This is a genomic window from Lacticaseibacillus porcinae (genome assembly GCF_003946305.1).
Lineage (GTDB): Bacteria > Bacillota > Bacilli > Lactobacillales > Lactobacillaceae > Lacticaseibacillus > Lacticaseibacillus porcinae.
The window spans coordinates 1-57,671 of record NZ_RHNS01000009.1 but is presented as its reverse complement, the minus strand read 5'-3'; the positions used below and the strand labels follow the sequence as shown (position 1 = coordinate 57,671).

The following is a 57,671-nucleotide window of genomic DNA, read 5'->3' as shown; positions in this document are numbered from 1 at the left end:
GGTTCCACGCCTTTGAGCAATTCAGTGCCGATGCCGTGCCCTTGGGCAGATTCGGCAACGGCTAAAGTATCGACATACCATTCACCAGTGTAAGTTTCGGTATCTGGGAATAACTCTTGCGTTTCTGGCAAACCGACTTTTGGTAGTAGTGGTTGAAAGACATCATCGATGTGGTCTTCTTTGTCATGAGGATACCCGACTAAGATACCATCAACTTTGCCTTCAGTTTCATGAACAAAAGTTTGGGGCCAGCCGTAACGGTAATCTTCTAATAAGAATGCTTGCTCAAATACCGGATAAAGTTGTGATTTTGGCAGCTTCATTAAAGCCGGAATTTCCATTTCCTCAAACACAATATCGATCAATGGGACACAAGCTTTGGCATCATCTGGTGTTGCTGGACGGATCATTTTAAACATACATCGCCAAGTCGCATATTTTGACGTGAGGAGGCGACGTTCCTCCAATTCTTGAAACCTCACGTGCGCGGTTCCCATTCTATCACCTTTTGACAATGAAAAATATTTTCATGGCATTTTAGGCCTTTTCATACCCACAAATGCACCAATTCGCGCTATATTAGAGAGGGCCGTTAATAATTCCTAGAATGTTTGTTATACACAAGATGATGTGCACAATTTCGAGGATAAGTCTACATCTTGTATGTGTCGTTGGGAGCTGTTATCATATTAGCGGTGACACAAATAAAGGGGTGGTATTGGTTGAAAGTAACGTTCAAAGACGTCGCCTTGTCATATGATGGCAAGGTCAACACGCTGGAGGGATTGAATTTCGTGATCCCTGACGGCGCGTTGGTATCGCTTTTGGGACCTAGTGGCGGCGGCAAGTCCACGACGCTGAACATGATCTCAGGGCTACTGGCGCCAACTGCAGGACACATTTATTTTGACGATCAAGACGTCACCAAACAATCAGCCCTTGCGCGCAAAGTCGGCATGGTGTTTCAAAACTATGCCTTGTATCCGCATTTAAGCGTTTTGGACAATATCGCCTTCCCATTAAAAATGGCGCGGGTGAAAAAAGCCGATCGCTATGCCAGAGCGCGTGAGTTAGCGAAGTTGGTGCATGTTGAAGATCAACTCGACAAAAAGCCTGGTGATTTATCTGGGGGCCAGCAACAACGGGTCGCCATTGCCCGGGCTTTAGCAAAATCACCATCACTGTTGTTACTGGATGAACCTTTATCCAACTTGGATGCCCGCTTGCGGATCGAAATGCGCGAAGAAATTCGCCGCATTCAATCTGAAACTGGCGTCACCACAATTTTTGTGACCCATGATCAAGACGAAGCGTTGCATATCTCCGATCACATCATGGTATTAGCTGATGCGCACATTCAACAATTTGCCACCCCGCATACCTTATATGCGAGTCCCGCAAATGCGTTTGTCGCGAAATTCATCGGCAGCCCTGTGATCAACACCATCAAAGCTGACACCATGAAAGCAGATCTTGCTGACGTGGTGCCTGCTGAGATCTTGGCCCAAGCGGAAACCATTGGGATCCGCTCTGAAAGCATCGTCTTACATGACTTAGGCCGCAAAATCGTGGCGACGATCCACGCCCAAGTCGGCGCTGCACATCAATTTGGTCGTGAAGCCACTGCCACGTTGAACTACAATGGCGAAACGCTACTGTCAACTGAATTGTCCAGCATGCAAGCTGGTACAAAAGAAGGCGACTTCAGCATTTTAGCCGCAGGATTTTTCTTGTTTGATCATGACGGCAAGCTGATCTATGGCGGTGAGTCTCATGATGAATGAAAAACCCACCTGGCGCTCCACGGCCAAAGCCTTGTTGTATCTGTTGCCAATGTTGGTGATCACCATCACCTTTAACATTTGGCCGATTTTATCAAGTTTTTTGATGAGCTTTTACACCAAGTACGATTACTACACCGACAAAGTCTCGGCGATGGGTTTGGATAACTTCAAATTCTTGTTATCTGACCCTGACTTTCACTTAGCGGTGCGCAACACCTTGATCTTCGTGGCAGGCGTCGTGCCGATCACTGTGATCTTATCGTTAGTGATCGCGATCTTGCTCAACCAAATCAAGTGGTTGTCTGGATTCTTCCGTACTGTGTACTTCCTGCCGTTCGTCACCTCGACGGTAGCCATTGCCATGGTGTGGAATTGGATCTATCACTCTGATTATGGGTTGATGAACTACTTCTTGGGCTTGTTTGGGATCCATGCCATTAATTGGTTAAACGATCCACATTGGTCACTGTTGGCGTTGATCATCATGACCGTGTGGAAAGACCTCGGCTTCAATATCATTTTGTTCTTAGTCGGCCTCAACAATATTGATCCAGGTTACTATCGCGCCGCTGAAATTGACGGCGCCAATGCTTGGCAGCGATTCTTGAACGTGACGGTACCGATGATCTCCCCGATCACCTTCTTAGTGTCAGTCAACGGTATCATCGGCTCATTCAAAGTTTTTGACCAGATCTTTGCCTTATTTGGTGGCACCCCGGGACCTGGGAAAGCCGATTTGACCATCGTGTACTATTTGTACCAAAAGTTTTATACCGAATACAAATACCCGATCGCAGCAGCCAGCGGCGTGGTGTTGTTCTTCTTGATCTTGGCGGTCACGCTCGTGCAAATGTGGTACTCCCGCAAGCACGTGCATTATTAGGAGGCACAAGATGAAAAAATTCAGTCGTGTGCTTTTATATTTGATCGTCACCTTAGGCGCGCTCACGATGTTGATGCCATTTTTATGGATGGTGTCAACGGCGTTGAAAACCGCCCCTGAAACTATCACCGTTCCGCCGACTTGGATCCCTAAGTCGTTGCAATGGGGCAACTTCATCAAGGCGTGGCATGAAGCACCGTTTGCGCGGTATTTCGTCAACTCTTTGGTGGTCACCACTGTTACCACTGTCGGGCAATTGTTTACCAGTATTTTGGCCGCGTTTGCTTTTGCGCGGTTGAAGTTCTTCGGTAAAAACTTGATCTTTGTGATTTTCCTTGGGACCATGATGATCCCTGGGGAAATGTTGATCATCCCCAATTTTGTCACCTTGAGTCACCTGCGTCTGATCGATACCTATGGGGCGTTGATCATTCCGTGGTTGGCTAGCTTCTTCACTGTGTTCACCCTCAGGCAAACGTTCCAATCCACGCCTGAGCAGATCTACTACGCCGCGCGCATGGATGGCGCCAGCGATTGGCGGTACTTGTGGCATGTCTTAGTGCCAATGAGTAAATCTACCATCACTGCGGTTACGGTGCTACAAGTCATCGGTTCATGGAATGCTTTCATGTGGCCGTTGATCGTCACCAATTCCGACAAAATGCGCACTTTGCCTGTTGGGCTGCAGGCATTCACCACTGACGCTGGGACACAATACCAGTTGTTAATGGCAGCAAGTACGTTCGTTATTATTCCAATGGTTGTGTTGTATGTATTCTTACAAAAATATATTATTGCTGGGATCTCTAAAGCAGGGTTGAAAGGATAATCATTCACATGAAAAAGAAATCGTGGGTCAAAGCATTACTCGCCGTTTTCACTGTTAGTTTGGCTGCTGGCTTAACGGCTTGTGGCAACTCTAGTTCTTCAACGAAAAGTTCCGGTCCAGTCAAAATCACCTTTTGGCATGGGATGAACGGCCCTTATGCCAAAGCCTTAAACAGCATCATCAGTGACTACAACAAGTCGCAATCCAAGTACAAAGTGGTCGGCACCGCGCAAGGCGACTACACCGCCTTACAACAAAAGATCATGGCAGGTGCCAAGTCGCACAAGTTGCCAACGATCTCTCAAACCACTTACACCACTGTGCCTGATTATGTGAAAAATGGTTTCATCGAACCTTTTGATAACTACATCAAAAAGTCCGACTTGTCTGACATTTATCCAGCCTTCTTAAGCTCTTCCAAGTACCAAGGCAAGTACTACTCCATGCCATTCTCTAAGTCTGTGCGGATCATGTACTACAACCCAACGTTGTTGAAGAAGTACAACATGTCTGTGCCAACTAGCTGGGAAGAAGTCCAAAAAGACGCTGCCCAAGTCAAAGCTGACGGCATTTACGGCATCAGCTTTGATAAGTCCTTTGATATGGAACTTGAAGGCCTCGCCAAGCAAAACGGCAACAAGTTAGTTTCCACTGACTTAACGCCTAACTTGAACTCCAAAAAGACCCTTGAAGCGACCCACTTCATCTGGGACATGGTTCAAAACAAAGAAGCCAAGACTGCCGGCGAAGATGTTTACGGCGATCGGACCTTCACGTCTAGCAAAGCTTTGTTCTATGTTGGCTCTTCAGCTGGTATCTCCAGCATGAAGCAATATGCGCCTAAAGGCTTCACTTGGGAAACCATGGCTTTGCCAACTTATAAAGGCAACAAAGCCACTGAACTTGCTGGTAACGATATCGTGATGTTCAAAGACGCCTCTGCTTCTGAAAAGAAAGGCGGCGCGGACTTCATCAAGTTCTTGCTTTCCAAGAAAGAAACCATCAAGTGGTCTGAAAAGACTGGTTATGTGCCTTTGACTAAGTCTGCTGTTAAAGATTCCGGCTACCAAGCCTTCTTGGACAAGAACCCTGCTGATAAAGCAGCCGTTAACTCCTTGGACTTCGGTTTCCAATCCACTGCCTTCATCGGCTTCTCTGAATATCGTACTGACTTGTTGAGTGCGGTTGATGCCATGCTCACCAAGAACGAAACCCCAGAAAAAGCAATGGGCAACTTACAGACTCAAACCAAGAAGATCATCAAAGATAATAACAACAAGTAACGCTTGCTTGTGACTAGAAGTCTTCAGCCAGTTGGTTGAAGGCTTCTTTTTTATGTACAGGCGCAGTGTGCGCCTGTTTGTTACTAGATTTAGTTTTTAGCGACGGGCTCCTTTCTTTTGTTTGCGGGTGGTAAACCATGCGCCAACAGTTGCAAAGCTTGCTACGATCAACCCGAGAAGCGACAGTTTGGTATTCTGCGCATCGCTGGTCGGTGGCATTTGACTTGCAGTGGTACCAGCACTAGCTGGTGTGATCACTGCCGGGCCAATTTGCTGGGTGTTGGTGTTCGGTGTTGATTTGCCTTGGTCAGGCTTCGGCGTTGGCTTCGGTGCGGTCACAGCTTTGTAGATCACCGTCGTCACCAGATCATCACTTGCGAAGGTCACTGTTTGGGCACTGACTGCTTGTGAATCCGTCGTGTACCCTTTCAACGTTGGATTTGGAACAGCAGCAAAGGTATCGCTTGCCGGAGTCCATGCCCCAAATTCGAGGATCTCACCAGTTTCGGCATTCACTGTTGCCGTGCGCTTGAAGGTCACAGTTGCGGTGTAGTCAGGTGCAAGCGGTTTGCCATCTGCGTCAACATAATGAATCTTTTGCGTGACGGTTTGATTGAGCAGGTCTTTGGTGGTATCACCGATGAATGGGCCATCAGGTTGGACGATCACATACAAGTCGTTGTAAGTGACCGTAGTTTCAAGATCAGCATCTTCTGCTTTGACTTGAACACCTTTGATCTGCTTCTCGGTGGTAAACAAATTGTCGATCGTTGGACTCGTCACATCCGCAAAGGTATCAGTTGTCACAGGTTGCCAGTCAGTTGTTTCAACAATTTCACCAGTTTCAACATTGACAATGGCTGTTCGAGTAAAGGCCAGAGTTTCCGTAGAATCATCGGCAACTGGATCGCCATTTGCATCAACGTAATGAACCGTATTCGTCACGGATTGATTCAGATAGTCTTTCGTCGCCTCGCCGGTATACGGGCCATCCGGTTTGACTGTCACGATCAATTGCTGATAGACAACATTTTCAGTGATGTCATCTGAATCAGCTTTGACTGTTACCGCATCAACTGCCTTTTGTTTCGTGAACAAGTCGGCAATTTCAGGGCTGACTACTTTATCAAAGGTATCCGTCGTCGTTGCTTGCCAACCGGTGTGACTGACAACTTCACCAGTTTCGACGTTGATTGTCGCAGTCCGCGTAAAGTTCAAGGTCTTGGTCACATCAGGTGAAACGATGTCGCCATTTTCATTCACATAATAAATGGTTTGGGTCACAGCCTCATTCAGATCATCTTTGCTCGTGCCAGCTGGATAATCTGGGCCTTCTGGTTGGACAACGAGATACAAATCGTTATACGTGACTGTTGTTTCAAGATCAGCGTCTTCGGCTTTCACTTGAACACCTTTGACCTGTTTCTCGTTGGTGAACAGGTTGTCGACAGTTGGACTTGTCGCATCAGCAAACGTATCCGTCGTCACTGGCTGCCAGTCGCCAGTTCCAACGACTTCACCAGTTTCAACATTGACGGTGGCGGTACGAGTGAACGCCAACGTTTGCGTATAATCATCGGCAACAGTCTTCCCATTATTGTCAACATAATGAACCGTATTCGTCACAAATTGATTCAAGTAGTCTTTCGTCGCCTCGCCGGTATATGGGCCATCAGGCTTCACAGTGACATACAAATCTTGATACGTCACGGTTTCGACAATATCTGTAGAATCGCCATCCACCTTCACGGCATCGATCTGCTTGGTATCCGTAAACAAGTCGTCAAACATAGGACTAGTGATTTCCTCAAACGTGTCAGTTGTCACTGCTTCCCAATCACCGAAACTCAAGATCTCGCCGGTTTCGACATTCACTTGCGCCGTACGCTTGAAGGTTAACGTTTGGACGGAATCAGGTGCCGCAACACTACCGTCAGCTTTCACATAATGAATAGTTTGCGTCACAGTATGATTCAACTTGTCCGCGCTACTTTCACCTGGATAATCAGGTCCTTCTGGCTGTACAGTGACATACAGATTGCTATAGGTCACGGTAGTTTCAACGTCTTGAGGATCATCGATCGCCACTTTCGCAGGCACAGTTTGCTTGTGATCTGGTGTAAGCGCAACAACAATTGGACTCACAACTTCATCAAACGTGTCGGTCGTCTTCGGTTGCCAAGCCCCCCACTCAACCACTTTGCCAGTTTCAAGGTCGACTTTCGCCGTCCGCGTGAAGTCCAACGTCGCCACGTGATCATCTGCAACGGTCTTCCCGTCGACATCAACGTAATGAATCGTTTGTGTGACCGTCTTGTTCAAAAGGTCTGGGCCTGATTCACCTGGATAGTCTGGGCCTTCAGGTTGAACTGTCATGAATTTAGTTTGATATTGAACCGTCGTATCAATGTCCGCCGCGTCGGCAACCACCTTCTGACCTTTGATTGTCTTATCCGTGGTGAACTCTTCTGCCAAAATCGGACTGTCCACATCATCGAAGGTATCGGTCGTTACTGGTGTCCAATCGCCGTAATCAACGATTTTCCCAGTTTCCATATTGACTGTCGCAGTACGCTTGAATGCCAAGGTTTGCACATCGTCGTCAGCGGCTTTGCTACCATCAGCTTTGAGATAGTGGATCGTCGCCGTGACCGATTCATTCAAAAGGTCTTTCGTCGCCTCCCCAGTGTACGGGCCATCAGGTTCAACGACAGCGTACAAATCGTTGTAATGAACGGTTTCAGTGATGTCGTCATCCATCGCTTTCACCGTCTTCGCATCGATTTGCTTGGTGATTGTGAATTGATTCGTGACTTCAGGACTCAATACTTCAGCAAACGTATCACCATTCACCGCAGTCCAATCCGAGTAGCTTTCAACTTTGCCTGTTTCCAGGTTGTATTTCGCCGTTCGCGTAAAGGCTAATGTGACCACATGATCAGGGGCTGCAACACTCCCATCAGCTTTAACGTAATGGATCGTTTGGGTGACACTTTGATTCAAATCGTCTTTAGTGACGCCATCTGGATACGTCGGGCCTTCTGGGTTAACATTCACGTACAGATCTTTGTACGTCACAGTTTCCGGAATGTCCGCATCACCTGGCTTGATTGGAATGGCAGGCAGTGTCTTTTGCGTGGTATACATATTCGCAACTGCCGGACTCGTCACTTCTGGGAATGTGTCATTCAGCGGATCCCATGGCGTGTATTCTTCAACAGTGTTAGTTTCAACATTCACTTTGGCAGTGCGTTGGAAAGTCAGCCGCGTTGAATATTCTTGCGCGACTTCCTTGCCTGATTCATCCACGTACTTAATGGTGCGAATCGTATCGACGATCAAGTTGTGTTCGATGGTGTCGCCGAGAGTCGGATCATTTGGATAACCATCCCCAGGTTTGACGATCACATACAAGTTCCGATAATCGACGGTTTCGACAATATCTTTGGTGTCGCCATCAACTTTAATCGCGTCGATTTGCTTGGTCGTCGTAAACAAATCCGTTAAAGTTGGACTGACCACGGTGTCAAAGGTATCCGTTGTCACTGCTTCCCAATCGCCGTAACTCAAGATCTCGCCTGTTTCAACGTTCACTTGTGCCGTGCGCTTGAAAGCTAACGTGTGAACTGCATCAGGTGCCGCCTCGCTGCCATCTGCTAAAACATAGTGAATCGTCTGCGTGACGGTATGATTAAGCTTATCTTCGCTGGTATCGCCAATGAATGGGCCATCAGGTTCCACCGTGACGTACAAACTGCTGTAAGTCACCGTTTCTTCGATGTCCTTAGATTCACCAGTTACCTTGGTGGCAACGATTTGTTTCTTGTCAGGCGTCAGATCTGTGACTGTTGGACTGATGACTTCAACAAAGGTATCTGTTGTCTTTGGCTGCCAATCACCCCACTCAACCACTGCACCAGTTTCAAGATCGACTTTTGCTGTGCGAGTGAAGTCCAAGGTGGCCACGTGCGCTTCAGCAACCGACTTTCCTTCACCATCAACATAATGGATCGTCTGGGTGATTGTCTGATTCAAAAGGTCTTGACTGGAATCACCTGGATAATCAGGTCCTTCTGGTTGGACGACTACGAACTTAGGTTGATATTGCACAGTGGTTTCAGGACCTTTTCTATCAGCAGTAACTTGTTGACCTTTGACCACTTTATCCGTTGTGAATTCGTCAGCGAACGTCGGGCTCTGAACGTCTTTGAAGGTATCACCGTCAACTGCTTGCCAATCGCCGTAACCGACGATTTCACCAGTTTCAACGTTGATCGTCGCAGTCCGTTTGAAGGCCAAGGTTTGGACATCATCTGGTGCCGCAACACTGCCATCAGCTTTGAGATAGTGGACGGTTGACGTCACCGTTTTGTTCAAAAGGTCTTGCGTCGTATTGCCTGGATAATCTGGGCCTTCTGGTTGCACGACTTGATACAAATCGTTGTATTGAACCGTTTCGTTGATATCTGCAGTTTCTGCAGTAACTTTGGTTTCAGGGATCGACTTGGTGGCAGTGAACTGATCTTTGACATCAGGGCTGACCACTTCAGCAAACGTATCCCCATCAACAGCGGTCCAGTCGGAGTAGCTTTCGACTTTTTGCGTTTCAACATTGAACTTAGCTGTTCGGGTGAAGGTCAAAGTCTTCACTGAATCAGGCGCAGCCTCGCTACCATCGGCTTTGACATAGTGAATGGTTTGCGTAACGGTTCGATTCAGTTGGTCGTAAGCAGAATTTCCTGGATAATCTGGGCCATCTGGTTGGATCGTGACATACAGATCATTGTACGTGACCGTCTTTTGCAGATCCGCATCTTCTGCTTTCACTTGAATGGCGTCGACTTTCTTGTCAGTCGTGTACAAGTTAGGCAAGGTCGGGCTGACCACCTCCCCAAAGGTGTCAGTCGTCGTTGGCGTCCAAGTCCCTTGATCCGTGATCTCGCCAGTTTCAGCGTTCACGATCACAGTGCGGGTAAACAACAAGGTATCGCTATGATCTGGTGCCACTGTGTTGCCTTGCGCATCCACATAATGGATGGTTTGCGTCACTTGTTGATTCAGCGCTTCTTTAGTCGCTTCACCAACATACGGCCCATCAGGTTTGACGGTGACATAGAGATCTTTGTAGGTCACAGTCTCGGTGATGTCATCTCGTAAAGCCGTCACTTTCACGGCGTCAACAGTCTTTTGCTCGGTATACAAGTTATCCAAGGCCGGACTATCAACGGCATCAAAAGTGTCTGTCGTCGTCGGTGTCCAGGTCCCTTCATCGACAATTTCACCAGTTTCAGCGTTGACTTTGACGGTGCGCGTAAAGGCTAATGACTTCACGTTGTCTTCTGCGACTGACTTGCCAGTTTCATCGACATAATGAATCGTCCGCACAACCTCTTGGTTCAACAACTCTTTGCTGGTATTGCCAACATAAGGGCCATCAGGACCAACGGTGACGATCAACGGATGGTAAACCACATCTTCGACGATATCAACAGCATCAGCTTTGACGGTGACTGCGTCGATTGTTTTTTTAGTGGTGTACAAATCATCGATCGACGGGCTGACCACGGCGTCAAACGTATCCGTCGTGACCGGCGTCCAATCACTATGCGAAACGATCTCACCAGTTTCAACATTGATCGTCGCAGTTCGCGTGAAGGTCAACGTCTTGGACACATCTGGTGAAACAGTCGCCCCATTTTCATCGACATAATGGATGGTTTGGGTGACAGCTTCATTCAGATCTTCTTTGGTCGTTTCGCCAAGATATGGGCCATCTGGTTGGACGACCACATACAAATCGTTGTAATGCACGGTTTCTTCAGGGTCTTTGTCATCAGCTTTCACTTGCGTCGCATCAATTTGCTTAGTTTCGGTGAATTGATCTGCGACATCAGGGCTGATCACTGCATCAAAAGTATCAGTAGTGACTGGTTGCCACTCACCAAAATGATCCACTGTATCAGTTTCCACATTGATCACTGCTGTGCGCGTGAAGGCTAAGGTGGCCACATGATCAGGTGCCGCCACGCTACCGTCAGCTTTGACATAATGAATCGTTTGGGTGACCGTTTCATTCTGCAATTCTTGGCTGGTGCCGCCGACATATGGGCCGTCAGGTTCGACGGTCAAGTACAAGTCGTTGTACACCACAGTTTCTTCAACCGGCTGTTCAGGATCAGTCACTTTGATCGGGCCAACGGTTTTATCAATGGTAAACAGATCCGATAAAACAGGACTGGCCACTGCGTCAAAACTATCCGTCGTTACCGGCTGCCATGGAGAATAGGATTCGACTTTTTCCGTTTCCACATTCACCGTCGCAGTGCGGGTGAAGGCTAAGGTCGCGGTGTGATCTGGCGCTACTGTGTTCCCATCTTGATCAACATAATGAATCGTCAAAGTCGTTTCAGTGTTCAACAGTTCCTTGCTGGTTTCACCGATGAATGGGCCATCAGGTGGCACCGTGACAAACCGCGGATCATATTGAACGGTTTCATCAATATCGCCATCTTCTGCTTTCACTGTCGTTGCAACGACCGTCTTCGTATCCGTAAACAGATCTGGGAAGGCCGGGCTGACAACTTCATCAAAAGTATCTGTTGTCGTCGGCGTCCAAGACCCCAGTGAGATCACCTCGCCAGTTTCTGCATTCACCGTGGCAGTCCGCGTGAAGGCCAAGGTCGTCACGTGATCTTGCGCCGCATAGCTGCCATCAGGTTTCAAATAGTGAATGGTTTGCGTCACGGATTCATTCAGCAACTCTTTGTTGGTATTGCCGATATACGGGCCATCAGGTTGGACCGTGACGAAGCGTTGACTGTAGGTCACCGTTTCAACGATCGGTGCTGCTTCGGCGATTGCTGGAGCAGCAGGTACGACTGTTGTTGCCGTGAACCAATCCGCTAACACAGGGCTAGGCACTGCTTCAAACGACCCGTCAGTGTATGGCTCCCACGCCCCATAAGTCGGCACAGGATTCTGCGGATTTGAATAATCATAGGTCACTGAACGTTTGAAGAATACGAATTGCTCTGCGTCTTTGATTACTGGCACGCCAGCTTCATCGGTGTAGTGAATGATCCGTTGCACTTCAGATACCAGGTCATCAGCTTTCAAGTCTGCTGGATACTTCGGTGCTTGCTCATCCCCAGGTACTGTCGGATCGCCTGGTTTAACACTCAATTCGCCATCAGGTGTCACTGGTGGTTCAACCGTGACTTTAACAGGATAATACAACACGTATTGATCCCCATCTGCAGCTTGTGCTTTCACCGTTAAACCATCGAGCTTGGTTTGCGTGGTCACATAACCATCGATCGCAGGCAACGTCGCTAACCCATCATTTGTCGCCGTGTCAGGCGTCCAATCGGTGTAGGTGACTGTTGCCTTTCCGTCTTGATCAAAATGCACCGTCGCATCGCGGGCAAAGTTCACAGTTTGCGTCACTGATGGTTGTAGTTCAACACTTTGATCACGGGCATCAACAAAATGAATCGTGACCTTGACCGTATCATTCAAATCATTTTGATCAACGCCTTCAGGATATTGCGGCCCTTGTGGGAATTTCTCATCGATCAAATCTCCAGGTGCCTTCGGATCAGTACTTGGGACTTTCACAGTGTCAGGGTAATAAAGCACCGTCACTGGTTCTAACTTACTTTCTGCTTGCGTCGTCAACGCATCGACTTGTTTAGTCAAGGTGAAGTAGCCAGCAACCGTCGGCGAAACCACAGCTTCAAATTCTGACGTCGTATAAGGTTCCCACGGCTCGTAATATACCTCAGGATTCAATACATCGTCAGTATAATTGTAATCAACTTTTCGCTTGAAGCTCAGGGTTTGCGTCACGGTCGAGGAAACTGGATCACCGGTGACGGTATCCAGATATTGAATCGTCCGCGTCACGGTGTTCACAAATTCAGACTTGTCAATCACTGCAGGATACTTCGGACTATCTGGATCTGCCTCGGTATTGGCGCCAGGCGTGACAGTGATCTCGCCATCAGGTTCAGCAGGTGGTTGGACAACGACGACGGCGCGATAATATTTCACGTATTGATCGAGTTTTCCAGAATCAGGTTTCACTTCGATCCCAGCTAAATCAGTGACCGTTGCCACCCAGCCAGGGACTTCTGGAATCGTCGCTAATCCTGCAGAAGTTTGGCTATCAGGTTGATATGCATCATAGGTGATCGTCGGTGTGCCATCTGGGGCAAACTTGATCGTCGCATCACGAGTAAATGTCACTTGTTGCGTCGTTGGCCCAAGTAATGGATTGTTCAAGTCGACGCCTTCAACATAGTGGATCACGACTGGTACACTCAACGTCAAGTTATCAGTGTCGACGCCTGATGGATACTGCGGTCCCTCTGGATAGGCGGGATCAATGATCTCCCCTTCAGGTTTAGGATCGCTTCCTGAAACTTTCACAGTATCTGGATAGTAAACAACAGTCTCCGTTTCATTCGTGCCATTCACGGTAGTTGGTAAAGTTGGAACTGTTGGTGTCAACGTGAAGTACCCAGAGATCGTCGGATTGGTGAATTCAGTAAACTCCGACGTATCATAAGGCTCCCAATCCCCATAACTGATACTTGGATTCGTCAAACTCGCAGCGTAATTATATGAAACAGTTCGCTTGAATGAAACAGTTTGTACCTCTGGTGGGATCGGACTCGGCTGGCCATCACTCAAGACAAAGTTGATTGTCCGGGTAATCGTTTTGACAAAATCAGAGGTTTCCAGATCTGATGGATACTTCGGACTTTGATCATCGCTAGGCACCGTCGGCCCACCAGGTGTCACTGACACTGGGCCATCAGGCTGTGCCGGTGGTTGTACCACCACGTTTGACGGATAATATTTGATATAATCCGTTTGCGTTTGACCAGAACCAGAAGCATCTGCCGGTGGCGTCACAGCAGGCGGATCAATTGACGTTTGCGTCGTCACAAACCCGCGGATATTAGGAAAATTCGACACCGTGGTATACGGATCCCCACTCAGCGTCCAATCGGAATAATCAACGCTCGACACCTGACTATCCAAGTCAAAATGCACCGTGGCATTACGTTTGAAGCTTTCACTTTGATGCGTCGCCGCTGCTAACGGGGTATTCAAATCGTTGTAGGCGACATATTGAACCGTCCAATTCTTCGTCCAATTCAAATCACTGGTTGTCGTTCCAGTCGAGAACTTTGGACCATCTGGATAGGTTTCGTCGATCGGATCACCAGAATCTTTAGGATCAGTGGACGTTACGTCGATATCACGAGGAAAATACACGAACTCAGCAGTTTGATCTTGATCGGACACCCCAAATTTGCTGATATCAACCGTATACTCATCCACTTTCGCCGTTGGGGTGAAATATCCGTCAAATACCGGTCGATCCATTTGGTCAAACATATCGCTGGTTACGGGCACCCAATCCGTGTAATGATCGAGTTGTTTGGTTTCGACGTTCAACACTGCTGTTCGAGTAAACGTCAAGGTTTCCTCAACTGGCGGTTGCAAAACTTCCCCAGTATTGGTGACGAATGAAACCGTTCGGTGGACTTCAGCAGTCAAAGCGTCGATGGTGACATCTTTATAGTCTTCAGGGATCGTGTCTCCAGGTTTGATTTCCAACCATTTATAAAGATACGGAACGATTTGATTAATGTCCGCGCCTGGTCCTTGTGAACGTTCTGCTGGCAGTACTCGAGGACGCGGATATAAATCAGGATACGCCGGTAAGTCGGGTAGCGTAAACGCTGGAAAAATTGGCTCATCAACTGGCGTCCAATGCGTCGTAAAGATCAACTTACCATTGGCATCAAAGGCGATCGTTGAAATATTCGTCCACAAGACTTGCTGAGTCGCTTGTCCAAGCGGATTGTGATCAACGTCGATATAGTAAATGTTTTCTTTGTTGTATGCCCATTCCTGATCTGAAACTGCTCCAGGCTTATCGCCGAGGTTGTTTGTTTCGATCACATACAAGCGTTCATTATCGCCAAAACCAGCTGCACTTCGATTGATCGCCCAATTGCCATTGGCGTCAACAGCGGTGGTCACTGTTTTACTGCTATCTTGACTGTAAACCGTGATCGTATTGCCGACCTCAGTACCGGTCCCTGATAACGTGGTGGCACCACGATCATGGGTATCGATTGTTGGAGTCAGTTGCACAGTTTTTGGCGCAGTAATGACGCCAAGTGAGACCCAAGGCTGAAACATTATAGTTGAGGGATCAGCCATTAACAAGGTTTGATTGCGAATGTTGATCCATGAAGCATTCGGATTCATATCTGCAATATTAACCGTGAATGTTTGTCCCAGCACTTGAATATTATTGGTTCCCGGAATCGCTTGTACAGCTAACTCATTCCGTTGGAAATTGGGACTGTCCGACGATGAAGCACCCATAAATGTCAGCAACATCGTCGAATTAACATTTGCGGAAGTATTCAGCGGCATCCCAGTATTATTGACCACCACTTGCGGCGGAATGGTAAAAGTAACGACCGAAGCTGCGGTCGTTTCCCAGTGGCCATCGATCAAACGCATATTGCTGATTGAAATATTGTAGTTGCTCAACCACATTGGGTTGGCATTCCACGCATTTCTCGCAGCAGAATACAACGGCTCTCCAGGCGGTTGCGTGGTCACCCAAGCAGCCGCGATCCGATACCTACCATCTGGCGATACACCATCTTCAGGTGAATTCACCACATTAAGAGTCAAGCCATCAGTGCGAATTTGTTCAGTAATCGTCGCGCTATCAGGTGTCGTTGGAGCAGGGATCACGGTCTTCGGCGCCGCAACATCTGCTAGCGCAAGTGGCGCCGGTTGCGTAACATCAGCTGGCTGCACAGTTGGATCAGATGTGGTCGAATCTTGCGACGCACCGGAGCTAGCAGACGTCTGATCAGTATTAGTACCATCACTCGGCGTTAACGTATTGGTCACACCAGTAGAACTTTCAGGGGTGCTTGCTGGTGCCTCAGTTGTCTGAGTTGGTGCAGGCGCAGATTCACTGGCACTCGGTGTTGTCGCTGGGTCAGGTGTGGACGGCTCAGCTACATTCACTGGTTGCGAATCTGCCGTCGTATCCTCAGCTGCAGGTGCCGGATCCGCCACTGAAGCTGCATCCCCTGCACCATCAACGACATTGGGATCTGTTACTGGTGCTTCAGTCGCGGCGTCGGGACTTGTATCATTTGTCCCACTTGAATCAACGGATGTTGTCACCCCAGCATCCGCTGTTTGTTCATCAGCTTTGACGACTTGTGGCGTCAAAGCTAAGCCTGCCGCCAATCCAATGGTGGTGATCCCCATCACTAACCAACCATGGCGGCTTTTATACAGGCGATAATGTGTCTGTTTTTCGGTCAAAGCGGCAACAAAACGTTGACGCTTTGTCTCGGTTTTTTCCATATTACCCTCCATTGGTATAGTTGCATGATCACAACTACCAACCAAAAAATCTCACCTATTCTCAGTTCGCCGTCCTCCTTTATCAATTGAGATAACACATATTTACCACATCAAAATCAAAAAGAAAATATGAAACATTGTCGGAATCTGAGCAATCAATGGCGAAAGCATCAAATTGGTCTACAAAACAATTTATATTTGTCGGGTCATCAACGTGGCACCTTAATTTCGAAGCAAACATTTTTTCTAGCACCAGTTTCTAAAAAGTGTTAAGCTATTTTGTTACAAACGAGGAGGTAGACCAATGACCAGCGTCAGATTTTTAAATGGGTTACACACCATCGGCGGCAATATTGTCGAAATCAGCACAGACACCAGCCGCATCATCACCGATTTTGGCGTGGCAGCAGACTTAACTGGTGAAACCATCGATGAATCCATCAATGCCGGTAAGTTGCCGAACTTACCAGAGTTTTTCCACAACCTGCCAGATCAATACCAACATGAAGCAATCGTCATTTCGCATTTGCACATCGATCACATGGGTGCGTTGCAATATCTCACCAAGGACGTTCCCATTTATATGAGCCCTGCGAGTTTGAAGTTATATCAGACGCTGATCGCAGCTGGCGATGAGAAGCCAGTGAACAACTTACACGCCTTAAACCCTGAACAACCGCTGACAGTGGGCGATTTAACTGTCACTGGTTATCGCTCAGATCACGACGAACCAGGCATCATGGCACTGGCGATTTCTGATGGCGACCACACTTATGTTCACTCTGGTGACGTCCGGCTCAACGGTCCCCATCGCGACCGCGTCAACCGCTGGGCGCAAGTCATGCATGAACAACATGTCAAAATGTTGTTTTTGGAAGGCACGACGTTTTCTTTTGACAGCGACACACCAGTTGAAGACAGCCAACACCCTGCCACCCCTTACACGGAAGCCACCTTGCAAACTGCATTCGGCGAAGCCTTGGACAACGCGGAACAACTGGTCGTCCTCAATCCTTATGTCCGCAACTGGGAACGCTTGGTCAGCTTCCAAACAACTGCGCATCAACACCATCGCCAAATCGCTTGGACGAAGCTTTCGCAACAAGTCATCAAGCATGTTGCCGGCATTGAACCTGATCACGTCGATGGCGACGATCTCAAAGCACACCCTGAACGCTACGTCTTAGAAAATAGTTTTGAAAACCTCAGCGATTTAGCCGACTTACCTGTCAGCGTCTATTTACATTCTAACGGTGTGCCATTAGGCGATTACGATCCTCACTTCCAAGAAATGCTCGACTTCTTGAAGCAACACCAGATCCCGATTCAATATTTATCTTGCACCGGGCATGCGACCAAAGACGACTTGATCGCACTGTGCAAAATGATTGCCCCAGAGATCGTGGTGCCATGGCACTCCTTTAAGCCGGAATTAGAAGCGGAAGCGTTAGATAAACAAACCTTGGCAATGGTTTTACAGCCTGAAAAAGATTTATTTTATTCCGTCGATGAGCCAGAAGATGCCCAAGATTAGACATTTTAGCGAAATTGTTTACAGAAAGCGTGCGACATGGCGCTTTTTTTGCTTACATTTTTTCTGAAAACGGAGTAGGGTTATAGGGTACGGTAATAACCTGTGCGAGGTATTGCTTATCGCACAACCGAATGAGGAGGCAACCATGTTAACCAAGCAGTTTTACCACCAGATGTTCGCCCACTCCTTCAACATCCCAGTCAAAGTTGAATATTGGGACCAAACGGAGCAGACATACGGCGACGGCGACCCAGAGATCACAGTCACTTTCCACGAAGAAGTCCCGCTTAAAGCGGTGATGAAGAATGCTTCGTTGGCTTTAGGTGAAGCGTATCAAAAAGGCATCATCGACGTGACGTCTAGCGTCCATCATCGCCCGCTGCAAACCCTTTTGACGGCAGCGTACGAAAGCGCCGGCTCGTTCATGAAGAACCCCGCCTTGCGTAAATTTTTACCTAAACAATCGCATTCTGAAAAAAAGTCGCAACAAGATATCCACTCCCATTATGATATCGGCAACGATTTCTACCGCTTGTGGCTCGACAAAACCATGACTTACTCCTGTGCCTACTTCGATGATTGGCATGATGATCTAGAAACCGCTCAACGTAACAAAGTCGAACATATCTTGCGCAAACTTAACCCGCAACCTGGTCGCACCTTCTTAGATATCGGCTGCGGTTGGGGTACGTTGATGTTGACGGCTGCTAAGGAATATCATTTGGATGTGGTTGGGGTCACGCTTTCTGAAGAACAGCTCAAGTTCGTTCAAAACAAGATCAACGAAATGGGCCTGCAAGATCACGCACAAGTGTTACTTTGCGACTATCGTGAAATCGATCATGAACCATTTGACTACATCACCTCTGTGGGCATGTTCGAACATGTCGGCAAAGAAAACCTCGGCTTGTACTTCAAAGATGTCGCCAAGCTCATGAAGCCTAATGGTTCAGCGTTGATCCACGGCATCACCCGTCAACAAGGCGGCGCCAACAACGCTTGGTTGAACACCTATATCTTCCCAGGTGGCTATGTCCCAGGCTTAACTGAAAACATCGACCACATCATCGCTGCTGACTTGCAGATCTCTGATTTGGAACCACTGCGTCGTCACTATCAACGTACCACGGAATTGTGGCGCAACAATTTCAACAATGTCCGCGAAGACGTGGTTAAAATGATGGGTACAGAATTCACTCGCATGTGGGATCTGTACTTACAAGCATGTTCTGCAAGTTTTGAATCAGGCAACATTGATGTCATTCAATATTTGTTAACTAAAGGGCCTTCTGGTACTGGTTTGCCACAGACTCGCGAATATATGTATGATTAAGTTTTTGAACCGCTGGTAGCGTTGCTGCTGGCGGTTTTTTGGTTGGTTTGTTATCATGTATCCGGATTCAATTCAAAGGAGAACTACTGATGGCAATTTATGATGATCCTGATTTTTTCGCAGACTATGCAAAAATGCCTCGTAGTCAACACGGCTTGGCAGGTGCTGGTGAGTGGCCTGACTTCAAACGCCTACTCCCAGATTTAACCGACAAATCCGTCCTTGATCTAGGTTGTGGCTACGGTTGGCAATGTCGCTATGCTGCGACTCATGGCGCAATGCTGGTCACTGGCATCGACAACTCAACGAAAATGCTTGAACAAGCGCGAAAAGATACCGACCCGAAGCTTCCGATCACTTACCAGCTTGGTGATCTCGCGACTTATTTTGAAGCGCCGCAAACTTATGATGTGGTGATCAGTTCATTGGCCTTGCATTACATTCAAGACCTCAACGCTGTGATGCACCATATCAGCGCCATGTTGACGTCTCAAGGTACTTTAGTCTTTTCCATCGAGCATCCCATTTTCACCGCAGAAGGCTCGCAAACTTGGCGCCAGGACGAACAGACGCAGCAAACATATTGGCCGATGGATCACTACTTTAACGAATCAGCACGCCAAACGAATTTCTTAGGCCATACCGTGACGAAATATCATCATACCTTCAGCACCATCGTTGAAGCCATCCTCAACAACGGGATGACCTTAAACAATGTCATTGAGCCTCAAGGTGAACCCACACCTGCCGGCCAGCCGCTACCGGAATGGCAACGCATCCCCCAAATGTTGTTGATCAAAGCGATCAAAGCCTAAATACAAAAACAGCATCAACGCCCTCAATCAATTCAAGGTGTTGATGCTGTTTTCATTTAATAGCGATCTTTCATCGCGCGTTGAATATCGCGTTCTTGATCTTTACGCTTCAAGCTTTCACGTTTGTCGTAATTCTTCTTCCCTTGCGCTACACCGATCAATACTTTAGCATAGCCATGTTTGAGGTACATACGCAATGGGACGATAGTCAAACCTTTTTCAGTGAGGCTGACTTCCAGTTTGCGGATCTCTTTTTTGTGTAACAGCAACTTACGGTTACGCATCGGATCAACGTTAAACTGGTTGCCTTCTGCATATGGCGTGATATGCACGTTTTCAAGCCATGCCTCACCGTTGCGGACACGCGCAAAGCCATCGCGCAAAGTGGTTTTGCCAGCGCGCACAGACTTGATTTCAGTCCCAGTTAATGCAACGCCAGCTTCATAAGTTTCGAGGATATTATAATCGTGATAGGCCTTTTTGTTTTGGGCCAACAGGTTATCTGGCTTCGGCTTCATTTTCTTGGCCATCAGCACCCCTCTTTTCTAGTGTTTGTTCCCGCCGCGTTGGCCGCCTTGACGCAATTGGTCGCCCAGCTTGTTAAAAGGCCGGCTGCCGCCACGGTTGTTGTTGTTATTGCGACCGCGATTGTTGTTACCACCGCGGTTATTGTTGTTGTTACGGTTGCCACCATTGCGATTGCCGTTGCGAGGACCGTCGCTGTGGTTTTGACCACGACTGCGAGTTTCACGCTTGACAACGATATCTGTCTTTGGTGTGTCATCAGATGGGATCAACGAGAAATCGACTTGGCGTTGTTCCACATCGACGTTATCCAAATGCACCTTGACTGGTTGGCCGATGCGATAGATCTTGTGGAAACGTTCGCCGACTAACGCCATTTGATTTTCAACAAAAGCGTAGTAGTCGTCTTTCATCCGGGAAATGTGAACCAAACCTTCAACGGTGTTTGGCAAGGCCACAAACATCCCAAAGCCTGCGACCCCTGAAACCACAGCATCGAAGTCTTCACCGACTTTATCTTCCATGAATTCAGCCTTCTTCAAGTCGTCAACGGCGCGTTCAGCGTCGATGGAGTGACGTTCACGGACAGAAGTTTGCACCGCGATGTCAGGCAACTTTGCTGACCATTTAGCTTGGTTATCTTCACCAGCGCCTTGGGTCGCATAAGAGCGGATCAAGCGGTGGACGATCAAGTCTGGATAACGGCGAATTGGCGAGGTGAAGTGACAATAGTATTCTGCCGCGATCCCGAAGTGCCCAAGTGGATCTTCAGAATAATGCGCTTGCTTCAAGCTCCGCAACATTTTGACATTGACCATCATTTCTTCTGGCGTGCCTTGAACGCTGGTGTTGACTTCTTGCAACATCTTCGGCGTCAGCTTGGCACCAGGTTTGATCGGCACCGTGATCCCAAATGTTGCTAAGAAGTCGATGAAGTCTTTGATGCGGTCGTCATCTGGGGTTTCGTGGACACGATACAAGAATGGTAAGTGCAACTTGTTGTAGTGTTCCGCAACGGTTTCGTTGGCTTCCAACATGAACGATTCGATCATCCGTTCAGACAAACCACGATCACGCAAAACGATGTCGGTTGGGTGACCATTTTCGTCGACAATGATCTTGGCTTCGTGTTCTTCAAAGTCGATGGCGCCGCGATCATGGCGCATCTTGTAAAGGATCTGATGCATTTCGCCCATTAAGTCGAGCATTGGCACCAGATCTGCGTACTTGGCACGTAATTCCGGATCATGGTCAGTGATCATCTTGTTGACGTTGTTGTAAGTCAAACGGCCGTGCGAACGGATCACAGATTGGTAAATGTCGTGGTTGACGACTTTACCTTCTGGGGTAATTTCCATATCACAAGACATGGCCAAGCGATCAACATCTGGGTTCAATGAGCAAATACCGTTAGATAAGCGGAATGGCAACATTGGGATCACGCGGTCAGTCAAGTAAGTTGACGTGCCACGATCGTATGTTTCTTTATCAAGCGGTGAACCTTCAGTGACATAATAAGACACATCGGCAATATGCACCCCTAAATGGTAGTTCCCGTTCGGTAATTTCCAAGCAACCACCGCATCGTCGAAGTCTTTAGAGTCGTCGCCATCGATAGTGACCACTGGTTGATCAGTGATGTCGCGGCGGCCGATCCGGTCTTCATCAGTGACGTGATCAGGAATGGCATTGGCTTGCGCCATGGCGTCTTCTGGATATTCGGTGTGAATGTCGTTAGCTAACACCAAAGATAAGACATCAACACCAGGATCATTTTTGTTCCCAAGGTTTTCGGAAATGATCCCTTGCATCGCTTTAGGATGATCGCGGTCTGGATATGCCGTGACTTCAACCATCAACATGTCGCCAAGTTCTGGGATCATGCCAGTGTCTTTAACAAAAATTGGGTAGTTTTTGAGTTTCTTTTCATGCGAAACCACCACGCCGATGAAGCCGGTGCGTTCTTTTTCCCCATCAGATAATGGCGAATATTCACCGACTAAGCGGGTGATCTTGCGTTCAAGCACTTTGACGACTTCAGCTTCAGAGCCGCGAGAGTCGCCAGGGCGGGCTTTGCGGGTCACGTTGATTTCAACGGTGTCCCCGTCTAAAGCAAATTTAGTGGCAGGTGGGGCGATAAAGAAGTCATTTTCTTCATCTTCAACGGCAACAAAGCCGAAACCTTTTTCGTTGCCATGGAAAATGCCTTCCAAATGGCCGGCAGGTTTGCCGCCTAATTGAAACAGCGCTTCGCCAGTGCTGTGGATCAAATCATCATTTTCTAGTCCGGTTAACGCTTGGACTAAAACTTTAAAGTCTTCAGCATCAGTCAACTTCAACGCGCGGTTGAGGCTGGCTGTGGAAAAGGCGATTTGTGGGTTACGCCGGAATGCGGCGAGTAATTCATTTCTCATGTGGCCGACTGTGGTCATGTGTGGTCCCTCGTTTTCATTGTAAATGTCCAATTCAGAGCAGCTGAATTGTCGAATTGTCTCAAAAAAAGTCTCCTACCGTTGCAGGAGACTTTTGGCTAGTGCGATGCGAGATAGACGAGCACGATGGAAAAGGCGAAAAATAATACCCCAAGTACCACCGTGACTTTTTCCATAAACGCTTCAAACCCGCGTGATTTCTGCTTGCCGAACAAATCGGTAGCGCCACCGGATAAGGCGCTTAAGGCATCTTGTTGCTTACTAGGCTGCATTAAAGTTGCGATCACGATCAAAATCGAATCAATGATCAACAACGTCGTAAATAAATTCTGCAAGATCTTCCTCCTGAACGCGCCGTGGCGCGACTGACTACTAACTTATAGATTATCACACAAAGCGCGATGTGGCTAGTCTTCCGCTGGTGAAACTGAGGCGATTTGCACCGCATCGTCGTCATGATAATGCGCTTGTCCGAACGCACTGCCGAGTTGCACGAGTTCATCAGTTTTCAACATTCCGATGGCTTGTGGCGCCAGCTTCACGCTCATGGTGATCTGACCATTAGGAAATTCAAAACTTAACACACCGACAAGTTCATCTTCTACAAGGACGGCAAAATAATCTAACCCGTTATCAGCGAAAATCTCAGTGAATTCACTGACTTGTTCGGCGTCGTTTAAGTTCGCGTTGCTGGCATCCCCAAAGTAATGCCATTTGACGTATTCCGCAGCTTGCAGGCGGTTTAAGGCTTCAATGTGCATGATGAACTCCTTCTGATTTGGTCATGTGGGCGGCTAAATGTTGAATTTTGGCGCGGATCTTGGCGCGCTGCGAGGCATCAGTCAACAAGACTAAGGTGTCGCCGGCGCGAATCACCGTATCGCCATGAGGAATAATTTGATTCTCCCCGCGGTTGATGCCGATGAGCAGCGTTTGCTTCGGCCATGAGAAGTCGCGCACTTGCAACCCTTCAAGCTTGGAGCCTGCAAACACGGGCAATTCCAGGCGATCCATACGATGGATCGATTCGATTTGCTTCGGTACCGTCATGCGGCGGAGCAACGATTCATAAATCGGGGCGCCACCTAAGACATCGACCACGATATAAGCGACTAGGGCAAGCACCGCCATCGGCATCAAATGCGTTAAGTTCCCTACCATTTCAGTGATCAATAAAATCGCCGTGAATGGCGCTTTCCCAATACCGGCAAAGTATCCTGCCATTGAGAAAATGATCAAGTTCATCACATACACTTTTGGCAACAATCCGATTTGCACCATGAACACCGCGTAAATTGCCCCAATCACCGCACCTAAACTGAGGATCGGCAAGAAGATCCCGCCAGGCAAACCTGAACCGTAAGAGATCATCGAATAAATAAACCGTGCGGCAAAAATCACCAGCAATACCGTTAAGCTCGGTACCACGCGGCCAAAACCGACGATCATACCATTCCCGCCGCCGAGAATGCTAGGCATGAACAGTCCCATGGGAATCACCAAGATAAATGGGATAATGCCTTGTAAGTAACGCGGGATATGCGTTTTAGCGTACCAACCTGGCATCGCTAGCAATACCCGCTGATACAAATATCCTAGCAACCCGAGCACGATGCCTAGTACGATCAAATGCCAATATAAACTCACTGGCATACTGCGAGTGTACACCAAGTGCAACACTGGCACTTCACCAAACACATTCAGCGACACAAAGTCTGCCCCTAAGGCACTGGCTAGCGCAGTGATCCACACCAAAGGACTGAAGTTGTGATACACTTCTTCTAAAACGAACAAAGTCCCCGCGATCGGCGCATTAAACGCTGCCGCTAACCCTGCCGCAGACCCTGATGCAATCAAAATCCGGCGATCTGCACCATGTTTTTTCAACCCTTCGGCAACCCCTTGACCGACGGCACCACCAAGTTGGATCGACGGGCCTTCGCGACCGAGAAATAAGCCTGGGCCGATACTTAAAATCCCAGCGACGAATTTCTTCCAAAGAATCGACCACCAGTGGAAATCCATTTCCCCAGCGAGCTGGCCTTCAATTTGCGGGATCCCAGAACCAGAGATATTGGGTTCGCTTTTGAGTAAGGCGGCAACGATCAAACTCAAGATGATCATCCCCACCAACACCAAACCTAACTTCATTGGTGTGGGATGGCGATAGATTGCTTGCATGAACACTAAGACGCGCTCGATGGCAAAGCGGAAAGTACTGATCACTGCCCCGGTCAATAAGCCGACCACCAAGCCTTGAAGCACGAACTTCAAGCGGGTGGTATCAATTTTTGCACGTACTGCTTCCATGTTTGCCCCCATGACACTTGTTGTTTTCATTATAGCAAAGAACGGTGGGAACAGGAAAAACTCACTTTAATTTTCATGGTTGCCAAACGTCGTATAATAGTTTTAATCAGTCGACGAAAGGAGTCATCATGCAAACCACTACCTTCTACAGCTACCACGCCCTCAGTCAGCAAGCCTTTTGGCCAGGGATCTTGCGGTACGTCATCATCGGGATCGGCATCACCTTGATCGCTGGGTACTTCATTGTGCGGCTTCGCGATCGCAACTTAACCAAATATCGCGACTTATTGATCATCATTGAATTGATCGTCTTGTTGACCATCGGCATTCAAGCTCGCGACGTTCAAGCTAACCGCAGTGCGTTGAAAAACTCCCAAGCCGTTACCACCTTGTTGACGAGCATCGCTAAAAATCAACACCTCAAAACCTCACAAGTTTACGCCAGCGACAAAAGTGTGTATTCGGGTTTGTTGATCCAACTTAACCGCAACCGCAAACAAACTTACGTGATCACAGTTGACCCCAATGGGAAAAGCTATCAACTCAACCGCACGCATTTGGTTTCTGACCATGTCACTTACATCGAGGATTAACTCATGATCTTACAAGACTTATACTTATCCACAGCCATTAAATTATTACTCGGCTTTATTGTCTTCATCGCTCAGATCCAACTGACTGGCCGCGGTAACCTCGCGCCTAACACCATTGTTGATCAACTCCAAAACTTTGTCCTTGGGGGCATTATCGGCGGTGTCATTTACAATACTGACATCACCATTTTGCAATTTCTCAATGTCATGATCATTTGGACCTTGATCGTGGTGATCAGCAAATATTTAAGCAATCATTATGCGATTTTTCGGAAATTGATCGATGGCGAACCGGTATTACTGATTCAAAATGGTCAAGTGCTGGTCGACAACGCCAGCAAAGCCGGGATCTCTGCCAACGTCTTAGCAGATAAATTGCGTTCCACCGGTGCCCCTGCGATCACCGAGATCAGTCGTGCAATTCTTGAGCGCAACGGTCAACTGACCGTGATCACCAAGGAAGACGCTGGGTTGCGGCTACCGGTGATTTTAGATGGTCGCATTGATGACGATGCGTTGAATTTGATCGATAAAGATGAATCGTGGTTACTGCAACAACTTCATGATCAAGGTTATTCACCAAAGCAAGTGTACATGGCAACTTACACTCAGAATCATTTGATCATCGCCGCCTATGATCGCCCTAATTTTAAACCTCAAGCCTAACAAAAGGCCTCACGCAACGAATGCGTGAGGCCTTTTGAATCAATTCAATTTGAAGTGTAACTCGTTTAACTCGCTCATTTGCGTGTGGTCAATAAATTGAAGCCGCTGTGAATAATCCCCTTCAGGAAATAGGCGCTTGCCATGTCCAAGCAACACCGGCGCAATTTGCACCCACATTTCTGAGAAAAGCCCAGCTTCAAGCAATGTCGCCACCAACTGACCGCCACCAACGATCCAGATCCCTGAACCCGACTGCTGTTGAAGTTTCTTCACTATCGATACAACATCACCACTGACAAATTCTGTTTCGGGCTGTGACTCACGCTCAGTATGCGTGAACACGACTTTGCGTATCCCTGGATAAAACGGCTCATCACCTAACATGCTCAGCGTGGCATCATAAGTCGCCCGCCCCATCACCAAGGTATCGATACAGGCTTCAAACTCAGGATAGGTGGACTTTCCCCCAAGATCGGTATCAAACAACCATTGTAAATCATCATGATCATCGGCTAAATACCCGTCTAACGACATTGCGCCATAAAAGTAAACCGGTCGCATCACCAAACCACTCCAATCATTTTCAAAATGATACCACAAAAAAGCCTCACGCTGCGTCCAGCGTGAGGCTTTTCCAGTTAGGCTACTAGGAATTAACCTTTGTAGTTCTTAACTTCTTTAACGTTGTAGAAGGATTGGCGACCTTTGTATTGAGCAGAAGTGCCTAATTCGTCTTCGATACGCATCAATTGGTTGTACTTGGCAATACGATCAGTACGGCTCATAGAACCAGTCTTGATTTGGCCAGCGTTAGTGGCAACAACCAAGTCAGCGATCGTGGTGTCTTCAGTTTCACCAGAACGGTGGGAAACAACGGCGGAGTAGCCGGCTTCCTTAGCCATTTCGATCGCTTCGAAAGTTTCAGTCAAAGTACCGATTTGGTTTAACTTGATGAGGATGGAGTTAGCAACGCCCATGTCGATACCCTTCTTCAGGTAGTCGGTGTTGGTAACAAACAAGTCATCGCCGACAAGTTGAACTTTGTCGCCCAACTTAGCGGTGATTTCTTGCCAGCCTTCCCAGTCGTTTTCGTCGATAGGATCTTCGATAGAAACGATTGGGTACTTAGCAACGAAGCCAGCGATCAAGTCGATGAATTCGGAAGTGCTGTAAGAAGTGTCAGGATCGGACCACTTCAAAGTGTAACGCTTAGTTTCTGGATCGTAGAATTCAGAAGAAGCAACGTCAAAGGCGATAGCAACGTCTTTACCTGGCTTGTAGCCGGCGTTAGTGATCGCTTCAACTAAGAATTCGAAAGCTTCTTCGTTGTCTTTCAAGTTAGGAGCGAAGCCACCTTCGTCACCGACGGAAGTGATGTCACCCTTAGACTTCAAGAGGGCTTGTAAAGCGTGGAAAGTTTCGGAACCCATACGGATGGCTTCGCGAACAGTCTTGGCACCAACAGGCATGATCATGAATTCTTGGAAGTCGATCGTGTTAGTGGAGTGAGCACCACCGTTGATAACGTTCATCATAGGAGTAGGAAGAACGTGACCGTTAGGACCGCCAAGGTATTCGTACAATGGCAAGCCAACTTCAGCAGCAGCGGCACGCGCAGCAGCCAAGGAAACACCAAGAATGGCGTTGGCACCGAACTTACCCTTGTTAGGAGTACCATCGGCTTCGATCATGGTCTTGTCGATGAGGCGTTGGTCAGTAACGTCTAAGCCGATAACTGCTTTAGCAAGTTCGTCGTTGACATGGCCCACAGCCTTTAAAACACCTTTGCCGCCGAAACGAGACTTGTCGCCGTCACGTAATTCAACCGCTTCGTGTTCACCAGTGGAAGCACCTGATGGTACTAAGGCACGGCCAAAGCCGCCATCTTCGGTGTATAATTCAACTTCAACAGTTGGGTTGCCACGGGAGTCTAAGACTTCGCGTGCTAAAACGTCAGTAATGATAGACATGAATTTCTCTCCTTTTAATATGGGAAAATTTTTGAATTGGGATCAATTTCGAACGTGAAACGTTTGAAATTAGTCTTGGTAGTTAGCCAAGGCAACGAAGGATTCTGGGTCCATGGAAGCACCGCCGACTAAGCCGCCGTCGATATCTTCTTTGGACATGAGTTCCTTAACGTTAGCAGGCTTAACAGAGCCACCGTATAAAATACGAACAGCGTCTGCAGTTTCTGCATCATATAACTTCTTAACTGTTGCACGGACGTGAGCCACAACTTCTTGGGCTTGGTCTGCAGTAGCAGTTTTACCAGTACCGATGGCCCAGATTGGTTCGTAAGCAATGACAGACTTCTTAACGTCATCAGCAGACAAGCCAACTAAAGCACCAGCAACTTGGTAAGCGATCCAGTCGTTCGTTTGGCCGGCTTCGCGTTGTTCCAAAGATTCGCCACAGCAAATGATTGGAAGTAAGCCGTTGGCAAGAATTGCCTTAGCTTTTTTGTTGATATCTTCGTCGGTTTCGTGGAAGTAGCCGCGACGTTCGGAGTGGCCGATGACAACATAGTCAAGACCCATTTCCTTCAATGCTTTAGGGCTAGTTTCGCCGGTGAAGGCACCTTCGTTTTCGAAGTAGCTGTTTTCAGCCGCAGTCTTCAAAGGTGTGCCTTCAGCGCCAGCAACCAAAGTGGTCAAATCAATTGCAGGTGCTGCAATGATGGTTTCAACTTTGTCAGATGCTGGTAACTTGCCTTTAACGCCGTCCAAGAATTCTGCAGTTTCCTTAGGATTCTTGTTCATTTTCCAGTTGCCGGCCATGATAGGTGTACGCATGTGTAAATCTCCTTTTGAGTGATCAGTTCACAATTTTCTCAATCAAACGCCAGCCGCTAGCAGGCTTTTGTTAAATTGGAAAAATTACTTGTTGGTGATAGCAGCGATACCAGGTAATTCCTTACCTTCGAGGTATTCAAGAGAAGCGCCACCGCCAGTGGAGATGTGGGTGATCTTAGGTGCGATGCCAAGTTGCTTAGCAGCAGCAGTGGAATCACCACCGCCGATGATCGTAGTGGCATCAGTCAAGTCGCCGAGGGCTTCGCCGACTTCAAGGGTACCCTTAGCATAGTTAGGCATTTCGAACACACCCATAGGGCCGTTCCAAACCACCGTCTTAGCAGTCTTCAAAACGTCTTTGAATTCTGCAACAGACTTAGGGCCGATATCCAATGCCATGTAGCCATCAGGAATGTCACCTTCAACAACCTTATGAGGGGCGTCGTTAGAGAATTCAGTGGCAACCACGTTATCAACAGGCAGAACTAACTTGTCGCCAGCTTCTGCGATGATTTGCTTAGCTAAGTCGATCTTGTCAGTTTCAACTAAGGACTTACCAATGGACAAGCCTTTAGCAGCGTAGAAGGTATAAGTCATACCACCACCGACAAGGATCTTGTCAGCTTTTTCGATCAAGTTGGAGATCACGCCGATCTTGTCAGAAACCTTCGCGCCACCTAAGATAGCAACGAATGGGTGCTTAGGGTTTTCAACTGCATCGCCTAAGAACTTGATTTCCTTTTCCATCAAGAAGCCTGCAGCTGCTTGTGGCATGTTGGAAGAAATCCCAACGTTGGAAGCATGGGAACGGTGCGCAGTACCAAAGGCATCGTTGACATATAAGTCGCCAAGGGAAGCCCAGTACTTGCCAAGTTCAGGATCGTTCTTGGATTCTTTCTTACCGTCAAGATCTTCGAAACGAGTGTTTTCAACAACTAAAACGTCGCCGTCTTTCATGTTGTTGATCGCATCTTCAAGTTCTTTACCGCGAGTAGCTGGTACAAAAGTAACCGGCTTCTTGAGTAATTCGCTTAAACGTTCTGCAACTGGACGCAAGGACAATTCCTTCTTGTCTTCTTCGGTCTTAACGCGGCCCAAGTGAGAGAACAAGATTGCCTTACCGTTGTTGTCGATGATGTATTGGATCGTAGGCAAAGCAGCCACGATACGGTTGTCATCGCCGATAACACCATTTTTGATCGGCACGTTGAAGTCGACACGAACGAGAACTTTTTTGTCCTTGACGTCCAAGTCGGAAACGATTAATTTCGCCATTGAATAAAACCCTCCTAATATTGGATGTATCTTATTACAACACCATTCAGCATTTTTTCCACGATGCTTAGATGATCAAATCATGAAGATGGTGTGATCATCTAAACACCGCGGTTAAAATGCCGCGGTGCCTATTCAAGCAAAAAGGGCGGAGGGAGAATTCCCTCCGCCCTCTTCAAAGCGCATGAAGCCTACTTAGTAATCAGAGATTACAGAGTAGCAAACTTCAGCAAGGTACGGATCATTTGGCAAGTGAAGCCATATTCGTTGTCGTACCAAGCAACGGTCTTAACCAATTGGTAGTCACCTGCAGTGGTAACTTCAGTTTGGGTAGGATCGAAGACAGAACCAAAGGTAGTGCCGATGATGTCAGAGGAAACAACTTGGTCAGCGTTGTAACCGAATGAAGGGTTATCAACAGTGTGCTTCTTGATTGCTTCGTTAACTTGGTCAGCAGTGACGTTCTTAGTCTTCAAGATGGAAACTAATTCAGTCAAAGAACCGTCGACAACAGAGACACGTTGGGCGTGGCCTTGTAATTTGCCGTTCAATTCTGGGATAACGATACCGATAGCCTTAGCGGCACCAGTGCTATGAGGAATAGTGTTCACAGCAGCGGAACGAGCAGCACGGAGGTTACCACCGCGTACAGGGCCATCCAAAAGCATTTGAGTGGAAGTGTAAGCATGAACCGTAGTCATAGTACCAACTTCGATACCGAATTCTTGGTTCAAGAAGTAAGCCATAGGTGCAAGGCAGTTAGTGGTGCAAGAACCAGCGGAAACGATCTTGTCGTCAGCAGTTAAGTCGTTGTCGTTAACGTTGTAGACGATAGTACGGATCTTACCAGCAGGTGCAGAGATCAATACACGTTCTGCGCCGGCATCCAAGTGAGCTTGGGCCTTTTCAGCAGAAGTGTAGAAACCAGTACATTCGAGGACGTATTGAACGCCGTCGTTCTTAACCCACGGAATGTTTTGAGCTTGTGGTTCAGCATAGACGCGGTATTCCTTACCGTTAACAACGATACCGTTGTCGGTCGCGGAAACTTCGCCCGGGAAAGTGCCATGAGTGGAGTCGTACTTCAACAGATGAGCCAACATTGCTGGGCTGGTCAAGTCGTTGATCGCAACAACTTCGATGTCGTCACTTTGAGTGCCTAATTCGAAGATGCGACGGAATGCCAAACGACCGATGCGGCCGAAACCATTGATACCAATTTTAACAGTCATGCTAAAATTTCCTCCTTTAGGAAATAAAGAGTTTTATTCTAACGGGTCTCCCCAGTTAAAATCGAATTTGCAGCACCCACGTCCGTGATCAACCACGTCCGTGCTGGTGCGGAGTGCATGTATGCGGCAATTGCAGGGCCTTTGGAAGCACCGCCGGCAACGGCAAACACATACGGGATATGATCAAGATCCGGGATCGTTAAGCCGATTCTTGGGATCTTGTAAATGACCTCCCCTTGGGCATTAAAGAATGTCCCGAAGGTTTCAGAAACTGCATGTTGTGCTTGCAACTTCTTTAAGGCCTCTGGTGTCATTGCGCGACGTTTTGCCATCACCAATGCATCACCTATACTATGAATCACGACCTGCGCATTGTCAATCATTTGTAACACTTCTTGGACGGCAGGTTCTTTTAAAAGTGGTTGATAAGTTTGTTCACTCACATTTTCAGGAATGTACAACACTTTGAAACGGCTATCTGTCGCTTCTGCCATGCTAGCAGCCACGGAATTCGCTTGAATCGCGACGGCTTCACCGACCCCACCGCGAGCAGGAACGAACGTTAATTCGCGTCCTGCTGACAGCTTATAAGTCAATTGACCGGCGACTCGCGCCATGGTTGATCCGCCCATCACGGCTACCGTCAACCGACCGGCTGGCAGTAACACTTGCATGGTAGAATCAAGCAATTTGCCCATTTCATCGAGGACTCGCACGCTTTGATCGGCATCGCCGTTGACGATCAAACAATGATCGATCCCCAACTTTGCGGCCAAACGCTTCTCGTCTTCTTTAAAACCAAGCAATTGGTTCATCAACGTTTCCAAACCTTTGAACACGTCAAGGCCTTTGCCTGTCAGCACCATGCCTGACTTTGAAGTTTCGATCAAACCGAGTTGCCGGAGAAAATCCGTTTCCGTTCGCAAAACCCGTTCAGAGGTTTTCATTTGGTCGGCTAAAGTGCGCCGACCAACTGGGGCTAACCAGTTAATGTATTGCAGAATCTGATAACGTTTGGTGACCACGCCGACGAGATCCGGTGCGATTGCTTCGATCCAGGCGAATTCAGATTGCATGTCGTATCCTTCTTCTGTGGGTCGTTGTCTGTCCAACGTAGTCGTAAGCCGACCCATGTCAGGCAAAAAAATTAGGAATCTCAGACCAACGCTGTACTCCCCTACCAACGTCACTATTATAACAATCCCTGAAATTGCGTGCAAGTGATTTACGCTGAAAGGCGCACGCTTTCACACAAATGGAATGCTTTGTTCACAAACGTCACGGTTATTCGGAATGCAAAGGCTTTCGCTGTCAAGATTTTTTCTTATTTTCGTGAAAGTGTTCGGTTTTTCTCTCACGCGGTTTTCATCTTCGGTTAACCGAAATCTTTATCAATGGCATGAACTAATTTATTTTCGTGGTTGGACGGGTTTTGACCCACGGAGCATTTCGACGGCGCTCTACTTCGCTTCAGCGATTTGAAATGAGGAATCCAGCTGGCTCGCCGATAGCAAGTGTTCGTCCAAGCGGTTGCTAGCCGAGATGTCTCGCTACGCTCGTCACTCGCCGGATCTTCCTTTGCGGAATGCGGTAGGCGATACTCGCGGAAGACGTTGCGTTTCCACTATGTATCTGCGGCCAGCTTCCATCCCCATTTCAAATCACTTCCACTTCGCAGACCACTGTCATCTGGTGGCGACGAAGCACATCATGCAACTATTGATTTCATGTTTGATCTGATGAGCAACATCCAAACATCAACGTATTTGGCAATGGGTATATCAAAAGCACCCTGATGCTGACAGACGTCATTAGGATCAAAGCCCTAGGATTCAATTTTGTCTTAGTTACGTTTTTACTAGGCTACTCTTGATGCTAAAAACGTTTGGAAATCCTCTGGACACAAAAAACGAGGCACCTTTCGATGTCTCGCTTCTTCATATTACTTTTGATCAGCCTTTTGGACTAAGATATCATCGATCAAACCGTAATCCTTGGCTTCTTGAGCAGTCAAGTAGTGATCACGTTCAGTGTCAGCTTTAATCGTATCCATCGACTTGCCAGTGGCATCAGACAAGATCTTGTTTAAGCTCAAGCGGGCCTTCAAGATTTGTTCTGCGGCAATTTCGATTTCAGTTTGTTGACCTTGAGCGCCGCCAAGTGGTTGGTGGATCAAGACTTCAGAGTGTGGCAAAGCAAAACGCTTGCCTTTGGTCCCTGCTGCTAACAGCACAGAAGCCATGGAAGCGGCCATGCCGATCGCAATGGTTTGGACGTCGGATTTGATCAAGTTCATCGTATCCAAAATGGCCAAGCCAGAAGTGATCACACCACCTGGGCTGTTGATATATAAATAAATGTCCTTGTCGGAATCTTGCGCATCCAAGAACAGCAATTGCGCGATGATGGAGTTGGCGACTTGGTCATTGATTTCCCCGGATAACATGATGATCCGGTCTTTGAGTAAGCGTGAGTAAATGTCGTAGGCGCGTTCGCCACGGCTGGTTTGTTCAACGACTGTTGGTACTAACATAGTATTCCTCCCTTTAATCGCGTGTGCATTAGCACTCATTTGATTACAGTGCTAAGCATACGCCAATAGTCAAAAAAGGTCAAACGTCAAATCAAAGTTTTTTGCTACTGTCAGTCTAGCACATTGCGCATTCGACGAAAATTTAAAGTTGAAAAGATGTTTTGCGATTTTTTTGCGTAATCTATTAATGTGGGCAAAAAAGGAGGAACACTATGAAAAACGAGAAAAAGCCGATTTACAAGCGGGTATGGTTTTGGGTGATCGTCACGGTGATCGCCCTTGGCGCCATCAGCATCCCTCAATCACTAAACACCGCGCAAGAAGATGAACAAGCTGCCAAGGAAGCTTCGATTTATGAACCGGTTGAAGAAAGTAGTGATTCAACAACTGCAAATGATGTGTCCAGTGAAGCTGACGCGTCCAGCGAAAGTGAATCATCAGTGGCAACTAGCAGTTCAGCTACACCAGCTGTGCCGATCGAATACACCAACGCTTTGGCCAAAGCCCAAAGTTATGTCGATAATATGTCCTTTTCGCAAGCACGACTGCTAGCTCAACTCACCTCAGCTTATGGTGAACAATTTTCTCAAGCTGCAGCTGAGTATGCAATCGCACATGTTAAAGCAGATTACAATGCCAACGCCTTACAAAAGGCTAAAGATTACCAAAACGATATGAACATGTCCCCAGCTCGAATCCATGATCAACTGACCTCAGCTTATGGTGAGCAATTCACCAACGAACAAGCTGACTATGCGATCGCGCATCTCAATGACTGATCAACATGTAATGCCCACACCGCCTCATACTTTGAGGCGAACATACTTCCTCCAAATCCAAAGTGCATCTAAATTCACACTGCTGCATTTTCACTTGCAAATACAGACGTAATCGCGTAATATAATTTAAGTACTTGCGCGGTTAGTGTAATGGATCGCACGTGAGATTCCGGTTCTCGAAATCCGGGTTCGACTCCCGGGCTGCGCATCAGAGGACAATCAAACGCCTAGCAATAGGCGTTTTTGTTTTGCCCCAAAAACCAAACAAAAACTCCCGCCAGCAGCGAGAGTTTTTGTTATTAGTAACGTAAGTCGCCGTCAGATACCGCCATCAGCTTTTCATGGACTTTATCCACGCTAGCTTTCACGGCGCGGTATTCATCGAGGTCCATCCCAACTTTAGTGGCACAACTTTGAACGTGTTCAAAGATCTCATCACGGAGATCTTCAGCCTTTTGGGTCAAAGAGACATCCACGCGGCGTTCATCAACTGTTGAACGGGAACGTGAGATCCAGCCATCTTTTTCCAAACGCTTCATTAAAGGCGTCAAGGTCCCACTGTCTAACGACAACGTTTGACCGACTTGCTTGACTGACATTGTGCCATGTTCCCACAACGACAACAAGGTGATGTATTGCGGGTAGGTCAAGTGATATTTGGATAAGGCTTGCGCATAGAAATGATTGAATTGCTTTTGCGCTTTATAAATTGAGAAACACAACTGTTCATCTAACAAGATAGGTTGGACCATGAATATGCCTCCTCAGCAATTTTAGTATGCACGATCAAGAATATCTAAATTTACACTTTTAAATATATCATGTTTTATTGTACACGATTATCTTGTCGTTGCAACCCGCTTGCACACAAAAAAGTTGTCTTTGACGTAAGCTAAAGACAACTTTTTGTTAAGGTATAGACAATTAAGCATCAGCCGGCTGTTGATAACCTTCAGCGATTTGATTGAGCTTACGCAAGCGGTGGTTGATCCCAGACTTTGAGATTGCCCCACTTGGCACCATTTCACCGAGTTCTTTCAACGACACATCAGGATGCGCCAACCGCAAAGCCGCGACTTCTCGCAACTTAGGCGGCAAGGAATCCAACCCAACATGAGTGCGCAAGTAGTTGATGTTTTCGATTTGGCGTTGAGCCGCGTCGACAGTTTTGTTCAAGTTTGCGGTTTCGCAGTTGACTAATCGGTTGACTGAGTTGCGCATGTCGCGAACGATGCGGACATCTTCAAACTTCAACATGGCGTTAGTCGCCCCGACCACTTGTAAGAAATCGGCAATTTTTTCCGCTTCTTTCAAGTAGACGATATAACCACTGCGGCGTTCGACTGTGCGGGCATTCAACCCAAAATCATTCATGATCGTCAAAATATCTTGATTATGATCTTGATATAGGGAGTAGATCTCCAAATGATAGCGAGAAGTTTCGGGACTGTTGACGGAACCCCCGGCTAAGAACGCCCCGCGCAAATACGAACGCCGCCGTTGCGGTTCATCCATCACTTTGGACCCCACCGCAGTTTGAATCGATAACCCTGATTCGTCAAGGATCTCGAGGTCTTGTAACACCGCGTTGACATTGGTGTTGAGTCGCACGACATATTGATTGTTTTTCTTGAGTTTCATTTTGCGCCGGACGATCAAGTTGGCTTCCACTTGATAGACTTGTTTTAACAAGGCGTAGATCCGGCGGGCAATGGCAGGATTTTCCGTTTGGACATTCAACACAAATTGATGGTTTAAAATGCCTAACGTCCCGTTCATGCGGATCAACGCAGATAATTCTGCTTTGGCATGTTCAGGATGGACCTCTAATTGGGTCAGTTCTTTTTTAACGGTACTGGCAAAACTCGCCATTTACTCACCTCTTTTTCATGGTGCCGACTTGAAACGCTAAATTCAAAATTTCGGCGGCGACTTTATCGCCGTCATGGAAGACGCCGCGATCGCGCAGCTTCAAAAAGTCGGCAGAGATCACGCGGCAACCCATTTTCCGCAGTGCGGCGTAATCAGAGGTCACTGGACTAGAAATTTCATTGTATCGTTGACGGTCTAAGTAATCTGCCGGCACTGGTGAAATGTTCACCAAAACGGTGTCGACAAAGGCTTCGCCTAAGTGATCATGCAACACTTGGACATGTTGGGCGTCGGTGAAGTTTTCGGTTTCGCCTTTTTGGGTCATGATGTTAGTGATGTAGATCACTTCCGCTTGGGTCTTTTTGACAGCGTCGCCTAAGTTTTTGATCATTAAGTTCGGCAAAATGCTCGTAAACAGCGAGCCAGGACCTAATACCACGACATCCGCTGCCATGATCGCATCGATCACTTCAGGTTCAGCCCGCGGTTCTGAGTGGTCTTCAGGATCAGTTTCTTCCACATGAATGCGTTTGATGGTTTTGCCAGCGGCAGAGATCTCTGCTTCCCCTGCTTGGGTGGTGCCATCAGTGAACTCGGCATGCAATGTCAGCGGCGTGTTTGACGCTGGGTACACATGGCCGTCAACTTTCAACATTTGGGACAACGCTTGGATCGCTGGGAAGATCCCGCCTTTCATTTCAGACAAGGCGGCAATGATCAAATTCCCGATCGCATGGCCTGAGAAGAACGAATCATTGGAGTTGAAGCGATATTGGAAAACGTCACGTTCAACCCCTGGCATATCTGCTAGCGCCACTAAAACGTTACGGATATCACCAGGCGGCACGACGTTGATGTAGTTGCGGATGACGCCGCTAGAGCCGCCGTCATCAGCGACAGTCACCACTGCCGTGACATCTGCATCTTGTTCGTGTAAGGCTTTGACGATCACTGGCAAGCCAGTGCCACCGCCGATGACAACGACTTTAGGCCGCCGTCCACGAATGACGCGGATGATTTTGGTTCCGTTAGCACTCATGAGCGGTTCACCGTCGCTTTGCGCTTATTGATGTCGCGATGCGTGATGTCCACTGGGTAGTCTGCTTCAAAGGCATGCCCGACCCGTTCCGCAAAAGCCACAGAGCGGTGTTGGCCGCCGGTGCAGCCAATGGCGATGGTGACGGCGGTTTTGCCTTCTTGTTGATATTGCGGCATGATCTCGGCTAACATCGCGTAGAACTTTTGATAGAAGGATTCCGCTTGCGGATTCTCCATCACATAGTCGTAAACTGGCTTTTCCAAACCAGTTTTTTGACGATATTCTGGGACATAATATGGATTTGGTAAAAAGCGGACATCCATCACAATATCGGCATCGATCGGCAAACCATATTTAAAACCAAAGCTCATCACTTCTAAGTGGAACGTTGGGTGTTCCGCAGACTTGAAGGTGACAAATAACTTTTCGCGGAGTTGGCGTGGGCTTAACGTGGTGGTATCGATCACCACTTGCGCACGGTTGCGCAATTCCGTTAATAATTCGCGTTCTTTGTGAATGCCGTCCATCAACCGCCCTTCCATGGCGAGCGGATGGCTGCGGCGCGTTTCTTTGTAACGGGATACCAATTCTTCGTCAGTAGCGTCTAAGAATAAAATTTGTGAGGTCACAAACGCGGTGGAATCAAGGTTTGCTAACATGTCGATGATTTGATCGTAAAAGGCTTGCGCCCGCAGATCGACGACTAGCGCGACCTTGGTGATTTTACCCGATTCTTTGAGTAATTCCCCAAACTTCGGCAACAATGCTGGTGGCATGTTGTCGACACAAAAGTAACCAAGATCTTCAAAGGCTTGTACTGCCACCGTTTTCCCGGCGCCAGACATCCCGGTGATGACCACTAAGTTCAAAGGTTGATCGGCCATTTTCTTCCTCCTCATGAGTTGCTTTGACTAGTATAACATGCCGGGCGTGTCGGTGGCACGCCCGGCATGTTAAAATTTCACTACGGTATTGTTCCAGTGATTTGGCCTCGGGGCTCCAGCCGGCTCGGTGAGCCATAGTGAGGGTCCTCGGCGGAGCTAACTTCAATCATTCGCTTCGCGCCTGATTGAAGTGGATCTCCACCTGCGGAAGCCAGTAGGCGATAAATCGCCAACTGGCTTCTCACTATGGCTCACCGGCCAGCTTCCGCCCCAAGGCCAAATCACTGCCACAAACGACGTTAACTCGCCGCCTACAGCGCGCGACCTACAAAAAAACAAGTCCTCAGTCGAGAACTTGCTATTTTCAATTAGATACTCTTACGGGCAAACGCCGTGATAATGGCGTTGAGGCCCCAAACGCCGAAGAACATGGCCAACAAAGTCACCATGCCGACTGCAGAGATTACTGGTTGCATAATGAACAATAAGGCGATCAACACTGAGATGATGTCTAAGATCAAGTTGATCACAAACCATAACGTCCCGGCTTGACGCAAGTGACCGGCGTTCAGTAAGTTAGCGATACTGTCGATCAAGAACCATGCGGCAAAGACGTAAGCCACGGCGATGACCGCTGATTCTAAGTTGAACAAGAACAACAGACCGACTAATAAGTCGATCACACCAGCGACACCAGATACCCAAGCGAAGCCGCCAGTTAATTGATGTAATTTTGGAAAAGCGGCTAACGTGGCGATCCCACGAATTATGGCGATGATCGCAAAAATAAAACTCAACGTCATCATCGTTGCCCCAGGGTTGCGCAACATCACGACAGCGCCGATCAATAACGCGATCCCAGTGATAAATTCGCCCCAGTCAAAACCCATTTGCGTTCGATTACTAAACATCTCGCACCTGCTTTCTAGATTAATTCCATTATAACCGAAAAGCCCCTGACCGCATACGGTCAGAGGCCAATTCGTTATTTCGCTTGTTCAGCCATTCGCGCTTTGTCGCGTTCAAGGATCGGCTTCAAATATTTGCCAGTATATGAAGCTTTCACTTCAGCGATTTGTTCAGGGGTGCCAGTGGCAATGACAGTACCGCCGCCATCGCCGCCTTCTGGGCCTAAATCGATCAACCAGTCGGCAGTTTTGATCACGTCTAAGTTATGTTCGATCACAAGGACGGTGTTGCCTTCATCAACTAAACGTTGCAACACTTCAAGCAGTCGCTTGATATCGTCAGTGTGCAACCCAGTGGTCGGTTCATCCAAAATGTAAAAGTTCTTCCCAGTGGAAAGCTTTTGCAGTTCAGACGCTAACTTCATTCGTTGGGCTTCCCCACCAGATAACGTCGTTGCCGATTGCCCCATCGTGACGTAGCCTAAGCCAACATCAATGATGGTTTGCAATTTGCGGGCAATTTTTGGAATTGGGGCAAAGAACTTCACCGCTTCATCGATGGTCATATCTAAAACATCAGAAATCGACTTGCCTTTGTAGGTGACTTCCAAGGTTTCAGAGTTGTAACGTTTGCCATGGCAAACTTCACAAGGCACATATACATCGGGTAAGAAGTTCATTTCGATTTTGATGATCCCGTCGCCTTTACAGTTTTCACAGCGGCCGCCTTTGACGTTGAAGGAGAAGCGTCCTTGGGTGTAGCCGCGGAGCTTGGCCTCATTGGTTTGGGCAAACAAGGCGCGAATATCGTTGAAGACGCCAGTGTAGGTTGCCGGGTTTGAACGTGGTGTGCGACCGATAGGACTTTGATCGATATCGACGAGTTTTTCGATTTGATCCCAGCCTTTGATTTCTGAATACTTACCAGGCTTGGCCGAGTTGCGGTAAAGCTTCTGGGCTAAGGCTCGCTTTAAAATCGAGTTCACTAACGTCGACTTACCAGAACCTGATACCCCAGTCACGGCGACGAATTCACCTAATGGGAAGTCAACGTCGATGTTTTTCAAGTTGTGGTCAGCAGCGCCTAAAATGGAGATCTTTTGACCATTGCCAGAGCGACGAGTTTCAGGGACTGGGATAAATTTCTTCCCTGATAAGTACTGACCAGTCAACGACTTGCGCGAGCGCATCACTTGCTTAGGGGTGCCAGCCGCCATGATGCGACCCCCGTTATCCCCAGCACCTGGACCGACATCGATCAAGTAATCTGCGGCTAACATCGTGTCTTCATCATGTTCGACAACGATCAAGGTGTTGCCAAGGTCGCGCATTTTCTTCAATGAGCGGATCAACCGGTCGTTATCGCGTTGGTGCAACCCGATGGATGGTTCATCCAAAATGTATAACACCCCAGATAAATTCGAGCCGATTTGCGTTGCCAAACGAATCCGTTGGGCTTCCCCACCAGACAAGGTGCCGGCAGCCCGTGACAAGGTCAAGTAATCAAGGCCAACGTTTTGCAAGAAACTTAAGCGGTCGTTGACTTCTTTGACGATCGGTTGGGCGATCATTTTTTCACTGTCAGACAGGGTGATGCTTTGGAAAAATGGGATCGCGTCTTTGATCGACAAGTCACTTGCTTCTGCGATGTCTTGGCCTTCGACTTTAACGGCTAACGCTTGGCGGTTCAGCCGCTTGCCATGACATACAGGGCAAGTTAAAGCAGTCATGTATTGCCGCATTTGATCAGAACCAAAAGCATAGTTATTGGAGTGGTAGCGCCGTTCAACGTTTTTCATGACGCCTTCAAAGGCGGCATCGACATCTTTAACGCCGAAATCAGAATCTGCATGGAAATGGAATTCTTTGCCTTTGGACCCATATAACACCAGGTCTTGTTGGGCTTTCGTCAAGTCTTTCCAAGGTTTGTCGCGCGGCACCCCGAAGGCATCACATGCTTGACGTAACATGGAGGGATAATAATTTGCCGTCGCCGAACTCCAAGGCGCCACGGCCCCTTGATCGATGGTCAAGCTGCGATCAGGGATCACTAAGTCGACATCGACATCAAGTTTCATCCCTAACCCATCACATTCAGGACAAGCGCCGAATGGGGCGTTGAAGGAAAACAGCCGTGGTTCTAAGACCCCGATGGTAAATCCGCAAATCGGGCAGGCAAAATGTTCAGAGAACACCAACGGAACGCCTCCGATGACATCAACCGTCGCATAACCTTCACTCAACCGTAGTGCTGCTTCAAAAGAATCAAACAAACGACTGCGGTTATCCGCATCCCCATGTTTGACCACGATCCGGTCGATGACGATATCGATATCGTGATTTTTGTTTTTGTCCATTTCAAAATCAGCGTTGGCATCCATCACTTCGCCATCGACACGCATGCGGACATAGCCTTCGCGAACGATTTTTTCAAGGACCTTCTTATGGGCGCCTTTTTTATGGCGGACAATGGGACTTAAGATTTGGATCCGTGAGCGTTCTTCCAGTTGTTGGACCCGGTTGACCATTTGTTCGACTGATTGACTCGTGATCGGCGTCCCGTCGTTTGGACAAATGGGATGACCGATACGCGCCCACAGCAACCGCAAATAGTCGTTGATCTCAGTGACCGTACCGACAGTGGAACGGGGGTTTTTGGAAGTGGTTTTTTGATCGATGGAAATCGCTGGTGACAAGCCGTCAATGGAATCGACATCAGGTTTGTCCATTTGCCCTAAGAATTGCCGGGCATACGCTGACAAGCTTTCCACATAGCGGCGTTGGCCTTCTGCATACAGCGTATCAAACGCCAAACTCGACTTCCCAGACCCTGACAAGCCCGTCATCACGACTAACTTGTTGCGGGGAATGGTGACGTCGACGTCTTTTAAGTTGTGGGCGCGAGCGCCATGGATCACAATTTTATCATTTGCCAATTTACATGCCTGCTTTCAATTCGAGGATCGTATCGCGCAAGGTAGCCGCTTGTTCGAAGTCTAACTTCTTAGCGGCTGCTTGCATTTGCCCTTCCAAGTTGGCGATCAACGCCGTGCGTTCTTTCTTGGTCATATCTTTAAGGTCAACTTCAGCAAAACTCTTATCTTTATCGCCGACATCGGCGCCAGACTTATCAATCGAAGTGATGGCATCGCGGATCGGCTTGATGATCGTTTTTGGCGTGATGCCATGATCTTTGTTGAACTGCTCTTGAATCGTGCGCCGACGCTTGGTTTCGGTGATCGCCGCATTCATTGAGTCGGTCATTTTATCGGCATACATAATGACTTTCCCGTGTGAATTACGGGAGGCGCGGCCGATGGTTTGGATCAATGAACGCTCGGCGCGCAAGAAGCCTTCTTTGTCGGCATCCAAAATCGCGATCAACGACACTTCCGGGACATCGATCCCTTCACGCAACAAGTTGATCCCGATCAACACGTCGAATTTCCCTAACCGCAAATCGCGAATGATCTGAGTCCGCTCTAACGTTTTGATGTCTGAATGCAAGTAACGGACATGAATCCCGAGTTCTTTCAGGTAGTCGGTTAAATCTTCCGCCATTTTCTTGGTCAACGTGGTGACGAAGACACGTTCCTTCTTTTCGATACGCTTGTTGATCTCAGACACCAAGTCATCGATTTGACCCATGATCGGTCGTACTTCGATCACCGGATCCAGCAATCCAGTTGGACGAATGATCTGTTCAGCGATGTCTTTTGATGGGACACGGTCCATTTCATAAGGACCAGGCGTAGCCGAGACATATAAAATGCGGTTCACATGTTTTTCAAATTCTGGCAACATCAGCGGGCGGTTATCAAGCGCTGAAGGCAAGCGGAAGCCGTAATCGATCAAAGTTTGCTTACGGGCGCGGTCCCCGTTATACATCCCGCGGATCTGTGGCATGGTGACATGAGATTCATCGACCATGATATTGAAGTCTTTAGGGAAGAAATCCAGCAACGTAAATGGTGGTTCGCCTTGTTTGCGACCTTCCATATGTCGGGAGTAGTTTTCGATCCCGTTGGTGTAACCCATTTCCCGCAACATTTCCAGGTCATAGTTAGTGCGCTGCTCGAGGCGTTCTGCTTCCAGCAGCTTTCCTTCACCGCGTAATTCTTTGAGGCGGTCGTCAAGTTCTGCGGCGATGCGTTCGATCCCTTTTTCCATTTGATCATCAGAGGTCATAAAGTGCGTCGCTGGGAAAATGGACACATGTTGGCGGGTGCCGACGACTTCGCCAGTCAACGCGTCAACTTCCACGATCCGATCGATTTCATCCCCGAAAAATTCCACCCGGATTGCATGATCATCGCGGCTAGCCGGGAAAATTTCTACCACATCGCCACGGACACGGAAACGCCCACGTTGAAAGTCAATATCATTGCGGTCAAATTGAATATCCACCAATTGCCGCAGTAAGGTGTTGCGATCGATCTCCATGCCGACCCGCAACGACAAGACGTGGTCGCGGTATTCAGTCGGTGACCCTAACCCAAAGATGGAAGACACCGACGCCACAACGATCACATCATTGCGTTCGAGCAAGGCGCTAGTCGCTGAGTGCCGGAGTTTATCGATTTCGTCGTTAATGGCGGAGTCTTTTTCAATGTAAGTATCAGAACTTGGGACATACGCTTCAGGTTGGTAGTAATCATAATACGACACAAAATACTCAACGGCGTTATGCGGGAAGAATTCCTTGAATTCCCCATACAATTGGCCAGCTAAGGTTTTGTTGTGCGACAAGATCAACGTCGGCTTGTTTAAATTGGCGATCACATTGGACATGGTGAAGGTTTTCCCCGTACCAGTGGCCCCGAGTAGGATCTGTTCTTTCTCCCCATTCAAAAAGCCTTGGGTCAACTTCTCAATGGCTTGGGGTTGATCCCCAGCGGGTTTGTAAGGTGACACCAATTCAAACTTGCGGTCTGCCATGCGCTCGATCATTAAAACTACCTCCTTGCGTAAAAAAAGTCGGAACTAGGCCGACTTTTGGACTGCTTCTATTTTACCACAGCGAACATACTTTCGCTAACTCACCGTTAGGAAAAGCTGTGATTATTTGCTTTCTTTGGCGTTGTCCATCGCATGCATGATGGACGGGTTCTTGGCGTGGCAGTCTTTGATCATTTGCAAGTCTTCTGCAGATAATTCAACGGTATATTTGGCCATGATTTTCCCTTCTTTCCAGTGCTTAACTTCTAAATCTTAACACATGCGTCAAGGTAGTTTGCAGGAATTATTGAAGGGTGTCCAGCCATGTCGTGAGCTGGGTGGCGATCCATTGTTGTTGCACTTGATTGGTGGTGGTGGCTGTGCGGTCGCCTGACTGTTTGCCATAACTGCCAAAGCCCGCGTGATTGCCACCTTGCAACTGCTTGTAAGTAGTCGTCGCCGTCGGTAAATTCTTTTTTGCTTTGCGCCAAGCATCGAAATTTAAGACGCCATCGCGACTAGCGGTCAACGACAACACCGGGAGATTGCCAGTAAGTTTACCTTTGGCATCAGGGTAACTGGCAAGGAAAAATACCCCTTTGAGATTTTGTTTATGTTTGGCAGCGTAGCGACTGGCCATCACACCACCAAGGGAATGCCCACCGATCACATAAGGATGACCTGACTTCACCACTTGTGAGGCAGCATTGGGTTTCAATACTGCAAGGTCATCGGGAAAGCTCACAATAGCGACGCGATAGCCAGCTTTTGCAACTTGTGATGCCCAAATGCTGTAGGCTCCAGGGTCGACCAGCGCACCTGGGTACATGACGATGGTAAGTTTGGCAGATCGTTTGCCGAAATATAAGACGCCATTCTTCGTGGTCGCTTGCTTTTGTGCTGTCGCTGCCGAGGGTGTTGGTGCATGTGCCGCAGACTTTAAGTATAGTTGCCCACCGATCAAAGCCACGAGAATCACAACGATGATACCAATGAGCCAACGTTTGAATTTTTTCATCGGTTAGTGCTTCATGATGGCGCGGGTGAGCTTGGTCAACATATCGCGGTCAGCGAATTCTTCATTTAACATGTCAGGCAAGATCTCTTTCATGAAGTACTTCACGCTAGGCCGTTGATCAAAACTGGCGATCACCGTGAGGCTTTCAGTGTAAATATTGACGAAGACGCGTTCTGGATTGCCTTTTTCGATTTCACCGAAGGCTTCATATAACAAGTCGACTTTATCGGAAATCGACAGCAGTTCCCCTTCAAGGGTATCGTCTTTGCCTTCAGACAAGCGTCGGCGATAAATAGCCTGGTATTCTTCAGGAATTTCATCTTGAATGAAGTTTTCCGTCATTTTATCTTCGACATCAGCTAACATTTCCCGCAATTCCGGCGTTGCGTACTTTACTGGTGTTTTGATGTCGCCAATGAAGCGTTCGGTGTAGTCGTGGTTGAGCGCCTTTTCGTAAAGGCGCTGCCAGTTAACCGTGTTGCCGGCGTGTTCTTCGATATCGCCAAGCAGTTGCGCGATTTCCGCCACTTTGAAGCTATGAGCGGCAACTGAGTGCTCTGCATACTTGAAAAATCCTGGTGCCCGCCGCAATGTTTCCAAATTGTTCAACCCTTGAATATATTGATGCATCCCCATTGTGCTGGCCTCCTGATTTTTGGTTAAAATTTTATCTATGGTAGCACGTTGCACGGCTGGACGCAATAATCAATACAAAAGGATTATTCCTGTATCGCAATTATCGAAAAATGATTCAAATTCACCTTTTGCATCTGAGATAATCAGTAAAGACTGGAGGAGAAGCCCATGATCGATCCCCACAATCCTGATTATGGCGTCAGCAAGCTTTACGCCTTGCGCGCCTATTTCACCAACGCATTGAATTTTGACGGGTTGAGTACCCGCAGTGAATATTGGTGGCTACTGCCGTGGTTACTGTTATTTGAAGTCACCTCTGCCGCTTTGATCGGCAACCGCATCCTTCCTCAACTGACACTGCGGGCTTTCTTAATTATCCCAAGTACCGCCATTTGTGCCAGACGCTACCGCGATGTCGGCTTGCTCCCGAGCATTGGTATCGCGCAAACGATTTTCGCTTATAGCACTTGGTGGCTGATGTACGCTAATGCATCAGGCAAAGTTGCAGACGGTATCCTTTGGGGGTGGCTGGCACTTTGGGTGGTTTCCCAAATCGCCAAGCTTGTGATCACCTTGATGCCCACGCAACAAGCGACTACTGTGGTAACCCAATCTCAAGCAATCGCCGAATATCGCGCCGCACATCATCTCAGCGTTGACGAATTAAAGCTATTTCGGGAAACCATGAGCACTGCCAAACAACAGATTTTGACGTTAGGTACCCAGGCTCAGCGCTCTGAAGCGTTGGCGAAGATTTTTCAAACCACTGGTGGGCTGCACGCTGCCCAAGAATTATTTCGAGAGCTGATGGCCCACCCACATGTCATGAATGAACACGGTGACTTCTTATATAAAATGCTCCCAGCATTAGTTGAATCATGTGATCAATTCATCACCGCTGAACAAGCTGATGTCGAAAATGAGGCCGTTAACGCTGCCATCACGGAAATGGCTGTAGGCATTCAACAACAATCAATTGCCATCGCTAATGACTATGCGCAGGTTGTGACGACTGATGCTGAGGAGGTGCGCACCCATGGCTAAATCGCAAAAACTGCTTTGGTATGCAGAATACGATCGTTTATTCGTCAAAAAAAAGCGCACCAAGCGCAAACGCCAAATCAATCGCGCAACAGTCGTCATTGTAATTTTAGCGGCGTTGACGCCTCAAGCCTTTCGTCTATGGCCACAAGTGGAGAGCGATATCCACGTGGCTGAGCATCGTAGCAGCCTACGCAAGGTAAAACCAAGAAAATTTGTCGACAATTACGCCTTGAAAGTAGCCGGTCTCAAGCGCACTGCTGCTGTGGATAAGACGCGTAATCTGGTGGCCACAGTGAAAGGTCATGACGTCACCTTTTCTAACGGGTATCACTTAAGTGTCAACAGTCGCTTCAGAGTCAGTGAAACCGTGAATGATCACATCGTCACACCTAGTGTTACCGCTGACGGTTATCCCCACACGATTGCCGACTTCAGTGGCAAAAAGGACCACGATTATCTTTACGGCACGTTGCAGCTATACGGGAATTTGATCGGTGATTTTGATGCTGACGGTGACGCGAATGCTTTGAACTTAGTCAAAGTTTTTAAGCAAGAAAACATCGGCAGTACCCAAACCGGCTATGTGTTTGATATTCCCAATCCTAAGGAAAGTCGCTCATACGTGCGCTTGACTCGGTATTTTCTATTCGCAGATGGCACTGGCGTGATTGTCAAATCCATGCCTGATTTCAACTCAAGCAGCAAAAAGTTAAATCAAAAAAGTAGCTTTAAAGCTTTTCAGTCGAGCTTCCAAGTTGATTTTGACTCGTTGGCTCAAGATTACACGCTGACGACATCGACCATGGATTAGCAGACCCACAAATCGACGCAACAAAAAAACAACGAAGTAAACCTCCGTCGTTTTTAATTCTCAGCTGATTCTGCTCATTTTCCAGCAGCCGCTGCCAGTTAACGATGTTGCCAGCGTGCTCTTCGATGTCGCCGAGCATTTGGGCGATTGCCGCAACTTTGAAGCTGTGAACGGCAACTGAGTGCTCCGCATACTTGAAAAATCCTGGTGCCCGCCGCAATGTTTCCAAATTGTTCAACCCTTGAGCATTCCCCATTGTGCTGGCCTTCTGATTTTTGGTTAAAATTTCATCTGTGGTAGCACAGGAACATCCGTCGGTAAAGACAAAATCACCCGAGTGTTAAACAACGGGGTGATTTTGCGTCGTTTAAGTACTCAAGTGATTCTGTTTATTTTCTAGTGTTTAATTTAACTGATCATCTTCTACGGAGCTGAGAATATATTCGAACTTTTCAGGATTTTCACCAGGTGTTTGTTCACCTTTCTCATCATTCCCGATGTATTGTACGTAGGCTACACGAGCAGGATCATCCTCATTAGGACGCTCAGATGGCGTTACGTATCCGGGATGACAACCAGTCGGCACCTTCGTATCTCGAGTTTGATTAAACCATTTTATTTCAAAGTAAGCTTCCTTCCGAATTGTTTTGATTTCTGTTACTAACGAGTCATATATGGTTCCTAGGTTCGCCATGTCATCCAATTTTCCCGTAGCCAGAATCAATGTAGGATGGGTATTTTTGCTAAGCAATGCCTTGATTTTTGATAAGTTCAATTCCTGGATAGATTTATTCGACAGCCTCTTTGTATTGACTGAGTTGTCCAAATCTGTCTTATCAGGCGTTACAACAGGTGTAGTATTGACACAGTTAATGATTCCGAATTTTTGTGGCATGTATTTAACTAAATTGTCCAACGTCGGATCGCTTGTAATATTAGTTCCTGTACTAGGATTTTTCATGAGGACGACAGCCTCTTCATCACCAACATGTTCATTAAGTAATTTCTTACGATCAATTGTAAGACTTAGTCGCAAGTAATTCGCAACTCCCTCATCTACGTGCCGTTCATTCTCGGGAACTTCTTCAAAAGAATCTGGATCTACACATTCTGATTCAACGCCCATTGGCCACTCTGCCATATCGTATTCTCCAATCTATTGCTATTCCATTCACAATTTCACTCGTTAAGCTTGATGATAGCACATCCAAAACCGTAATTACCGCCACAAGACAAAAAAGACTCCCTTCGCAGGAAGTCCTTTCAAATTAAAGCTTATTCATTCCGGAAATCATTCAATGCTGCTTCAAAGTCTGCCAACTTCTTGTCAGCGGCATCTTTAGTATCGGCACTGGTCCCAACATAGAACTTTACTTTAGGTTCCGTACCAGAAGGACGAATGGCGATCCAAGTGCCATCTGCCAAGATATACTTCAAGACGTCAGACACAGGCATGTCGATCGGCGTCGTCGTGCCGTCAGCGTGCTTCGTGGTTTGAGCTTTGTAGTCTTCCACTTCAGCGATGGCCACACCAGCAAAGTCTGCTGGTTGTTCTTCGCGGAACTTGGTCATCAGCGCTGCCATTTCGGCTGGGCCATGAACGCCTGGGAAGTCAACACCAACAGTCTTTTCGGCAAAGTAGCCGTACTTCTTGTACAGTGCTTGGATGCCGTCATATAACGTCATGCCTAAGGACTTGTAGTAAGCCGCAACTTCAGCTAACAAAACCGTGGATTGAATGGCATCTTTATCGCGAACGAATGGCTTGATCAAATAGCCGTAGCTTTCTTCAAAGCCAAACAAGAATTCGTGGTCGCCAGTTTCTTCATATTGTTTGATTTGGTCGCCGATGAACTTGAAGCCAGTTTCCACGTTGATCATGTCCACGCCATAGTCTTTTGCAATGGCAGTAGCCAATTCAGTGGAAACAATGGACTTCACAACGGCACCATTAGCTGGCAAGGTCCCTGCTTGTTTGCGCGCTTCCAAAATGTAGTGCAACAACAAGCTGGCGATTTGGTTCCCAGACAACAATTGATAGTCAGTCCCAGTCCAAACCGCAGTCCCTAAACGATCCGCGTCAGGGTCAGTTGCAATCAACACATCTGCTTGAGACTTTTTGCCCAGTTCAATGGCCATGTCAAAAGCTTGTGGAAATTCTGGGTTCGGGAATGGCACAGTCGCAAATTCAGGATCAGCGACCGCTTGCTTAGCGACTAATTGGAAATGTTCAAACCCAGCGTTGCGCAATACCATTTGGGCAGGAATGCGGCCAGTCCCATGTAATGGGGTGTAGATCAACGACATATCGCGGCCGACTTTGTTGATCAAGTCTTTGTTGATGGAAACACCGGCAACTGCAGCGTAATACGCTTCGTCAACATCTTCGCCGATCAAGGTCAATAACTTCTTAGCGCGCAGTTCATGCACATCCACAGTCTTGATGTGGAAAATGTCTTCAACATTGCGGACGTATTCAGTGATCTTGTCAGATTCTTCTGGTGGCATTTGACCGCCATCTGGGCCGTAGATCTTGTAGCCGTTGTATTGCTTAGGGTTGTGGCTAGCAGTGATCATGATCCCAGCATATGTGCCTAAGTGACGCACAGCAAAACTCAATTCAGGCGTTGGGCGCAAAGCATCAAACAAGAAACTTGGAATGCCATGGGCACCCAATACTGATGCCGCTTCTTGGCCAAATTCTTGGGACATGTAACGTGAATCAAAGCTGATGGCTACCCCTTGGGCTTTGGTTTCAGCTGGTAAGGTATCCATGAAGTTCGCCAGACCTTCAGTAGCTTGGCGCACCGTGTAAATATTCATGCGGTTGATCCCAGCGCCGATCACGCCACGCATGCCGGCGGTGCCGAATGCCATTGGTACAGCAAAGGCTTCTTCTTGGGCTTCGAGATCATTAGCGAGTGCTGCAACTTCACCTTTCAAAGACGCATCGAGGTCAGCCTCGTTCGCCCATACCAGGTAATTTTCGTGATAACCCATTACATTCAACTCCATTTCCTTAGTGTCATTTCATATCCGATTTTATTATACTATGTCGCGTTATAAAAAACGTGCTAAAACGCTTAAAGTCTGTTTAAAAAATTGAAATTGCACGTCAGTAACACGCTTACTTAGCGTATCACATGATTGACAACAAATCAGGAAATTGGTGCTGTTGTCTAGACCATTTTACCACATCATGGCGTTGCATTGGTCGCGTTTGACAAAAGCTTGATTTAAAGGCGCACGAAATCCACGAAACAGCAGGCTATTTCGTGGATCTCAGGCATTTACGCCATGCAATTACGTGCGTGAAGTTTTCTACGTATCAAGTACGTTTCTGGGCAGCCTTGGGGGATTGGCCCAAAACCACTTTGACCACTACTAAGCTCTGCATTGCCTTTCGTGTCCAGACGTCGACTTGCTTCCCATGTCGCCATGAGGAACTCGATCCGGTGTGATCATATGAGGCCCATAGACCCCTTCACAGTGCCGGCACTTTAGATGCTAGAGATCCAATGGCTACCAACAATTAAGCTGGGCCACTGCGGACCTGTCTCACTGGGTTTGCGGGGAACTGCCCCCCGTTGCGAAGAGTTACCATGCAACGTGCGCTAAGTTGCAATCTCCACCTTGTTAACGCGTTCAGTGTAACACCTTCAATCAACCGTGACAAGACTAACGGTTATAAACGTTTTTTATAATAATCGTGTCGTGACCCCTATCGAAACAAAAAAGTCATCTACCGCAACAGTAAATGACTTCATTCAGCTTACATACAACTGGCATCATCGTGTAAATCAGGATCAAGTTCTTCAACCAGCACCAGTTGATGCGGTGTGCCAAAATAATACCCTTGCACATAATCAGGTAAGAATTGGCGGATCAAAGCACGATCTTCATGTGATTCAAGGCCTTCCAAGGTAAATCGTTTGTGCAACCTTTTTGCACGGTTGCGCCAATAATTCACGGTACTGACCAATTGCTCCGGTGTACTTTGTTTGCGAATATTTTGAAGGGCATATTTATATTCGCTGACATAAGGATCTAATGCCGTGACTAGTGACTGAACATTCTCACCAGTGCCAACGTCATCTAGACAAACCACTAACCCAGAAGATTGGTAATGAGATGCCGCCTCGATCAGTTCGTCGACTGTCACCTCAACTGCTTCATCCCCATGCCGCTCAGTTAATTCGATGCCAAGTTGAAAAGGCAACTCAGCGGCTAAATGCGTCAGCAAGTCGAAATAATCGCTTTGGACAAACTGTGATTCGTCTAAATTAAACGCGACAAAATCCAATCCTGCAGGCAAAGCCACCAGTGTTTGTTCCAATAACGCCGTCATCAACTTAGGATCGATGCCAGCAATATTTTCTGGTAGTCGCCATGGTCCCCCTGGCACTTTTTGTTCCCGTAAAAATAATTCATATCCTGATAGTTTCTTATTGGCGATGGAAAATTGTGCCTGTCCGAATAATCTGATCATTAGCTCTTCTACAGCGATTCGCTGGTGTGTCCCTTCTTTAATTTTTCAGCGAACTGGTTTCAACAGTGCTGTATGTTGTTGTGGCGTGTCCAGCCCAAGGAGTTGGTTATTGTAGCGTGTTGTTCAATGTCCAAGTCAACGTCGAGGTGTATGCCCCAGTCGATGCAAATGGCGAGCTGGTAATGTCAAGTTTGGCGGATACTTTGGTCATCAACGCAAAATTAGCTTCCCGCGTGTCACCAAAGCTACCGAGAACGGTGACTGGCTTGTCATCATCATAAACTGGTTGTTTGCGGTAATCAGTGGCTTCTATAGTCGCATCATCGTGATCAGGGTTATTATCGGCATAGTCGGAAACTTGAGAAGTCTTCATCCCCTTAGCGGTGTCGATGTTGAAGTCTAAGTAAAGCGCCGCAGTGCCGCCATCAGGATTAAGCGGTTGGTGGGTCGTGGTGTTGACAAACGGTGCCAGCGTTGCAGTCACAGACCATGGTGTCTGCGTATCATCAAGGGCACCAATTTGAAATTCCGAGTCAGTGTCATCAGAAGATAATTCGTGAGTATCCCATGACACATCATGTGAATTCCCATCAGGGCCAGTCTTTGTGGCATTTGGTTGATAGTCCTTCCAACCATCCAAAGCAGACTTCAGGCTGATGCCCCCAGCTCCACCGTCAGGGGTGAAGTGAAGTGTGTCAGGGACCTTCAAGAAACTCAGTGGCTGATCATGTTTAAAGCGTAAAGCAACCGGATTAGAATTAAACGTTTCGCCATCTGGCAACGTAATGGTCAACTGATAAATATCACCATCGTTGTAGTAGGTGAGGTTTTTAGTATCGATCGATAGGCTTTGACCAGTCGCATCAGTCAACACTCCCCCGGGGGTTTGTGAATCTTTTGGTGTGTATTGCCAAGTATACCTCGCATCATTCAATGAATCAGGAACATTGGTCAGGCTAAACGTAAAGTTACTTCTGTCCGCAAACTCAAAGTTCGTTTTTTCTGGTTTCAATGCAATGATGTGAATGGTTTTGGTGACCTGCATCGACAGACCAAAAGTAGAAAACTGACCGACCAAAACAACGTCAACGCCATGATTGTAATCGTTGCCATCCATTTGATAGATATAATTATCGTTAGCGGCTACCATTGCCCCAGCAGTTACCTGGTCGCCATAGGTAACGGGAGTGATGGTTAGCGGTTGTTGCCCGTTCTTATCAGGAAATGCTTGACCACTAGTCGTGAGTTGCGTCCAAGTGATTTTTTGTCCGACTAATTGCTCATAAGGAACGCCAACTTGTGCTTTTGTACTGATCAATCTCACTAGCGCACTATTGGCAACAGCCGATCCGCTGTTGGTAGAAATCGTCGTTTCACTAGAAGCATCGGTATCTTTATACCCATTCGTGAACAAGAAATCCACGTCACTCATGTCTTTGAGTTCTGTTTTTTCGTCACCAGCCTTGGTCATTTTCAAAGAGAACCCTGAATTGGTGGCTGTGGTCGTCGCAGTGACATTGGTTAACACGTCGTTGATCTGTTGCGTAATTTGATCAACGTCGCCGCCGCTATTGATGATATCGGCAATTTTGCCTTCTTCAACAGTGATCTGGGCATCGGTCATGCCAGAAAACGGATTGACCACAGTACCGTCATCGGTATTGGAATCATCTTTAGCAGTATCTGCTTCGCGCACTACGACCTTATCATTTTCAGATAAGCCTAACGACTCTGGCACTAACCACAGCCAAGTGTTGCCGTCGGTGACCTTGGCGCCTGTGGATGCCCAAGTCACCCCGTTATCGAGAGAATATTCAATCGTGTCGCCAGCAATACTACCAGTCCCAGTGATGATGGCACCAGTGGAAGTGTCTTTTGTCGTGATCGGTTGCGGCAAGTAAGTGATGTGACTCACTTGAGGGTTTAAGGTGATCTTAAATGGCAAAGCCCCCATGATGGTTTTAAAGTATGTGCTACCATCATAGCCGGAACCAGAGTTTAAACTGAACTGTTCAGAGATCTTCATGTCTGACAAGTTGGTTAACATGCCACCTTTATCAGCATTGGCTGCTTGCAAATCGATTTGAACGTAAATATCTTGCGGCACATGAAGGACATACGAATTTGTCTGAGTATTTTTATCGACGTACATCGCATCGCCACTTGAGGCGGACTTACCGATCGCAACGCCTTTAGTGGCATCATTAGTCCGCTTGACGGTGTTATTGGGGTCCCCTGCACCAATTTTCAAATAAGGTTGATTCATTTCAATGTATTTACTATTCCCTAAACTAAAGACGAAAGAAAATGAACCAAGGTCAGTATAGTTAACGCTGCCGTTATTTTTGAACGGAATGGTATAATCGCCGCTTTGCATCACGATTGTAACGTTACTACCCTCTGCATTCGAGTCGATTGCCGCCACACCGCTGGTACCCGCACCACGAATATTTGAAGCATACAATGATTTGATGGGAATGTTGAATGGCGTGGCAGATCCCATTTGAGCCTCCATCGTATCGTTAGAGTCAGCGGCAATCGTAGGATTTATCGTCATATAAGGCAACATATCTGTCCCATAATATGAACTATCCGCTTGCGACACCCGTCCAGTCGGCATCACCGCCACAAAAAATAAGAAGACCACCCCAAACCAAACAAGCCGCAACGAATTCTTCAGTCGTGTTTGCATGAGGTGACCTCCTTTCTTATTTATCTTCTTTTTTGCGCCGCTTCAATAACAAGATCAACAACAAGATGATGATCAGAAGCAATAACCCGATCACAATCAAGATCCACCATGGGAAGCGGTTTGGTACTTTCAAGCTAGCCGCGCGGTTGACCTTGTCAGCTTTGGCTTGCGTGACCGTGATCGACTTGCGAAAATGCCAAGTTTTCACACCGGATTTAGCCGTGAGGTCGATCGTGTACTTCCCTGCTGTAAACGCATGACTGGAATACACCCCAAAGGCAAAATGCGAATTCGGTGCCATCGAATAGTTGCTGACTTCGCGACTTAGAATCGCCTTTTTGCCGTCGTCTTTATAGACTTTCGCAGAGATGTTCATCTTCCCAAACATTTGTGGCTTGATGTTTTGCAATGTCGCTAAAATTGCGGCACTCCCTGCTTGCATCCCCATGTCGAGCTTCCGCATCTTCAATTCTGGTGTCACGTATTGTTGACTAGTACGCAAAATGATCGCTGAATACATCGCGTATTTGTTGCCTACTGTCATCTTGCCTTGGGTCGATTTCTGATAACTTTGGGTATCGATGGCGTAGAAGCTCCCAGCCAATTCGCCTTGGAAACCATTTTTTGGAACCGGAATGGTAAAGGTGACCCGGCGCTGTTCACCAGCGTTCAATTTGACGGTTTGCGGCTTTTGCGTCAATTCAGTCAAGCGATACTTAGCAGAATTATCCCGCGGGCCCGCTGGATCATACGCTACTTGACCGGCATAGGTCGTGTACGCATCATTGATCGACACCTTGATGGTCTTCGTCGTGTTGGCTTCATTGATGACATCGGCAGCCAGCGTTACCGTTTCGCCAGGTTTGGCGCTTATATTGAAATAACCGACTTGCTTGCTGGCGGCGTTATACACCGGGCGCAAGGCAAAGCTCGCCCCTTGCGCGTGAGTGGTTTGGGTAGGCATCAAACCTACCAGCGCTAAGCAAAACGTCAGCGCTAAAATGATTCGCTTGTACATGTCAACTCCACTTTCAAGACAAAATCCCCGTCCCTCCGCCTAAAACTTCGGCGACGGCGCGGGGATCAGCAATTATCAGATTATGACGGATTACTGGTAGTATTGCCAGAAGCTTGAGTGCCCCCAACAGGTTGGCTACCTTCAACAGGTGCACCTTGAGTCAAAGTCCAAGTAATGTTTGCGGTATACTGTTGAGGCTTGGCATTTGCATGTGGTTGCAAAACTAGCTTAGCACCAGAAGCAGTAGTGCTCGTCGTCCCTTGACCTTCACCGTTAGCCGCAGTTAAAACTGGAGATTCTGTAGAAGTCAATGATGCTGGAGAAACTGAGGACTTGAAGTTCACTGCGTCGCCAAGAGTTTGAGTATAAGTTAACGTGCTTCCAGGGATAGTATCCTTTTTATCAGCAGATACGAAGTCGGATAATTGAGCCTTAACGGTCCAGCCCAACGAATCGCCGGTGAAATCGTTGACAGTCAGAGTATTGCGTTTATCCTCTACGGCGTCCAAAGTTTGACCTTTAGCCATAACTGTCGACAAGTCACCAGCATTAAACGTGAAGCTTGGTTCTGCAGACAGCCACAGCGTATTACCATCTGCTTGGCCATCTTGTGTTGTTGGATTAATACTGAAGTCAGCAGTTGAGTCGCCTTCCTTGGATGTGTAATCCGCGTTCGCAGATGCAGTATTCGTGGTGACGGCAGCGGCTAATGTAGCTGCAAACAAAGCACCACTTAAAAGTAAAGTCTTTTTCATGATTGAATTGCCCCCGGGTGATTAGTATGTCATTTAATTTCTTGGTTAATATACCACTATTTAAAAAATACTTAAATAAAAAATATTATGTGATAACACCGGTGTATTTAATCAAATGAATATACAAACTAAAATTACTTTAATGTAAGCGTCGCAAAGCTGGGGTAACCGCATTAAATAACGATGGAATTTTCGTGCATCTAGTACCATTCAAGTGATTAACAAGCAAAAGTGATGTTCGTGCATATTGCCAGTAGATTGACTAACACGTTTTGCATAATTTTGATATAAAAACAACGAAAAACGAAAATATCGCATATCTTGCACTCATTACATAAATTTCGTCTGGCTTTCGGTCCTTCCACTCGATAAGTAGAGCAACTAAAATTCGAAGATTAGCAATACTTGAATATGATTCATTTCACCACTGCCACAATATGATAACGCCATGTTTCCCCTTATAAGCGCACAAACAGTCTAACCTTAGTGGTGGATCATGATTCGACGGAATCGTGGTTCACCACTTTTGATTTCTCTGATAAAGT

41 protein-coding genes, 1 tRNA gene and 1 pseudogene (1 of these 43 running past the window's edge) are annotated in these 57,671 nt (G+C 47.5%); 13 read left to right on the top strand and 30 right to left on the bottom strand.

Translation table 11 applies throughout. The annotated features are described in order from the left end of the window. A protein-coding gene (locus EKM92_RS08375; protein ID WP_225420758.1) for a GNAT family N-acetyltransferase crosses the window boundary here: on the bottom strand, window positions 1–419 show its 5' portion. The gene continues 154 nt to the left of window position 1, outside the view; the window shows 419 of its 573 coding nt (coding positions 1–419); it begins with the start codon at window positions 417–419; its stop codon lies beyond the left edge, outside the window. Between the two features lie 303 nt (window positions 420–722). On the opposite strand from EKM92_RS08375, the gene EKM92_RS08370 reads away from it, so the two are divergent. Genes EKM92_RS08370 through EKM92_RS08355 form a run of 4 tightly spaced genes read left to right on the top strand, consistent with a single transcriptional unit; the run spans window position 723 to window position 4,779 of the window. Further along, window positions 723–1,784: an ABC transporter ATP-binding protein gene (locus EKM92_RS08370; RefSeq protein WP_125709775.1), complete on the top strand. Its 1,062-nt coding sequence runs from the start codon at window positions 723–725 to the stop codon at window positions 1,782–1,784. Next, on the top strand, window positions 1,774–2,667 hold the full coding sequence (locus EKM92_RS08365; RefSeq protein ID WP_125709773.1) for a carbohydrate ABC transporter permease: 894 nt from the start codon (window positions 1,774–1,776) through the stop codon (window positions 2,665–2,667). Before EKM92_RS08370 ends, EKM92_RS08365 begins: the two co-directional genes overlap by 11 nt. Before the next feature lie 10 nt (window positions 2,668–2,677). After that, a complete protein-coding gene (locus EKM92_RS08360; protein ID WP_125709771.1) occupies window positions 2,678–3,496 on the top strand; it encodes a carbohydrate ABC transporter permease in 819 nt (272 codons plus the stop codon). A gap of 8 nt (window positions 3,497–3,504) precedes the next feature. Next, a complete protein-coding gene (locus tag EKM92_RS08355) occupies window positions 3,505–4,779 on the top strand; it encodes an ABC transporter substrate-binding protein (RefSeq protein WP_125709769.1) in 1,275 nt (424 codons plus the stop codon). A gap of 96 nt (window positions 4,780–4,875) precedes the next feature. Here the strand turns inward: EKM92_RS08355 and EKM92_RS08350 are convergent, their stop codons facing one another. Next, on the bottom strand, window positions 4,876–16,200 hold the full coding sequence (locus EKM92_RS08350) for a mucin-binding protein (protein WP_125709767.1): 11,325 nt from the start codon (window positions 16,198–16,200) through the stop codon (window positions 4,876–4,878). A gap of 304 nt (window positions 16,201–16,504) precedes the next feature. Here EKM92_RS08350 and EKM92_RS08345 point away from each other — a divergent pair, with 304 nt between their 5' ends. From EKM92_RS08345 to EKM92_RS08335, 3 genes are all read left to right on the top strand, one after another. Further along, window positions 16,505–17,734 (top strand): MBL fold metallo-hydrolase, encoded by a 1,230-nt coding sequence (locus EKM92_RS08345; protein WP_125709765.1) that lies wholly within the window; start codon window positions 16,505–16,507, stop codon window positions 17,732–17,734. 145 nt (window positions 17,735–17,879) lie between these two features. Further along, window positions 17,880–19,067, top strand: coding sequence for an SAM-dependent methyltransferase (locus EKM92_RS08340; RefSeq protein ID WP_125709763.1), 1,188 nt, complete (start codon window positions 17,880–17,882; stop codon window positions 19,065–19,067). A gap of 89 nt (window positions 19,068–19,156) precedes the next feature. Beyond that, a complete protein-coding gene (locus EKM92_RS08335; RefSeq protein ID WP_191988951.1) occupies window positions 19,157–19,882 on the top strand; it encodes a class I SAM-dependent methyltransferase in 726 nt (241 codons plus the stop codon). A gap of 56 nt (window positions 19,883–19,938) precedes the next feature. Here EKM92_RS08335 and smpB read toward each other — a convergent pair whose 3' ends face one another. The 5 genes from smpB to EKM92_RS08310 form a co-directional block, all read right to left on the bottom strand. Next, entirely contained in the window at window positions 19,939–20,412 is a 474-nt protein-coding gene (gene smpB / locus EKM92_RS08330; protein WP_125709761.1) for an SsrA-binding protein SmpB, read from the bottom strand. 15 nt (window positions 20,413–20,427) lie between these two features. Next, the gene (gene rnr, locus EKM92_RS08325; protein WP_125709759.1) at window positions 20,428–22,839 is read right to left on the bottom strand and encodes a ribonuclease R; all 2,412 of its coding nucleotides are present in this window, start codon (window positions 22,837–22,839) and stop codon (window positions 20,428–20,430) included. A gap of 98 nt (window positions 22,840–22,937) precedes the next feature. Continuing rightward, complete coding sequence (secG, locus tag EKM92_RS08320) at window positions 22,938–23,174, bottom strand: preprotein translocase subunit SecG (RefSeq protein WP_125709757.1); 237 nt, start codon at window positions 23,172–23,174, stop codon at window positions 22,938–22,940. Between the two features lie 72 nt (window positions 23,175–23,246). Then, a complete protein-coding gene (locus EKM92_RS08315) occupies window positions 23,247–23,600 on the bottom strand; it encodes a hypothetical protein (protein WP_125709755.1) in 354 nt (117 codons plus the stop codon). Continuing rightward, complete coding sequence (locus EKM92_RS08310; RefSeq protein ID WP_125709753.1) at window positions 23,590–25,149, bottom strand: ClC family H(+)/Cl(-) exchange transporter; 1,560 nt, start codon at window positions 25,147–25,149, stop codon at window positions 23,590–23,592. The genes EKM92_RS08315 and EKM92_RS08310 overlap by 11 nt, the downstream gene beginning before the upstream one ends. Window positions 25,150–25,277: 128 nt before the next feature. On the opposite strand from EKM92_RS08310, the gene EKM92_RS08305 reads away from it, so the two are divergent. Both EKM92_RS08305 and EKM92_RS08300 read left to right on the top strand, forming a co-directional pair. Continuing rightward, window positions 25,278–25,742, top strand: coding sequence for a DUF3290 family protein (locus tag EKM92_RS08305; RefSeq protein ID WP_125709751.1), 465 nt, complete (start codon window positions 25,278–25,280; stop codon window positions 25,740–25,742). 3 nt (window positions 25,743–25,745) lie between these two features. After that, complete coding sequence (locus EKM92_RS08300; protein WP_125709749.1) at window positions 25,746–26,408, top strand: DUF421 domain-containing protein; 663 nt, start codon at window positions 25,746–25,748, stop codon at window positions 26,406–26,408. A gap of 39 nt (window positions 26,409–26,447) precedes the next feature. Here the strand turns inward: EKM92_RS08300 and EKM92_RS08295 are convergent, their stop codons facing one another. The 7 genes from EKM92_RS08295 to clpP all read right to left on the bottom strand — a co-directional run bounded on the left by EKM92_RS08295 (window position 26,448) and on the right by clpP (window position 34,282). Continuing rightward, window positions 26,448–27,008: a dihydrofolate reductase family protein gene (locus EKM92_RS08295; protein WP_420812572.1), complete on the bottom strand. Its 561-nt coding sequence runs from the start codon at window positions 27,006–27,008 to the stop codon at window positions 26,448–26,450. Window positions 27,009–27,061: 53 nt separating this feature from the next. Next, window positions 27,062–28,378 (bottom strand): phosphopyruvate hydratase, encoded by a 1,317-nt coding sequence (eno, locus tag EKM92_RS08290; RefSeq protein ID WP_054715364.1) that lies wholly within the window; start codon window positions 28,376–28,378, stop codon window positions 27,062–27,064. Window positions 28,379–28,447: 69 nt separating this feature from the next. Next, complete coding sequence (gene tpiA / locus EKM92_RS08285; protein ID WP_056964829.1) at window positions 28,448–29,203, bottom strand: triose-phosphate isomerase; 756 nt, start codon at window positions 29,201–29,203, stop codon at window positions 28,448–28,450. 84 nt (window positions 29,204–29,287) lie between these two features. Further along, a complete protein-coding gene (locus tag EKM92_RS08280; RefSeq protein ID WP_125709747.1) occupies window positions 29,288–30,478 on the bottom strand; it encodes a phosphoglycerate kinase in 1,191 nt (396 codons plus the stop codon). A 209-nt stretch (window positions 30,479–30,687) separates the two neighbouring features. Beyond that, window positions 30,688–31,710: a type I glyceraldehyde-3-phosphate dehydrogenase gene (gene gap / locus EKM92_RS08275; protein ID WP_056964825.1), complete on the bottom strand. Its 1,023-nt coding sequence runs from the start codon at window positions 31,708–31,710 to the stop codon at window positions 30,688–30,690. Window positions 31,711–31,748: 38 nt separating this feature from the next. Continuing rightward, entirely contained in the window at window positions 31,749–32,786 is a 1,038-nt protein-coding gene (locus EKM92_RS08270) for a sugar-binding transcriptional regulator (protein ID WP_125709745.1), read from the bottom strand. 866 nt (window positions 32,787–33,652) lie between these two features. After that, a complete protein-coding gene (gene clpP, locus EKM92_RS08265; protein ID WP_263853890.1) occupies window positions 33,653–34,282 on the bottom strand; it encodes an ATP-dependent Clp endopeptidase proteolytic subunit ClpP in 630 nt (209 codons plus the stop codon). Window positions 34,283–34,455: 173 nt separating this feature from the next. On the opposite strand from clpP, the gene EKM92_RS08260 reads away from it, so the two are divergent. Continuing rightward, a complete protein-coding gene (locus tag EKM92_RS08260) occupies window positions 34,456–35,022 on the top strand; it encodes an Ltp family lipoprotein (protein ID WP_125709741.1) in 567 nt (188 codons plus the stop codon). Window positions 35,023–35,158: 136 nt separating this feature from the next. Further along, window positions 35,159–35,230 (top strand) — tRNA-Arg (locus EKM92_RS08255). Between the two features lie 91 nt (window positions 35,231–35,321). Here the strand turns inward: EKM92_RS08255 and EKM92_RS08250 are convergent. The 9 genes from EKM92_RS08250 to EKM92_RS08210 form a co-directional block, all read right to left on the bottom strand. Continuing rightward, window positions 35,322–35,774, bottom strand: a complete 453-nt coding sequence (locus tag EKM92_RS08250) for a MarR family winged helix-turn-helix transcriptional regulator (protein ID WP_125709739.1) — start codon at window positions 35,772–35,774, stop codon at window positions 35,322–35,324. Between the two features lie 172 nt (window positions 35,775–35,946). Beyond that, window positions 35,947–36,894: a DNA-binding protein WhiA gene (whiA, locus tag EKM92_RS08245; RefSeq protein WP_125709736.1), complete on the bottom strand. Its 948-nt coding sequence runs from the start codon at window positions 36,892–36,894 to the stop codon at window positions 35,947–35,949. Window positions 36,895–36,898: 4 nt separating this feature from the next. Then, entirely contained in the window at window positions 36,899–37,933 is a 1,035-nt protein-coding gene (locus tag EKM92_RS08240; protein WP_125709734.1) for a gluconeogenesis factor YvcK family protein, read from the bottom strand. Next, window positions 37,930–38,817 (bottom strand): RNase adapter RapZ, encoded by an 888-nt coding sequence (gene rapZ / locus EKM92_RS08235; protein ID WP_125709732.1) that lies wholly within the window; start codon window positions 38,815–38,817, stop codon window positions 37,930–37,932. The genes EKM92_RS08240 and rapZ overlap by 4 nt, the downstream gene beginning before the upstream one ends. 368 nt (window positions 38,818–39,185) lie before the next feature. Beyond that, window positions 39,186–39,728, bottom strand: a complete 543-nt coding sequence (locus tag EKM92_RS08230; protein WP_225420757.1) for an HdeD family acid-resistance protein — start codon at window positions 39,726–39,728, stop codon at window positions 39,186–39,188. Between the two features lie 74 nt (window positions 39,729–39,802). Continuing rightward, window positions 39,803–42,661 carry an excinuclease ABC subunit UvrA gene (gene uvrA / locus EKM92_RS08225; RefSeq protein WP_125709730.1) on the bottom strand — a complete coding sequence of 953 codons (2,859 nt, stop codon included), beginning with the start codon at window positions 42,659–42,661 and terminating at the stop codon, window positions 39,803–39,805. A gap of 1 nt (window position 42,662) precedes the next feature. Continuing rightward, entirely contained in the window at window positions 42,663–44,675 is a 2,013-nt protein-coding gene (uvrB, locus tag EKM92_RS08220; protein WP_125709728.1) for an excinuclease ABC subunit UvrB, read from the bottom strand. 292 nt (window positions 44,676–44,967) lie between these two features. After that, window positions 44,968–45,681 (bottom strand): alpha/beta fold hydrolase, encoded by a 714-nt coding sequence (locus EKM92_RS08215; RefSeq protein ID WP_125709726.1) that lies wholly within the window; start codon window positions 45,679–45,681, stop codon window positions 44,968–44,970. A gap of 3 nt (window positions 45,682–45,684) precedes the next feature. Continuing rightward, window positions 45,685–46,317 (bottom strand): YfbR-like 5'-deoxynucleotidase, encoded by a 633-nt coding sequence (locus EKM92_RS08210; protein WP_125709724.1) that lies wholly within the window; start codon window positions 46,315–46,317, stop codon window positions 45,685–45,687. Window positions 46,318–46,485: 168 nt separating this feature from the next. On the opposite strand from EKM92_RS08210, the gene EKM92_RS08205 reads away from it, so the two are divergent. Together EKM92_RS08205 and EKM92_RS08200 are read left to right on the top strand one after the other, a co-directional pair. Next, entirely contained in the window at window positions 46,486–47,361 is an 876-nt protein-coding gene (locus EKM92_RS08205) for a 5-bromo-4-chloroindolyl phosphate hydrolysis family protein (protein WP_125709722.1), read from the top strand. Beyond that, the gene (locus EKM92_RS08200) at window positions 47,354–48,172 is read left to right on the top strand and encodes a hypothetical protein (RefSeq protein ID WP_125709720.1); all 819 of its coding nucleotides are present in this window, start codon (window positions 47,354–47,356) and stop codon (window positions 48,170–48,172) included. The genes EKM92_RS08205 and EKM92_RS08200 overlap by 8 nt, the downstream gene beginning before the upstream one ends. A gap of 67 nt (window positions 48,173–48,239) precedes the next feature. Here the strand turns inward: EKM92_RS08200 and EKM92_RS08195 are convergent. From EKM92_RS08195 to EKM92_RS08165, 7 genes and pseudogenes are all read right to left on the bottom strand, one after another. After that, window positions 48,240–48,428, bottom strand: a pseudogene (locus EKM92_RS08195) (YfbR-like 5'-deoxynucleotidase); the annotation flags it as partial. A gap of 147 nt (window positions 48,429–48,575) precedes the next feature. Continuing rightward, entirely contained in the window at window positions 48,576–49,313 is a 738-nt protein-coding gene (locus EKM92_RS08190) for a DUF1643 domain-containing protein (RefSeq protein ID WP_125709718.1), read from the bottom strand. Between the two features lie 134 nt (window positions 49,314–49,447). Continuing rightward, complete coding sequence (locus EKM92_RS08185; RefSeq protein ID WP_125709716.1) at window positions 49,448–51,172, bottom strand: phospho-sugar mutase; 1,725 nt, start codon at window positions 51,170–51,172, stop codon at window positions 49,448–49,450. 772 nt (window positions 51,173–51,944) lie between these two features. Continuing rightward, window positions 51,945–52,661: an EAL domain-containing protein gene (locus tag EKM92_RS08180; RefSeq protein ID WP_125709713.1), complete on the bottom strand. Its 717-nt coding sequence runs from the start codon at window positions 52,659–52,661 to the stop codon at window positions 51,945–51,947. A gap of 106 nt (window positions 52,662–52,767) precedes the next feature. Continuing rightward, a complete protein-coding gene (locus tag EKM92_RS08175; protein ID WP_125709711.1) occupies window positions 52,768–55,353 on the bottom strand; it encodes a hypothetical protein in 2,586 nt (861 codons plus the stop codon). Window positions 55,354–55,369: 16 nt separating this feature from the next. Further along, window positions 55,370–56,371, bottom strand: coding sequence for a WxLIP family cell surface protein (locus EKM92_RS08170; protein WP_125709709.1), 1,002 nt, complete (start codon window positions 56,369–56,371; stop codon window positions 55,370–55,372). Window positions 56,372–56,451: 80 nt separating this feature from the next. Then, window positions 56,452–57,126 (bottom strand): WxL domain-containing protein, encoded by a 675-nt coding sequence (locus EKM92_RS08165; protein WP_125709707.1) that lies wholly within the window; start codon window positions 57,124–57,126, stop codon window positions 56,452–56,454. Between the last annotated feature and the right edge of the window lie 545 nt (window positions 57,127–57,671).

Coding starts and splice junctions, on each gene's coding strand:
- EKM92_RS08335 (WP_191988951.1), top strand. CDS start 19,157: ATGGCAATTTATGATGATCCTGATTTTTTCGCAGACTATGCAAAAATG.
- EKM92_RS08170 (WP_125709709.1), bottom strand. CDS start 56,371: ATGTACAAGCGAATCATTTTAGCGCTGACGTTTTGCTTAGCGCTGGTA.
- EKM92_RS08180 (WP_125709713.1), bottom strand. CDS start 52,661: ATGATCAGATTATTCGGACAGGCACAATTTTCCATCGCCAATAAGAAA.
- rnr (WP_125709759.1), bottom strand. CDS start 22,839: ATGACCACAGTCGGCCACATGAGAAATGAATTACTCGCCGCATTCCGG.
- clpP (WP_263853890.1), bottom strand. CDS start 34,282: ATGAGTGCTAATGCACACGCGATTAAAGGGAGGAATACTATGTTAGTA.
- EKM92_RS08310 (WP_125709753.1), bottom strand. CDS start 25,149: ATGGAAGCAGTACGTGCAAAAATTGATACCACCCGCTTGAAGTTCGTG.
- EKM92_RS08230 (WP_225420757.1), bottom strand. CDS start 39,728: ATGTTTAGTAATCGAACGCAAATGGGTTTTGACTGGGGCGAATTTATC.
- EKM92_RS08350 (WP_125709767.1), bottom strand. CDS start 16,200: ATGGAAAAAACCGAGACAAAGCGTCAACGTTTTGTTGCCGCTTTGACC.
- EKM92_RS08355 (WP_125709769.1), top strand. CDS start 3,505: ATGAAAAAGAAATCGTGGGTCAAAGCATTACTCGCCGTTTTCACTGTT.
- EKM92_RS08250 (WP_125709739.1), bottom strand. CDS start 35,774: ATGGTCCAACCTATCTTGTTAGATGAACAGTTGTGTTTCTCAATTTAT.
- uvrB (WP_125709728.1), bottom strand. CDS start 44,675: ATGATCGAGCGCATGGCAGACCGCAAGTTTGAATTGGTGTCACCTTAC.
- EKM92_RS08360 (WP_125709771.1), top strand. CDS start 2,678: ATGAAAAAATTCAGTCGTGTGCTTTTATATTTGATCGTCACCTTAGGC.
- tpiA (WP_056964829.1), bottom strand. CDS start 29,203: ATGCGTACACCTATCATGGCCGGCAACTGGAAAATGAACAAGAATCCT.
- gap (WP_056964825.1), bottom strand. CDS start 31,710: ATGACTGTTAAAATTGGTATCAATGGTTTCGGCCGCATCGGTCGTTTG.
- EKM92_RS08215 (WP_125709726.1), bottom strand. CDS start 45,681: ATGAAAAAATTCAAACGTTGGCTCATTGGTATCATCGTTGTGATTCTC.
- EKM92_RS08210 (WP_125709724.1), bottom strand. CDS start 46,317: ATGGGGATGCATCAATATATTCAAGGGTTGAACAATTTGGAAACATTG.
- EKM92_RS08345 (WP_125709765.1), top strand. CDS start 16,505: ATGACCAGCGTCAGATTTTTAAATGGGTTACACACCATCGGCGGCAAT.
- EKM92_RS08190 (WP_125709718.1), bottom strand. CDS start 49,313: ATGGCAGAGTGGCCAATGGGCGTTGAATCAGAATGTGTAGATCCAGAT.
- EKM92_RS08315 (WP_125709755.1), bottom strand. CDS start 23,600: ATGCACATTGAAGCCTTAAACCGCCTGCAAGCTGCGGAATACGTCAAA.
- EKM92_RS08305 (WP_125709751.1), top strand. CDS start 25,278: ATGCAAACCACTACCTTCTACAGCTACCACGCCCTCAGTCAGCAAGCC.
- EKM92_RS08280 (WP_125709747.1), bottom strand. CDS start 30,478: ATGGCGAAATTAATCGTTTCCGACTTGGACGTCAAGGACAAAAAAGTT.
- whiA (WP_125709736.1), bottom strand. CDS start 36,894: ATGGCGAGTTTTGCCAGTACCGTTAAAAAAGAACTGACCCAATTAGAG.
- EKM92_RS08165 (WP_125709707.1), bottom strand. CDS start 57,126: ATGAAAAAGACTTTACTTTTAAGTGGTGCTTTGTTTGCAGCTACATTA.
- EKM92_RS08200 (WP_125709720.1), top strand. CDS start 47,354: ATGGCTAAATCGCAAAAACTGCTTTGGTATGCAGAATACGATCGTTTA.
- EKM92_RS08365 (WP_125709773.1), top strand. CDS start 1,774: ATGATGAATGAAAAACCCACCTGGCGCTCCACGGCCAAAGCCTTGTTG.
- EKM92_RS08340 (WP_125709763.1), top strand. CDS start 17,880: ATGTTAACCAAGCAGTTTTACCACCAGATGTTCGCCCACTCCTTCAAC.
- EKM92_RS08205 (WP_125709722.1), top strand. CDS start 46,486: ATGATCGATCCCCACAATCCTGATTATGGCGTCAGCAAGCTTTACGCC.
- EKM92_RS08260 (WP_125709741.1), top strand. CDS start 34,456: ATGAAAAACGAGAAAAAGCCGATTTACAAGCGGGTATGGTTTTGGGTG.
- eno (WP_054715364.1), bottom strand. CDS start 28,378: ATGTCTATCATTACTGACGTTTTAGCACGCGAAGTCTTAGACTCCCGT.
- smpB (WP_125709761.1), bottom strand. CDS start 20,412: ATGGCCAAGAAAATGAAGCCGAAGCCAGATAACCTGTTGGCCCAAAAC.
- EKM92_RS08175 (WP_125709711.1), bottom strand. CDS start 55,353: ATGCAAACACGACTGAAGAATTCGTTGCGGCTTGTTTGGTTTGGGGTG.
- EKM92_RS08300 (WP_125709749.1), top strand. CDS start 25,746: ATGATCTTACAAGACTTATACTTATCCACAGCCATTAAATTATTACTC.
- EKM92_RS08240 (WP_125709734.1), bottom strand. CDS start 37,933: ATGAGTGCTAACGGAACCAAAATCATCCGCGTCATTCGTGGACGGCGG.
- EKM92_RS08185 (WP_125709716.1), bottom strand. CDS start 51,172: ATGGGTTATCACGAAAATTACCTGGTATGGGCGAACGAGGCTGACCTC.
- EKM92_RS08270 (WP_125709745.1), bottom strand. CDS start 32,786: ATGCAATCTGAATTCGCCTGGATCGAAGCAATCGCACCGGATCTCGTC.
- rapZ (WP_125709732.1), bottom strand. CDS start 38,817: ATGGCCGATCAACCTTTGAACTTAGTGGTCATCACCGGGATGTCTGGC.